The organism is Neoroseomonas soli (assembly GCF_018129065.1).
GTDB classification, from domain to species: domain Bacteria; phylum Pseudomonadota; class Alphaproteobacteria; order Acetobacterales; family Acetobacteraceae; genus Neoroseomonas; species Neoroseomonas soli.
Genome location: NZ_JAAEDM010000042.1, coordinates 1 through 40992, shown reverse-complemented (window position 1 = coordinate 40992; position 40992 = coordinate 1). Strand labels below are relative to the sequence as shown.

The following is a 40992-nucleotide window of genomic DNA, read 5'->3' as shown; positions in this document are numbered from 1 at the left end:
GGGTGCCGCCGGGCGTGGCGGTGCCGCTGCGGCGGGGGGCGGCGGCGCGGCCTCGGGAAGCCGGCCGACCACGGCGCCGGTGTCGACTTCTTCCCCTTCGGCGAATTCCACCAGCGGCGCACCGACCGCGATCCGCGTGCCGGCTTCCGCCAGCAGCCGCAGCACGCGGCCGGATCGTGGGGACGGGATTTCCACCACCGCCTTGTCCGTTTCCACCGAGACCAGCGGCTGTTCCGCCGCGACATGATCCCCGGCGGCGACGTGCCAGGCGACGATCTCGGCATCCTGGAGGCCCTCGCCGAGATCGGGGAGCGGAAAGATGGCGCCAGTCATGCGAAGGCCATGGCGTCGCGCACCGCCGCGGCGATGCGGGCTGCGCTGGGAATGTAGCGCTGTTCCAGCCGCAGCAGCGGCATCACCGTGTCCCAGCCGGTGACGCGGCGCACCGGGGCGCGCAGGGACATCAGGCCGCGTTCGGCGACGCGGGCGGCGACCTCGGCGCCGAAGCCGGCGGTCAGCGGCGCTTCCTGCACCACGACGAGACGGCCGGTGCGCGCGACGGAAGCAAGGATCGTCTCCTCGTCCAGAGGCTTCAGCGTGGCGAGGTCGATCACCTCGCAGGACACGTCTTCCTTCTCCAGCGCCTCGGCGGCGGCGAGCGCCTCCGGCACCATGCCGCCCCAGGCGACGAGGGTGGCGTCCGTGCCCTCCCGCAGCACGAAGGCGCGGTCGAGCGGCAGGGGCGGCGCGTCGTCCGGCACTTCCTCCCGCACCGCGCGATAGAGGCGCGTCGGTTCGAGGAACAGCACCGGGTCAGGGTCGCGGATCGCCGCCAGCAGCAGCCCGAAGGCGCGCGCGGGGGAGGACGCCACGACCACCCGCAGCCCAGGAATGTGTGCGAACATCGCCTCCGGGCTTTCCGAATGGTGTTCCGGCGCGCGCACCCCGCCGCCCGTCGGCGCGCGGATCACCAGCGGGCAGGTCAATCGCCCGCGCGTGCGGGTGCGCAGCCGCGCGGCGTGGTTCACCACCTGGTCGAGCGCGGCGTAGATGAAGCCGGTGAACTGGATCTCGGCGACGGGCCGAAAGCCCTGCGCGGCGAGCCCGACCGCCAGCCCGGCGATGCCGGCTTCCGCCAGTGGCGTGTCGATCACGCGCTGCGGGCCGAAGCGGCCGAGCAGCCCTTCCGTCGCGCGGAACACGCCGCCATCGGTGCCGACATCCTCCCCGACCACGAGCACGGCGGGATCCTCGGCCATGGCGCGCGCCATCGCCGCGTTGACGGCCTGGACGAGAGTCCGCTCCGTCATGGCTCATCCCCCGTCGCTTCCGCCTTCTGGCGCGCCAGCTCGGCGGGCAGCACGGCGAAGGTGTGGTCGAAGATCGAGGCCAGGTCCTGCGGCGGCGTGGCGAGGTAGTCGGCCTCGGCCTGGTCCACCTCGGCGCGGCACTGGGCGAGCAGCGCGTCCTCCTGCGCCTTGGTCCAGGCGCCGAGCGAGGTGAGGTAGGTGCGCAGCCGCGGGAGCGGTTCCTCGCGCCAGTGCGGGCTGACCTCGGCATCGTCGCGGTAGCGGCGGGCATCGTCGGCGGTGGTGTGGTCGCCGAGGCGATAGGTCACCGCCTCCACCACCGTCGCGCCGCCGCCGGAACGCGCGCGGGCCAATGCCTCCGCCACCGCGTCGCGCACCGCGATCACGTCGTTGCCGTCCACCTGCATGCCGGGAATGCCGGCGGCGATGGCCTTCTGCGCCAGGGTCTCCGCCGCCGTCTGCGCGCGCCGCGGAACGGAGATGGCCCATTGGTTGTTGTTCACCACGAAGACCACGGGAAGGGACCAGACGCCGGCGAAGACCAGCGCCTCCGCCACGTCGCCCTTGGAAGTCGCGCCGTCGCCGAAGGCGCAGACCACGGCCCGGTCCTCCCCGTGCAGCCGCATGGCGAGCGCCACGCCGGCCGCATGCGGCGCCTGGCTGCCGACCGGCACGTTGACGGGGAAGTCCTGCCGCGGACCGGCGAAGTTGCTGCCGCGCTCGTCGCCACCCCAGTAGAGCAGCAATTCCCGCATCGTCACGCCGCGCCAGAGCTGCGCGCCGTGCTCGCGGAAGGCGGGGACGAAGACATCATCCGGCCGCATCGCCGCGGCGAGACCCACGGCCACGGCCTCCTGCCCCAGGGAGGAGGCATAGGTGCCGAGCCGCCCCGTGCGCTGCAGCGCCACCGCCTTCTGGTCGAAGGCGCGGGTGCGGACCATGCCGCGGTAGAGCGCCACCAGTTCCGCCGGGTCCCGCGCGAAGGCGGGCAGGTCGCCGGCCGGCACGCCATCGGGGCCGAGGTGGCGCCGATGGCGGATCTCGAAGCGGGCGACGACCGTCTCCATCAGCGGCCTCCGTTCGGCGGGGCGTCAGTGCGAGAGCAGCACCGGCACCGTCATCTGCCCGAGCAGCGTGCGCGTCACGCCGCCGAGGATGAGCTCCCGCAGGCGCGAATGCCCGTAGGCGCCGACCACGAGCAGGTCCGATGACAGTTCCGCCGCGCGGTTCAGCAGGAGTTCGCCGGCCTCGATCTCGGGCGCGACGGTGTGCTCGACCTCCACCTTCAGCCCGTGCCGCGCCAGGTGCAGGGCGATGTCGGCGCCGGGCTCGTCGCCATGGCCGTCCAGGCCAAGGCGGGGGTTGACGGCGGTGACGACGACGCTCGAAGCGCCGGAGAGAAGTGGCAGCGCGTCGTTGACCGCGCGCGCTGCCTCGCGGCTGGCGTTCCAGCCGACGAGGACGCGCCGGCCGAGGGTCTCGAAGCGCCCGGCGTAGGGGACGACGAGGACGGGGCGGCCCGAACTGAACAGCGTCGCTTCGAGGATCGCCGTCGCCGAAGGCTGCCCGTCATCGGGGCTCGCCTGGCCGAGCACGGCGAGGTCGGCGTAGCGCGCATGCAGCGACACCAGTTCGGGGGCCGCGCCCTCGACGCAGCGCCATTCGCCGGAGAGGCCCTCCCGCCGCAGCGTCTCGCGGAAGAGGGGCTCGACGGTCGCGGCCTCGGCCAGGGAGTCGGCGCGCATGCGCTCGAGCAGGTCGGCGAGCACGGCGCCGCTGGCCGCATCGGCCGCCGTCACCACCGGCAGGTTGATGTCCACGACGAAAAGGCCCGTCAGATGGGCCTCGTGCCGCCGCGCGAGTTCGGCGGCGAGCCGCAGGCGGGCCTGCGCCTGCTGGCTCGCGTCGAGATGCACCAGGATGTCCTTGAGCGCCATGCTGTCCTCCTGCGGCGCGGCGAGGCCGCCGCGGCATGTCTTTCTGGAAGTCTAGGCCTCTTCGGACCCTTCGGCTTGAGCGTCATCAACTCTGCCCCACTCCGGCCCGGTGTGGGAGGGGCCCCGGTCACCATGCCCCATTCATTGCGGAAAGGCTGCCGCAGCGAGCGCCGCCACATGGTCGTGCCCCATGCGGGCGTAGGTCAGCGGATGCGCGCGGGCGGGATCCTGCTCGGCTTCCACCACGAGCCAGCCATCGTAGCCCGCGGCGGCAAGCGTGGCGAAGACGGGCGCGAAATCGACCCCGCCGTCGCCCGGCACGGTGAAGACGCCGTCGAGCACCGCCGCGAGGAAGGGCTGGTCCTGCCGCTTCGCCGCCGCCATGGCCGCGGGGCGCACATCCTTGCAATGCACATGGGCGATGCGCGCGGCGTGGCGACGCGCGGCCGCCAGCGGGTCCCCGCCGGCGAAGGTGAGATGGCCGGTGTCGAGCAGCAGCCCGACCTCCGGCCCGGTGCTCGCCATCAGCCGGTCGATCTCGGCCTCCGTCTCGATCACCGTGCCCATGTGGTGATGGTAGGCGAGGCGCAGGCCGCGCGCGGCGAGGCGGCGCCCCATCTCCGCCAGCCGCGGCGCGAGGAGGGTCCAGTCGGCGTCGCCCAGCACCGGGCGGCGGGAGAGCGGCGTCGCGCGCTCGCCATGCACCGCGCGGCTGACCTCGGCGAAGACGATGGCGGTGCACCCCATGGCGCGGAGCAGCGCGATGTGTGGTTCCGCCGCCGCCATCTCGGCCTCGACGTCGCGTTCGAGCAGGCGCGAGCCATGCCAGCCCGAGGCCAGCGCCAGCCCGTGCCGCGCCAGGACCGGCCGCAGGGTGGCGGCGTCGCGCGGGAACTTGTTGCCGAGTTCCACGCCCTCGAAGCCGGCGAGCCGCGCCTCGGCAAGACAGGTCTCGAGCGGCGTCTCCGCGCCGAGCTCGGGCATGTCGTCATTGGTCCAGGTCAGCGGATTGATGGCGAGGCGGACGGGCATCTCAGGCTCCGGGGCGCTGGCGGGCGCGCTGCGTCTCGTAGTCGGCGCGGGCGCGCTTCTGCGCGGCGTCGCGCGGCAGGGCAGTGACCGGCACGTCCCACCAGGCGCCTCCTTCCCGCGTCGCGGCGGCAGGATCGGTGGCGATGACGAGGACGGTCGTGCGCTTCGCGCGGAAGGCGCGAGGCAGGGCATCCTCCAGCGCGGCGATGCCGTCCAGGGCCAGCGCCGCGGCGCCGAGGCTCGCCGCATGGGCCGCGAAATCCACAGGCGGCGCGGCCTCGGGAAGCAGGTTGTTGAAGGGTGCGCCGCCGGTGCCGCGCTGCAGCCGGTCGATGCAGCCGAAGCCGCGGTTGTCGAGCACGACGATCGTCAGCCTGGTACGCATCGCCACCGAGGTCGCGATCTCGCTGTTCATCATCATGTAGGAGCCGTCGCCGACGAGCACGACGACCTCGCGGTCCGGCATCGCCAGCTTGGCGCCGAGACCGCCGGCGATCTCGTAGCCCATGCAGGAATAGCCGTATTCGAGGTGGTACGACGCACTGTCCGTCGCGCGCCACAGCTTGTGCAGTTCCCCCGGCAATCCGCCGGCGGCGCAGACCACGATGCCGTCCTTCGGCATGGCGCGGTTGACGGCACCGAGCACCTGCGCGTCGGTCGGCAGCGCGCCGGGCTTCGGCGCGGCGGTGACGCGCGCCACGGTGGCGTGCCAGCGGGCGGCGCCCTTCGCCGCCCGCGCCGACCAGGATGCCGGGGCGGACCAGCCCGCCAGGGCCGCATCCAGTGCTGCCAGCCCGCGCGCCGCGTCGGCCACCAGGGGCAGCGCGCCGTGCTTCGCAGCGTCGAAGGCGGCGGCGTTGAGCGCCACCAGCCGCGCCTGGGCGAACAGCGCGCGCGACCCCGTGGTGAAGTCCTGCAGCCGCGTGCCGATGGCGAGCACGAGATCGGCGCGCGCCGCGAGCGCATTGGCCGCCTCGGATCCCGTCACGCCGATGGCGCCCGCATTGCGCGGATGGTCCCAGGCCAGGCTTCCCTTACCGGCCTGGGTTTCCGCCACCGGCACGCCATGCGCCTCGGCGAAGCGGGCGAGCGCGTCCTCCGCGCCCGCGTACTTGACGCCGCCGCCGGCGACGATAAGCGGCCGCTTCGCGGCCCGCAGCGCGGCCGCGGCCTCCGCGAGGCCGCGCGCATCGGGCTCCGGCGCGCGCGGCCGATGGAGGCGGCGGCGGAAGAAGTCGTCCGGGTAGTCGCAGACCTCGGTCTGCACGTCCTGCGGGAAGGCGATCGTGGCCGGGCCGCACTCGGCCGGGTCGGTCAGCACGCGCAGGGCGGCGGGAAGGCTGGTCAGCACTTGCTCCGGCCGCGTGATGCGGTCGAAGAAGCGCGAGACCGGGCGGAAGCAGTCATTCGCGGAGATGGTCGGGTCGCCGAACTGCTCGATCTGCTGCAGCACCGGATCGGGGCGGCGGCTGGCGAATACGTCGCCGGGCAGGAACAGCACGGGCAGGCGGTTCACATGCGCGACCGCGGCGGCCGTCACCATGTTGGTCGCGCCCGGCCCGATGGAACTCGTGCAGGCCATCATCCTGCGCCGCGCATGGGTCTTGGCGAAGGCGACGGCGGCATGGGCCATGGCCTGTTCGTTGTGCGCGCGGAAGGTGGGCAGGCGCTTGCCAGCCGCGTGCAGCGCCGGACCCAGGCCCGCGACATTGCCATGCCCGAAGATCGCGAAGACCCCGCCGAAGAGCGGCACGCGCCTGCCGCCAATCTCGGTCTCCTGCGCTGCAAGGAAGCGGATCGTCGCCTCGGCCGCGGTCAGGCGGATGCCGGTCATGACGTTTCCCCCGCGTGTTGACGCCCGGGAAGTGTTACGGATGGAGGGCGGGGCGACAAGCGCGGCCCATCCGGGGAGAAGGATATGCTGGTCTTCGCGCAGTTCGGCGCCGGGCGCATCGGCGCCATCCACGCGGCGAACCTGGCCGCGAACTGGGGCGCGCGGCTCGCGCATGTGGTGGACGTCCACGAAGCGGCGGCCGCCTCCCTCGCCGCACGCCACGGCGCGCTCGCCTCCGACGCGCTGACCGCGTTGCGGGACCCGGCGGTGGGCGCGGTCATCATCGCATCCTCCACCGACACCCATGCGAACCTGGTGATCGCCGCGGCGAAGGCGGGCAAGGCGATCTTCTGCGAGAAGCCGATCGACCTCTCGCTGCCCCGCGTGGACCAGGCGCTGGCCGCAGTCCGCGCCGCCGGCGTGCCGATGCTGGTCGGCTTCAACCGGCGCTTCGACCCGTCCTTCGCGGAGTTGCACCGCCGCATCGGGGCCGGCGTGATCGGCGCCGTGGAGCAGGTCATAATCACCAGCCGCGATCCGGGCCTGCCGCCGCTGGACTACCTCACGGTGTCCGGGGGCCAGTTCCGCGACATGACGATCCACGACTTCGACATGGCGCGCTGGATGCTTGCCGCAGGCCACGAGGACGGGGAGCCGACGGAGGTCTTCGCCTGGGGCGCCGCGCTGGTGGACCCCGCGGTGGCGGAGGCAGGCGACATCGATTCCTGCATGGTGCTGCTGCGCACCGCCTCCGGCCGGATGGCGCACATCAACAATTCCCGGCGCGCCGCCTATGGATACGACCAGCGGGTGGAGGTGCATGGCAGCCTCGGCCGCCTGATCGCCGGCAACCGCACGCCGACGACGGTCGAACAGGCCGATGCCTGGGCCGTCGCCGCCGAGAAGCCGATGCATTTCTTCCTGGACCGCTACGCGGAGGCCTATCGCCTCGAACTCGCGGCCTTCATCGCGGCGGTGCGCGACGGCACGCCCATGCCGGTCGGCGCCGAGGACGGCCGCCAGGCCCTGGTGCTCGCCGAGGCGGCGCTGCGTTCACTCCGGGAGGGTCGCCCCGTGAAGGTCAGCGAGATCGCATGAGCGCCCTGCCCGCGGTGTCGCTGCAGGGCCGCGTGGTGCTCGTCACCGGCGGTACGCAGGGCATCGGGGAGGGCATTGCGCGCGCCGCGGCGGAAGCCGGCGCGGCCGGCATCTGCATCACCGGGCGCAATGCGGAGCGCGGGGCGAAGGTCGCGGCGAGCCTAGGTGCGAAGGCGCATTTCGTGGCGGCGGACCTGGCGGATGCGGCGGCGACGGCGCGCATCGTCGAACAGGCGGAAGCCGCCCTCGGCCCTGTGGACGCGCTGGTGAACGCCGCCGGCCTGACCGACCGCGGCGGCATCACCGACACGAGCGTCGAGCTCTGGGACCGGCTCTTCGCGGTGAACGCGCGCGCGCCCTTCATCCTGACCCAGGCCGTGGCGCGGCGGCTGAAGGCGCTCGGCCGGCCCGGCGCGATCGTCAACGTCATCACCATGTCGAGCCACGGCGGCCAGCCCTTCCTCACCGCCTATGCGGCATCCAAGGGCGCGCTGGCGACGCTGACGAAGAACACCGCGCATGCGCTGCGCGCCGACCGCATCCGGGTGAACGGCATCAATCTCGGCTGGGCGGACACGCCCGGCGAGCACGCGATCCAGGCGCGCGACGGCAACCCCCCCGACTGGCTCGCGCACGCCGCGCCGGCCCAGCCCTTCGGCCGGCTGATCGAGCCGCGCGACGTCGCCGGGCTCGCGATCTATCTGCTGTCGGATGCCGCGGCGATGATGACCGGCGCGCTGATCGACTTCGACCAGAACGTGATGGGAGCTTATGGATGAGTGACCTCGCCCGCCGCCGCGATGCGGCTGTCGCCATCGCCGTGGAGGCGGCGTCGCTTGCCGCGCGGCTGCGCGCCGAGGGCGGCGGCGTCGCCAGCCTCAAGGGCGCGCAGGACTTCGTCACGGAGGCCGATGGCGCCACCGAACGCTTCATCCGCGACCGCCTGGCGCGGGACTTCCCGGGCGAGGCGATCCTGGGCGAGGAGATGGGCGGCGCCGTCGACGGGGATGGCCCGCTCTGGGTGCTCGACCCGATCGACGGCACCTCCAACTTCGCGCGGGGCGGCGACCGCTGGTGCGTCTCGATCGGGCTGGTGATGGGCGGGCGCGCCGTGGCCGGCGCCATCGCCCGCCACGCCCCGGCCGAGGTCTTCGCCGCCGCCGAGGGCCACGGCGCGACGCTGAACGGCCGGCCGATCCGCGCGGCGCCTACGGCCGAGATCGGCCGCGCCATCATCGAGGCTGGCTGGTCGCTACGCCTGCCCATCGCGCGCTTCCACCGCATGGCGCAGGCCATCACCGCCACCGGGGCGGGGCTGCGCTGCGGCGGCTCCGGCGCGCTCGGCCTGGCGGAAGCGGCGGCGGGGCGGATCGACGGCTACCTGGAACTGCACATCAATGCCTGGGACGCGGCGGCGGCGATGGCGATCGCGCGCGAGGCCGGCGGCTGGACCAATGGCTTCGACAGCGGCGACTGGCTGGCGCAGGGCAACCCCGTCGGCGTCGGAGCGCCGGCGCTCGGGCCCGCGCTCGCGCTGCTGCTGGAGGCTTGAACGCGGCGCGCGGACGCGCGTAACTGGTCCGACATAATTGCGCCCGGGCACGAATCCGGGCCTGGAGGATCAGCGTCATGGCGTCACGTCGCCCCTTCGCGCTTGCCTTCCTTGCGGGCCTGCTCGGCGTGCTGCTGCCCGGCGGCGCGCGGGCGCAGGGCAGCCTGACGGTCTATTGCTCGGTGCAGGAGGAATGGTGCCGCCCGATGGTGGCGGGCTTCGAGCGCGCCACCGGCATCCGCGTGGCGATGACGCGCAAGTCCTCCGGCGAGACGCTGACGCAGGTCCGCGCCGAGGCATCCAACCCGCGCGGCGACGTCTGGTGGGGCGGAACGGGCGACCCCCACATGCAGGCCGGCCAGGAGAACCTGACCGAGGAATACCGGTCCCCCCGCCTCGCCGAGTTGCACCCTTGGGCGGTGCGCCAGGCGGAACAGGCGAATTTCCGCACCGTCGGCATCTATGCCGGCGCGCTCGGCTATTCCTACAACGCGACCGAGTTGAACCGTCGCCGCATTGCCGCGCCGCGCTGCTGGAGCGACCTGGCCAAGCCCGAGTTCCGCGGCGAGGTGCAGGTGGCGGACCCGAACACCTCCGGCACCGCCTACACCATGCTCGCGACGCTGGTGCAGTTGATGGGGGAGGAACCGGCCTTCACCTACCTGCGCGCGCTGCATCGCAACGTGAACCAGTACACGCGGTCCGGCGCGGCGCCCGCGCGCGCGGCGGCGACGGGCGAGACGCTGGTCGGCATCACCTTCCTGCATGACGCGGTGACGCAGAAGATCGCCGGCGCGCCGGTGGAGATCGTCGCCCCCTGCGAGGGCACGGGCTACGAGATCGGCTCCATGTCCATCATCCGCGGCGCGCGGAACATGGAGAATGCCCGCCGCTTCTACGACTGGGCGCTCAGCCCCGAGGCGCAGGCCATCGCGGCGCAGGCCAATTCCTTCCAGCTGCCGTCCAACCGCGCCTCGCCCATCCCGCCGCAGGCGCCCCGCTTCGAGGATGTACGCCTGATCGACTACGACTTCGCCCGCTGGGGCAGCGTGGCCGAACGCACCCGCCTGTTGCAGCGCTGGGAACGCGAGGTCCGCGCCGGCGCTCGCTGAGGCGCCGTGGGCGCGCTGACGCTCGGGCGGCTGGCGCTCCTCGCAGGGCTGGCCGGGGTGTTGCTGGCACCCTGGCACGGCATGGAGGATGCGGCCGCGCTCGCCGCCTGGCCACGGGCGGAAGCGGCACCGCTCGCCGCGCTGCTGGCCGATGGGGAACGCTGGTGGATGTGGCCCGCCGTGGGGCTGCTCGCGCTGGCCGCGCTGCCGCTGGTCAGAGGGCGGATGGCGGGCGGGCTGGTCGCCGCCTGCGGCGCGGCGATCCTCGCCATCGTCTTCCTGCAAGGCCAGGCGATCGGGCTGCGCGGCCTGGCCTGGCCGGCATTGGCGCCGCTGCTCGGCACGCCGGCGCCGCAGCCCGCGCTCGGCTGGGGCGGGGCACTGGTGCTGGCGGCGGCGGCTGGGCTGATTGCGTCAGGGCTGGCGCAGCGCGGGCGCTTCGGGGGGGACGCCTTCATCGCCTTCCTCGTGGTCGGCAGCGCGGGGCTGTTGCTGCTCTTTGTCTTCGTGCCGCTGCTGACCATCCTGTCCGCGGCGGCGATCGAGGACGGGCGCCTCGCCCCCGGCGCGCTGGCCGCGCGGCTGGCCGCACATGAGGCGTGGAGCCTCGCCTGCGTCACGACGCACCAGGGCTGCGGCGTGGTGTGGAACACGCTGCTGCTGGCCTGCCTGGCGGCGGCGGCCTCGACGCTGATCGGGCTGGCCTTCGCGCTGCTCTCGGCCCGCGGCGGCGTGCGCGCGCAGCCGGCCTTCCGCGCCATGACCATCCTGCCACTGATCACGCCGCCCTTCGTGGTCTCGCTGGCGCTGATCGTGCTGTTCGGCCGCACCGGGCTGGTGACCACGGCGATGTGGGACTGGTTCGGGATTCCGCGCAGCCGCTGGATCTACGGCCTGCCGGGCGTACTGCTGGCGCAGGTGCTGGCGCAGGCGCCCATCGCCTTCGTGCTGCTGGAAGGCGCGGTGCGCGCGATCGGACCGAGCCTCGAGGAAGCGGCAGCCACCATGGGCGCGCGGCACTTCGTGGTGTTCCGCACCGTGACCTGGCCGCTGCTGCGGCCGGCGCTCGCCGCCTGCCTGCTGCTCGGCTTCGTCGAGAGCCTGTCGGACTTCGGCAATCCGCTGGTGCTCGGCGGGGATTTCGACGTGCTCTCGACGCGCATCTTCTTCGCCATCGCCGGCGCGCGGCACGAGCCGGGGCGGGCGGCGGCGCTTGCGCTGCTGCTGCTGGCGCTGACCTTCGGCGCCTTCGCGCTGCAGGCGCTGTGGCTCGGGCGGCGGCGCTACACGACGGTCACGGGCAAGGGGGATTCCGGCGTGCCGGCGCCATTGCCGCGCGGACTCAGGATCAGCTGCGGTGCCGTCGCCTGGCCCTGGATGGGCTTCACCGCGACGGTCTATGGCATCATCCTGGTCGGCGGGTTCGTGCACGACATCGGCCGCGGTGACATGGCGTTCACCTGGCGCCACATCCTCACCGGCTTCGAGGTCGAATGGCGCGATGGCATCGCCTTCCGCGGCTCGGCCTGGGACAGCCTGTTCACCACCCTCGAGGTCGCGGCGATCTCCGCGCCGCTGACAGCGGGGCTCGGCATCCTGCTGGCCTGGCTGCTGGCGCGCCAGTCCTTCCCCGGGCGCGGGGCGCTGGAGTTCATGGCCATGCTCTCCTTCGCCATTCCCGGCACGGTGGTCGGCGTCTCCTACATCATGGCGTTCAACGAGCCGCCGGTGGAACTGACCGGCACGGCGCTGATCCTGGTGGTCTGCTTCGTCTTCCGGAACCTGCCGGTCGGCGTGCGTGGCGGCATCGCGGCGCTGGCGCAGATCGACAAGTCGCTCGACGAGGCTTCCGCCACCATGGGCGGCGGCGCGGTGCAGACGCTGCGGCGCGTGGTGCTGCCGCTGCTGCGGCCGGCGATCGTCGCGGCACTCGCCTTTTCCTTCGTGCACGCGATGACGGCGGTCTCGGCGGTGATCTTCCTCGTCTCGGCGCGGCACAACCTCGCCACCGTCTATATCGTCGGACGAGTGGAGGCGGGGGAGATGGCGCTCGCCATCGCCTATTGCACCGTGCTGATCCTGGTGATGCTCGCGGTGGTGCTCGGCATCGAGCGGATCGTCGGGCGGGCGCAACTCGGCCGGCGCCCGGCGCCGCTCAGGGCGGGGGCGTGACGCGCATGACCGATGCCGCGATCCGCTTCGAGCGCGTGACCAAGGCCTTCGGGGTCGTCCGCGCGGTGGACGACCTTACTTTCGACCTGCCGCGCGGCGCGCTGGTGACGCTGCTCGGACCCTCCGGCTGCGGCAAGACGACGACGCTGCGCCTGGTCGCGGGACTCGAACTGCCGACCGAAGGGCGCATCGAGATCGAGGGCGGCGACGTCACGCGCCTCGCCGCCGCCGAGCGGCGCATCGCCATGGTGTTCCAGTCCTACGCGCTGTTCCCGCACATGACGGTGCTGGAGAATGTTTCCTATGGCCTCGTCGTCGGCGGCGCGCGGCGCCAGTCGGCGGAGGGTGAGGCGCAGGCGATGCTCAAGACGCTGGGGCTTGAAGGCCTCGGCGCGCGCCTGCCGGCGGAACTGTCGGGCGGGCAGCAGCAGCGCGTGGCGGTGGCGCGCGCGCTCGTGCTGCGGCCCAAGGTGCTGCTGTTCGACGAGCCGTTGTCCAACCTCGACGCGCGACTGCGCCGCCGGGTGCGGGAGGACATCCGCGACCTGCAGAAGAGGCTCGGCCTCTCGGTCGTCTATGTGACGCACGACCAGCAGGAGGCGCTGGCCGTCTCCGACCTGCTGGTGGTGATGCGCGATGGCCGCATCGCCCAGAAGGGCACGCCGACGGAACTGTACGACGACCCGGCCGACGCCTTCGTCGCCGACTTCATGGGCGAGGCGAACGTGCTGGAGGGCGAGGTGCTGGCGTCGGACGGCGGCATGGGCCGCATCGCCGTCGGCGGTGCGGTGCTGGAAGCACCGATGCGCGCCCACCCTGCCGGCCGCGCGTCGCTCGCCGTGCGGCCGGAGGCGATCCGCCTGGTATCGGCGGAGCAAGGCGCCGGCCTGCCCGGCCGCGTGCAGCGCGCCGCCTTCCTCGGCCAGACGCGCGAATACGAGGTGGCGACCGAGGCCGGGATGCTCTTCGTCGTGACCCCCGCCGCCGCCCCGGCCTGGGAGGAAGGTGCTGAGGTTCTCTGCCGGATGGAGCGCGTGATCCCGCTGCGCACGTGAAGGAATGGGAAAGGCGGAACAGCGAAACTGCGGCGACCGCTGCAGGAGGCAGCCGCCGATGCCCCATCCCGCCGACCGTTCCTTTCGCAGCCTGGCCGGCGGCGTCGCGCCGCGGGTGAAGGTGGTGGACATCGGCGCCAATCCGATCGACGCCGACCCACCCTACGCCGCCATGCTGCGCGCCGGCGACGCCGAGGTGGTCGGCTTCGAGCCGAACCGGCAGGCGCTGGCGGAACTGGAGCGCCGCAAGGGCCCGCTCGAGCGCTACTTCCCCCACGCCGTGGGCGACGGCGCGCGCCACCGGCTGCACATCTGCCAGGCGCCGGGGATGACCTCGCTGCTCGAACCCGATCCTGCGGTGCTCGGCCTGTTCCACGGCTTCCCCGACTGGGGCCGGGTCCTGACGACCGAGGAGGTGGAGACCGTCCGCCTCGACGACGTGGCCGAGACGTCGGGTGCCGACCTGCTGAAGCTCGACATCCAGGGCGCCGAGCTGATGGTCCTGCGGCACGCCGAGGCGCGACTGCGCGACGCCGTGGTGATCCAGGCGGAGGTCGAGTTCCTGCCGCTCTACAAGGATCAGCCGCTGTTCAGCGAGATGGAGATGTTCCTGCGGGCGCGCGGCTTCGCCCTGCACCGCTTCTTCCCCGAGGTCAGCCGCGCGGTGCGGCCGATGATGGTGAACAACGATCCCTATGCCGGGCTCGGGCAGCTCGTCTGGGCGGATGCGGTGTTCATCCGAGACCTGACGCGGCTCGATGCGCTGTCCGACCGGCAGGTGCTGGCGATGGCGGCGATCCTGCACGATGCCTATGCCGCCTACGACATCGCCTTCCGCCTGGTGGCGGAACACGACCGCCGCATCGGCGCGGACCGGGCTGGCGCCTATCTCGCCGGCCTGCAGGCGCCGCTGCCGAGCGCGGCCTGATAACCCTTTCCGGAGAGACGCCATGGTCCTTCTCGCCGAGGCGCCCGCCGCGCTGCGCACCGTCCTGCATGTCGGCTGCGGCGCCGCCGATCCGGGCAAGCTGCCCTCCAACTTCTTCCCTGCGGGCGAATGGCGGGAGGTGCGGCTCGACATCGATCCTGCGGTGGCACCGGACATCGAGGCCTCCATCACCGACATGGCGGTGGTGGACAGCGCCTCCGTCGATGCGGTCTGGTCGGCACACAACCTCGAACACCTGTTCGCGCACGAGGTACCGATCGCGCTCGCCGAGTTCCGCCGCGTGCTGCGGCACGGTGGCTTCGCCCTGGTGACGGTGCCCGACTTGCAGCAGGTGGCGGAACTGGTGGCGCAGGATCGGCTGGCGGAAGCGGCCTATGTCTCGCCCGCCGGACCGATCGCGCCGTTGGACATGCTCTATGGCCACGGCGCGGCGATCGCCGGCGGCAACGTGTTCATGGCGCACCGCACGGGGTTCACGGCGCGGACGCTGGAGGCGGCGCTGGTCGCGGCGGGGTTCGGGCTTGTGCGGGTGGTGCGGGACCGGCACTTCGCGTTGTGGGCCACCGCTTACGTTACGGGTGTGTGAGGGGGCGTCGCCCCCTCACGCTCCCCCACCGAGGGCCGAAAGGCCCTCGGAACCCGGTTTCCAAAGGCCTTTCGGCCTTTGGCGGGAAGAGTTTGAGAGGGGCAGAGCCCCTCTCAAGGCGCCAGCCGGATCCGTTCGAATGCCGCTTCCATGCGCACCGCAAAACCGGCCGTATCGCCGATGCTGCGCGCCCAGGCACCGTCCGCCAGCGAGGCCCGTGCGCGCGCGTGGCGTGCCGGATCGGTGGCATGGGCCGCCGCGATCTCAATGTAGTCATCGAGCGTCGTGGCGATACCGTCGGGCAGCCCGACCGCCGTCAGCAGGCTGGCCGCCATGCGGGAGGCGAAGGCCCGCCCGGCAAGCGTCACGATCGGCAGCCCCTTGCGCAACGCGTCGGAGGCCACCGTGCCCGCATTGTAGGGGAATGTGTCCACGAACAGATCCGCCAGGCCCAGCCGCGCCAGGTAGCGCGACGGGTCGGAGCGCGTGGCGAAGACGATGCGTCCCGCCGCCACGCCCGCCGCTTCGGCCTGGGCACGGAGATTGGCGATGCCCGTCGCGTTGTCCTCGGTCAGCCAGAGCACGGCCTGAGGCGCGCGCCGCAGGATCGCCATCCAGGCGCCGAAGACCTCGGGCGTGATCTTATAGAAGTTGTTGAAGCAGCAGAGGACGAAGGCATCGGCCGGCAGGCCCTCCTCCGCGCGCGTGATGGCGGGCAGCGACGGCGCGCGGCTGTCATTCGCCTGATACAGCCCGCCGAGCGGCAGGGGCCGCGGCGCATAGTGTTCCGCCTGCCCGGGAGGGATCACGACCTCGTCGCAGATCAGCCAGTCCAGTTCCGGGATCGGCACCGGGCCGACATAGCCGAGATAGGTCGCCTGCACCGGCGCCGGCTTCCAGCGCAGCGCGCCGAGCCGCGCCCCGCGCGTCAGGCCGTTGAGGTCCACCAGGATGTCGATCTCGTCGGCGCGGATGCGGCGTGCGGCCTCCTCCTCCGAGAGGAGGCCGATCGGGACATGGTGGTCCAGCGCGGCGATGATGCGGCGGCGCAGGTCGCTGCCATCCTCCTCGGTCGAGCAATAACCGAAGACTTCGAAGCGGCCGCGATCGTGGCGTTCCAGCAGTTCCACGATCAGGAAGCCCATGGCGTGCCGGCAGAAGTCGGAGGAGAGGTAGCCGACGCGGATGCGGTCATGCGCATAGCCGCGCGCGGGTGCGAGGCGCTCCGGCGCCGGCGGTACCTTGCGGGCGATCCAGGCTTCCCCGATGCGCCGCTGCAACGCCGGATCATCGGTCAGCGCAAGGGCGCCGAGCGGGCCACCCTGCAGCGCCATCGCGTCTTCCGACAGGCCCGGAATGCCGTCGCCGCGCAATGGCCACATGCAGCCCTTCTGGCGCAGATGCGCCCAGTGCTGGATGACGTCCGGCTGCTGCGGGTCGATCAGCAGGCTGGCGCGCAATGTGCGTTCAGCCTCGGCATACTGCTTGCGGCTTTCCAGCAGCCTGCCGCGATGGTTGAGCAGCGGGATGCGCGCCTCGTCCGGCTGCAATGCGCCCTGCCATAGTGCGAGCGCATCCTCCGCCCGGCCCTCGGCCTCGAGCGCGAGGCCCAGGTTCACCGCCGCCTGATGCAGATCCGGCTTGAGCGCCAACGCCTGCCGATAGGCGACCATGGCCCCCTGCCGATCCCCCCCGGCGCCGAGCAGCACGCCGAGGTTGAACCACGCCGCGAAGCGCTGCGGCGACACCGGATTGCCGCCGAGCCAGGTGCGGTAGGCCGCGATCCCGTCCTCCGGCGCTGCGCCGTCCAGGCGCGCCATCAGGGCTTCCAGCGGCAAGCCGGCGAGCGTTCCCGGCGCGGCGGCGTCGAGCGGCGCCACGGCTCAGCCTTCCGCCGCCGGGTGAAAGCGCGCATCGGGCGGCAACGGCGCGAAGGCATGACGGCGCGCCATCGCGTCGCGCCAGCGATCCTCCTGACCCGGATCGAACGCGGCCTCGATCGCGTCGTGGTCCATGGCTGCGCCGAGTTCGAGATAGGTTTCGAGATTCGTCATGTCCGGCCGGGGCAGGCGGTTCGCGGCGAAGTCGTCCCACATGCCGCGGAACAGCGCCTCGAGGTCGCGCACCAGACGCGGCGTGTCGAAGAGCAGCGCCGTCCCGCGCCCGGCGACGAGCCTCTCGCGGAAGGGCGCCAGCGCCGCGCGGTCGCGGCCGAAGGCGATGGCGCGCGCGACATATTCCTCGACGCCCGAGCAGACGAATTCCGGCAGCCCTGCCGCATGCACCAGGCTCGCGCAGACGCGCGCGGCGAAACCGCGCCCGGGCACGGTCAGCACCGGCACGCCCATCCACAGCGCGTCGGAGGCCGTGGTGTGCGCCCCGTAGGGCAGCGTATCGAGGAACAGGTCCGCCAGCGCATAACGCGCCAGATGGTCGCGGTTGCCGGTGATCGGCGCGAAGACGATTCGTTCCGGCGCGACGCCGGCCGCGGCGGCGCGGGCGCGCAGGCGGGCCTCGACCTCCTCGCAGGATTTGAGCAGCCACAGCACGCTGCCGGGCACCTGGCGAAGGATCTCCATCCAGCGCGCGAAGACGAAGGGCGTGATCTTCTGCGTGCCGTTGAAGGAACAGAAGACCGCAGCGTCCTCGGGCAGGCCTTGTTCCGCGCGGGTCGGCGCGCGCTCCGCCCCCGTGGGTCGCTGCCGGTCATTGGGCTGGTAGCAGGCGAGGCGCACCACCTTCTCGGAACAGAAGCGCTCGCTGCCCGGCGGGACGATATGCGGGTCGCCGATGATGTAGTGGTGGTACGGGCTGCCCATGCTGCCCGGATAGCCGAGCCAGTTGACGATGATCGGCGCCGGCCGCCGCGCGAGCAGCCGCGTGCGGGCGCTGCGCGTGTGTCCGTTCACGTCCACCAGGATGTCGATGCCGTCGGCGAAGATCATCGCTTCCGCCGCCGCATCGTCGAGGTCGGTGATGACGCGCCAGTGCTCGACCGATTCCCGGATGCGGGCCTTGGTCGCGTCCTCCTGCGGCACGCCGCAATAATAGGCGAAGACCTCCAGCGCGCTGCGGTCGTGCAGGCCGAACATTTCCGCCATCAGGGACCCGATGGCATGTTCCCGGAGGTCGGAGGAGAGATAGCCGATCCGCAGCCGCCGCCCCCGCACCTCGGCGATGCGATGGGTGAAGTCCTCGGTGGTGCGGAAGCTCCCGGGCCAGCCATGGTCCTCGCGGCAATGCGCGTGGGCCACGGCGAGCTGCAGCATCGGGTCATCCGCATAGCAGGCCATGCTGAGCGGCGCGATGCGGCGCAGCAGCGCCGCGCGGTCGTGGCCCGCGAGTGGCATCAGCAGCGGCCACTGGCACTGGCGCTGGCGCAGGCTGATCCAGTGCTGAACCACGTCGCGCTGCCAGGGCGTGAGTTCCGCGACCAGGCGGAGCGTGTCCTCCGCCTCCGACAGGCGGCGCGCACCTTCCTGCACCTGCGCCATCTGCTTCAGCGCCGTGGCCTTGTAGGCGACCGTGTCGCCCGTCAGCGCGGCCAGGCTGGTGGAGACATGCGCCCAGTGGTTGTAGGCCTGCGCCGCCGCGCCCAGCCGTTCATAGGCGGCGCCGAGGTTGATGTAGGGCGGCAGGAAATCCGGCCGGCGCCGGATGGCGGCGGTGAAGGCCTCCACCGCGCCGTGCAGGTCGTTCAGCCCGGCCAGCAGCACGCCACGGTTGAAGTGCACGGCGTGCAGCAGCGGATCGTCCGGGTTCAGCGCGACCCAGTCGCGGTAGAGTTCCGCCGCCAGTGCCGCCTGGCCCGAGGCCGCGAGCGCCTGCGCGCCCCCGACCAGCTCGGCGATGCCCATTTTGTGCATGCCCGATGCTCCCGTCTGGTGGTCGCGGCCGCACCCGGCCGCGCCATGTCATGCGAACAGCGCGTTGGCCTGCGCCGTGGTCATCGCGCCGATCTGCGTCGTGGTGAAGCCGGCCACCTGCGCATTCGTCAGCGCAGCGATGTCGCTGGTCTCCAGCGCGCCGATCTGCGTCGTGGTGAAGGCGGCGATCTGCGTCGTGGTCAGCCCCGCCACCTGCGTCGTGGTCAGCGCCGCGATGCCCGTGGTGCTCAGTACGGCAACCTGCGTGCTGGTCAGCGCCCCCAGTTGCGCGGAGGAGAGGCCCACCTGCTGGGTCGTTGTCAGCGCGCCAATCGCCGTGGTGGTGAGCGCCGTGACCTGCGCGTTGGTCAGCGCTGCCATCTGCGTGGAGGTAAGCGCCCCCAGTTGCGTCGTGCTCAGCACTCCAAGGTCGGTGGTTTCCAGACCCTTGATCTGGCTGACGGTCAAGGCACCGATCTGGGTCGTGCTCAACACGCCCACCTGGGTGGTGGTCAGCGCCGCCACCTGCGCGGTGCTGAGTCCCCGGACCTGGGTGGTGCCCAGGGCCCCGACCTGCGTCGTGGTCAGCACGCCCACCTGGCTGGTGCTGAGACCGGCCATCTGGGTCGAGGTGAGGGCCGCAAGCTGCGTCGTCGTCAGCGCGCCGACCTGCGTCGTGGTCAGCGCCTGCACCTGGGAGGAAGCGAGCCCACCGATCTGCGCCGTCGTCAGCACCGCGAGGTCGGTGGTTTCCAGCGCGCGGACCTGCGAGGTGCCAAGTGCGGCGATCAGCGTACGGCTGAGCGCCCCGACCTGCGTCGTGGTCAGCGCCACAAGGTCGGTGGTTTCCATGCCGACGATCTGCTGGCTCGTCAGGGCAGCGATCTGTGTCGTGGTCAGCGCACCGACCTGGGTGGTGCTCAGCGACGCCACCTGGCTCGAGGCCAGCCCGCGCAGCTGCGTGGTGCCGAGACCCGCGACCTGGGTGGTGGTTAGCGCCCCCACCTGCGTCGTGCTGAGCGCCGTCACCTGGGAGGAGGCGAAGGCGCCGAGCTGCGTCGTGGTCAGCGCACCGACCTGGGTGGTGCTCAGCGCCCTCATCTGCGTGGTGTTCAGACCGCGGATCTGGGTGGCGGACAGTGTGGCGAGGTCGGTGGTCTCGAACGCCGCCAGTTGCGTCGTTGTCAGCGCACCGAGCTGGAGGGCGCTGAGACCGGCGACCTGGGTGGTGGTCAGCCCCGCGATGTCGGTGGTGTCCAGGGCGCGCACCTGCACCGTGGTCAGTGCGCCGAGCTGCGTGGCGGCCAGGGCCCCCATCTGCGTCGTGGACAGCGCCCCCACCTGGACCGTGGTCATGCCGCGGATCTGCGTCGTGGTCAGCGCCCCCAATTGGGCGGTGGTGACGGCGCCGATCTGGGTGGAGGTCAGGGAGGCGACCTGCGTCGCCGCCAGCCCCCGGATCTGCGTGGTGGTGAGCACCGCGATATCGGTGGTCTGGAACCCCTTCATCTGTATGCCGCTCAGCGCGGCGAGCTGCGTCGTGCTCAGCGCGCCGATCTGCGTTGTCGTCAGCGCGGCGATGTCGGAGGCTTCGAGCCCGGTGATCTGCGTCGCGGCCAGCGCGCCGACCTGCGTCGTGGTCAGCGCCGCGACCTGCGTCGTGGTCAGCGCCGCGACCTGGGACGAGACCAAGCCCCGTAGCGCGCTGGTGCCGATGGCGCCGAGCTGGGTGGTGGTCAGCGCCGCGACGTCGGTCGTCTCGAGGCCCGCGACCTGCGTGGCGCTCAGCGCGCCGACCTGGGTCGTGGTCAGCGCCCCGACCTGCGTGGTGGAGAGCGCGGCGACCTGGGTCGCGGCGAGACCACGCACCTGCGTGGTGTTCAGCGCCGCCAGATCAGTCGTCTCGAGCGCCGCCACCTGCGTCGTGGTCAGGGCCGCGAGCTGCGTCGGCTTCAGCCCACCGACCTGGGTCGTGGTCAGGGCTGCGATGTCGGTGGTGTCCAGCCCGCGGAGCTGGGCTGTCGTCATGGCCCCGATCTGCGTGGAGGTGAGCGCCGCGAGCTGCGTCGTGCTCAGCGCCGAAACCTGGGTCGAGCTGAGCCCCGCGACCTGCGTCGCGTTCAGCCCGCCGACCTGCGTCGTGGTCAGCGCGCCGATCTGCGTCGTGGTCAGCGAGGCGAGCTGCGACGCCGCGAGACCGCGCATCTGCGTCGTGGTCAGGACCGCGAGGTCCGTCGTCTCCAGCCCCAGCAACTGCGTCGTGCTCAGCGCCGCAAGCTGCGTGCTGGCAAGCGCGGCGACCTGCGTGGTGGAAAGCGCCGCGAGGTCGGTGGTCTGAAGCCCCGCGACCTGGCGGGTGAAGAGGCCGGCGATCTGGGTCGTGCTCAACGCCGCGACCTGGGTGGTGCTCAGCGCGCCGACCTGCGTGCTTGTCAGGCCGGTCAACTGCGTCGTGGTCAGGGTGGCGAGGTCGGTGGTCTCGATCGCGCCGATCTGGGTCGTGGTCAGGCCGGCAAGCTGGCTGGAGCGCAGCCCGGCGACCTGGGTGGTGGTCAGGGCGGCGATGTCGGTGGTGTCGAGCGCCCTCAACTGGGCCGTGGTCAGCCCTGCGACCTGGGTCGAGGTCAGCGCGCCGAGCTGCGTCGTGGTCAGCGCCGCCACCTGGGTCGTGGTCAGCCCGGCCACCTGGGTGGTGGTCAGCCCCGCGATCTGCGTCGTGGCCAGCGCGCCGAGCTGCGTCGTGGTCAGCGCCGCGACCTGGGACGAGGCGAGCCCGCGCATCTGCGTCGTGGTCAGCACCCCGATGTCGGTGCTCTCCAGCGCCCGCACCTGGGCCGTGCCGAGGGCGGCCATCTGGCTGCTGCCCAGCGCCACGATCTGGGTGGTGGACAGCGCCGCGACGTCGGTCGTCTCGAGGCCCGCGACCTGCGTGGCGCTCAGCGCGCCGACCTGGGTCGTGGTCAGCGCCCCGACCTGCGTGGTGGAGAGCGCGGCGACCTGGGTCGCGGCGAGACCACGCACCTGCGTGGTGTTCAGCGCCGCCAGATCAGTCGTCTCGAGCGCCGCCACCTGCGTCGTGGTCAGGGCCGCGAGTTGCGTCGGCTTCAGCCCGCCGACCTGGGTCGTGGTCAGGGCTGCGATGTCGGTGGTGTCCAGCCCGCGGAGCTGGACTGTCGTCATGGCGCCGATCTGCGTGGAGGTGAGCGCCGCGAGCTGCGTCGTGCTCAGCGCCGAAACCTGGGTCGAGCTGAGCCCCGCCACCTGCGTCGCATTCAGCCCGCCGACCTGCGTCGTCGTCAGCGCGCCGATCTGCGTCGTGGTCAGCGAGGCGAGCTGCGACGCCGCGAGACCGCGCATCTGCGTCGTGGTCAGGACCGCGAGGTCCGTCGTCTCCAGCCCCAGCAACTGCGTCGTGCTCAGCGCCGCAAGCTGCGTGCTGGCAAGCGCGGCGACCTGCGTGGTGGAAAGCGCCGCGAGGTCGGTGGTCTGAAGCCCCGCGACCTGGCGGGTGAAGAGGCCGGCGATCTGGGTCGTGCTCAACGCCGCGACCTGGGTGGTGCTCAGCGCGCCGACCTGCGTGCTTGTCAGGCCGGTCAACTGCGTCGTGGTCAGGGTGGCGAGGTCGGTGGTCTCGATCGCGCCGATCTGGGTCGTGGTCAGGCCGGCAAGCTGGCTGGAGCGCAGCCCGGCGACCTGGGTGGTGGTCAGGGAGGCGATGTCGGTGGTGTCGAGCGCCCTCAACTGGGCCGTGGTCAGCCCTGCGACCTGGGTCGAGGTCAGCGCGCCGAGCTGCGTCGTGGTTAGCGCCGCCACCTGGGTCGTGGTCAGCCCGGCCACCTGGGTGGTGGTCAGCCCCGCGATCTGCGTCGTGGCCAGCGCGCCGACCTGCGTCGTGGTCAGCGCCGCGACCTGGGACGAGGCGAGCCCGCGCATCTGCGTCGTGGTCAGCACCCCGATGTCGGTGCTCTCCAGCGCCCGCACCTGGGCCGTGCCGAGGGCGGCCATCTGGCTGCTGCCCAGCGCCACGATCTGGGTGGTGGACAGCGCCGCGACGTCGGTCGTCTCGAGGCCCGCGACCTGCGTGGCGCTCAGCGCGCCGATCTGGGTCGTGGTCAGCGCCCCGACCTGCGTGGTGGAGAGCGCGGCGACCTGGGTCGCGGCGAGGCCACGCACCTGCGTGGTGTTCAGCGCCGCCAGATCGGTCGTCTCGAGCGCCGCCACCTGCGTCGTGGTCAGGGCCGCGAGTTGCGTCGGCTTCAGCCCGCCGACCTGGGTCGTGGTCAGGGCCTGGATCTGTGTCGTCGCCATGCTGCGGATATCGGCAGTGGTCAGCCCCGCGATGGCCGTCGTCGTGAGGCCCTGGATCTGCGTCGTGGTCAGGGCAGAAATGACAGTCATCGCGGACTCCAGGCCGGGCCTTGTCCGTATCGGGCAAGGCGCCACCCGGAAGCCCGGATGGCAAGTGTGGACACACGGCTTCGACGTCCTGTCGGCACGGTGCCGTGACGGACCTTGGAGCCGTCCCACTTTCCCAACGGTAAACCCGCGACCAAGAATCGCGCGGGGTGTCGGCTCATTGCTCGCGGCGGCGATCGCTGTGTCGTGGTCGAAGGCCGCTGCCGCTCCACCGGCCCCACATGCGGATATGCCCGGCAATGTTGCCGGGGGCGGTCAGGGTTCGCGCAGGCTTTCCTGCACGCCCCGGATGAGCGGGTAGAGGAAGTAAGAGAGCAGGCTGCGGGAGCCGACCCGGATCTCCGCCGTCACGCTCATGCCCGCGATCGGGCGCGCGCCTTCTGGCAGGGCGTGCAGGCCCGGCCCGTCCAGCACCACCTGGGCACGATGCAGCGGGCCGCCGGCGGCCTGGCCCGGCTCGCCTTCCGCGCCCGGCCGTGCGGCCTGGGATTCCTGCGCCACCGCGCGCAGCCAGCCTGGAAGCGTGCCGTGACGCTGGAAGGGAAAGGCATCCACCTTCACCACCGCCGGATCGCCCGCGCGCACCTGACCGATATCGGCCGAGCGCAGCACCACCTCGGCGATCAGCGGCGCGCCGGCCGGCACCAGGCTGACCAGGGGCTCGGCCTCCCGCAGCACGGACCCGGCCGAGCGGCGCGCGACGTCCAGAACCGTGCCGTCCTCCGGCGCCGTCACCAGCGTGAGTTCGGCCAGCCGCGTCGCCTTGGCGAGGGATTCCTCGACCCGCGAGACTTCCCCGCGCACGCGTGCGACCTCCTCGATCACCTGGCGGCGCCAGTCGTCGAGGAAGCCCTGCCGTTCCGCGCGCTTCTGTTCCAGCGCGTGGCGCAGTTCCCGCAGGCGGCCACGGTCCTGGCCGCGCTGCTGTTCGGTCGCTATGCGCCGTGCGCGCGCTTCCAGCCAGTGCAGGCGGGATCCGATCTGGCCCTCCAGCAGGTGGGCGCGAAGCGCCTCCACATCGCGGGCGATGGCGATCTGTTCCTCTGTCGCGGCCTCGGCATCCTCCAGCGTGCGGATGGCGGCTTCCTGGGCGCGCATCTCCTCGTCCAGGGCACGCAGGCGCGCGGCGAGGAAGGCCTGGCGCTGGGCGTGCAGCACGGCCTGCAGCAGGGTGTCGCGGTCCTCTCCGGTCGGTGCCGGCTGACCGGCGAGTTCCGCCTCCAGCCGCATCAGCAGCGCCGCGAGCGCCTGCCGCTGCGCCGACAGCGCGGCCCGGTCGGCCTCGGCGAAGGACGGGTCGAGCACCGCCAGCACATCCCCGCGGCGCACGGCCTCGCCGGGGCGGACGCGGATCTCGCGGATCACCGCGCGCTCCATGGGTTGCAGCACGATGGGCGGCGCATCGGGCGCAAGCCGCCCGGCCCCCGTCACCACCACGTCCACCTGCGCGAAGGCGGCCATCGCGATCAGCGCGACGAAGAGCGCCGCCACCACCCAGTGCAGCCCGCGCAGGAAGGGCGGGGGCGGCTCGGCGATCAGCGCCTCCAGCGGGTCCTGGAAGGCCACCGCCTCCGGCGCCAGCCGCGCGGCCGGCGGGCGCCACCGGCGGCGCGCGAGGTTCCGGTGCCGGCTCATCGCAGGTGCCGGGTCTGCTGGTGCCACAGGTGCCGGTACACCTCGCAGCGGCCGAGCAGGGTCTCGTGCGGGGCGAAATCCACGGCCCGCCCCTGTTCCAGCACCAGGATCGCATCCGCCTTCGCGAGCGAGGACAGGCGGTGCGAGACGATGATCATGGTCCGACCCCGGGCGATCTCATTCAGGTTGGCCTGGATTATCGCCTCGCTGTCGGGGTCGAGCGCGCTGGTCGCCTCGTCCAGGATCAGCAGCGGCGGGCGGGTCAGCAGGGCGCGGGCGATGGCGATGCGCTGGCGCTGGCCGCCGGAGAAGTTGCTCGCCCCTTCCTCGACCATGGTGTCGTAGGCCATCGGCAGGCGCTCGATGAATTCCTGCGCGCCGGCAAGGCGGGCGGCTTCCAGCACCTCGGCGATCGACGCATCGGGCCGCGCCGCGGCGATATTGTCGCGCAGCGTGCCGCGAAACAGCAGGTTTTCCTGCAGCACCACGCCGACATGGCGGCGCAGATGCTCGAGGTCGATGGTGCGGATGTCGGCATCCCCGAAGCGGATCAGTCCCGATTGCGGCGCGTGGATGCCCTGGATCAGCCGCGTGACCGTGGTCTTGCCCGACCCCGACCGCCCGACCACTCCGATCACCTGGCCTTCCTCCGCGCTGAAGGAGACGCCGTCGAGCGCGGGCATCGCGGCGCCGGGGTAGCGGAAGGTCACGTCCTCGAAGCGCAGCGCGCCGGTCACCGGCGGGCGCGCAAGGCGCTGGCGCGCCGGCGCCTCGGCCCGCGCGTTCATCACCGTGCCGAGCATGCGGACCGACAGCGCCGCTTCCTGGTATTCGTTGATGAGCGTGACGATCTGCACTAGCGGCCCGGTGACACGGCCCGACAGCATGGTGAAGGCGACCAGCGCGCCGATGGTCAGGGACCCGTCGAAGACCAGCGTGGCGCCGATGCCGAGCACGGCGATCTGCATCAGCCGTTCCAGCACGGATGTCGCCACGCTGCCCACGGCCGAGATCCGGCCGACCTCGGCATGCGCCCGCACGGCGGTTGCCACCTGCCCGTCCCAGGCGCGGCGGCGCGCGGGCTCCAGCACCAGGGACTTCACCGCGCGCATGTTGTGCAGCGTCTCGACCAGATGCGCCTGGCGCGCGCCTTCCGCCGCATAGAGCACGTTCAACCGCCGCCGGAAGGCCGGCACCATGGCCCCGATCACCAGCGCGATCGCCGCCGAAAATCCGAGCACCACCAGCGTCAGCACGCCACTGTAGATGGCCAGCAATGCCAGCAGCACCGGCAGCAGCGCGGCATCGAGCAGCGTCTGGAACAGCCGCCCGGTCAGGAAGTGCCGCAGCTTCTCCGTCTGCTGCATGTGGCGGACCAGCACGCCGGCGGCATGGCTCTCGAAGAAGGAGAGCGGCAGGGACAGCAGATGCCCGAAGGTCCGCGCCCCCAACCTCGCATCCACCTTGTTCGACGCCAGCAGCATCAGCCGCTGCCGGGCATAGGAGAAGAAGCCGTCGAAGACCGCGAGCAGCACGAAGACCAGCACGACCACCGTCAGGGTCTGCCAGGCCTGGTGCGCCATCACCTTATCGATCAGCACCTGGAACAGCAGCGGTATGGTGAAGCCGATCAGGTTGGACAGCACCGCCGCCACCGCGACGCCGGCGAAGAAGCGGCGATGGCGGGCGATCTCGGGCAGGAACCAGGACAGGCCGAAGGGGCGGTCATCCCCGGCCGCCGGTGTCGCGCGCCGGCACAGCACCAGCGTGCCCGACCAGGCCGAAACGAAATCGGCCTGCTGTACAAGCTGCACGCCCGCCGCTTCCTGCGCCGGGTCCAGCACCGCGGCCATGGGCGCGCCATCCGGCCCGGGCACGACATGCACCAGGACCACCCAGGACCCGTCCCGCCGCACGGCCAGCGCGGGATAGGCGGTGCCGAGCTGCGCCGCCTTATCCCACCCGCAGCGGTTAAGCGCGCGCGCCTTCAGCCCCAGCCGCCGCATGGCGCCGAGCACGGCCGGCAGCATGTCCGGCCCCTGGGCGGGGGGCAGTTCCTCGGGCGCCATGTGCATCCCGTGGTGCATGGCGACGAGGAAGAGGCACCGCAGGGCTGTGAGTTCTGGCGCCAACATCCTGTCCGGCCCCGATCCAGGCCGGACATTAGCGAAGCACCCTTGCGAGGCGGTTAAGCCGGCGCGGCCCGGCCGAAGGTCACTCCGCCGTCCAGCCCCCGTCCACCACCACCGAGGACCCGGTCATCAGCGAAGCGGCGTCGGAACAGAGGAAGACGATCGCCCCCATCAGGTCCTCGACCTGTCCCAGCCGGCCGAGCTTGATCTTCTGCAGCACGCTCGCCTTGAAGGCTTCGTCCTCGAAGAAGGGCTTCGTCAGCGGCGTCTCGATGAAGGTGGGGCAGAGCGTGTTCACGCGGATGCCATGTGGCGCGAGGTCGATCGCCATGGCGCGCGCCATGCCTTCCATCGCCCATTTCGAGGCGCAGTAGACGCTGCGCCGCGCCCCGCCGACATGGCCCATCTGCGAGGAGACATGCACGATGGCGCCGGGAATGCCGGCCGCGATCATCCCGCGCGCCGCGGCCTGCGCGGCGAAGAAGGCGGCGCGGACGTTCAGCGCCATGATCGCGTCGTAATCCGCGACCGTCACATCCTGGAACGCCGCGGGCCGATTGGTGCCGGCATTGTTCACCAGCGCGTGGAACGGCCCGGCATCTCCGATGGCGCGCATCGCCGCATCGACGTCGTTCACATCCAGGGGCAGCGCGGAAGCCTTGCCGCCCTCCGTGCAGATGGCGGCGGCGGCCTGCTCGATCTCGCCTGCGCTGCGCGCGGCGAGCACCACCTCGGCACCGGCCTGCGCCAGTGCCGCCGCAGCGGCCAGCCCGATGCCGCGCCCCGCGCCGGTCACCAGCGCGCGGCGCCCGTCGAGCCGGAAGGATGGCGTGCGGGGCAGGTGCATGTGCGGGGGCGGCGGATTCACGCCTCCGGTGCTCGGCTCCGCCTCCGCCCTCCGGCGATCCGGCGCCATCACTCCGCCGCCTGTCCGTAGGGAACATTGCGCCCGCCATAGCGCCGCAGGCGGATATTCGCCTGCTCGGCATGGCCGACGAAGCCCTCCAGCATGCAGAGGCGCGAGCAATAGGCGCCGACCATGGCGCTCGCCTCGTCCGTCAGCACGCGCTGGTAGGTGACGGTCTTGAGGAACTTGCCTACCCACAGCCCGCCCGTGTAGCGCGCCGCACCCAGCGTCGGCAGCGTGTGGTTGGTGCCGATCACCTTGTCGCCATAGGAGACATTGGTGCGCGGCCCCAGGAACAGCGCCCCGTAGTTCGTCATGTTCTTCAGGAAGAAATCATCGTCCGAGGTCATCACCTGCACATGCTCGGAGGCGATGCGATCGGCCTCGCGCAGCATCTCGGCCTTGTCGTCGCAGACGATGACCTCGCCGTAGTCGGCCCAGGCCTTGCGCGCGATCTCGGCCGTCGGCAGCACGCCGAGCAGGCGCTCGATCTCGGCCATGGTGTCGCGCGCGAGCTTCTCGGAATCCGTCAGCAGGATGGCGGGGCTGGTCGGCCCGTGTTCCGCCTGGCCGAGCAGGTCGGTGGCGCAGATCTCGCCGTCCACCGTCTCGTCGGCGATGACGAGCGTCTCGGTCGGTCCGGCGAACAGGTCGATGCCGACGCGGCCGAACAATTGCCGCTTCGCTTCCGCGACGAAGGCATTGCCGGGGCCGACCAGCATGTCCACGGGCTTGATGCTCTCGGTGCCGAGCGCCATCGCGCCCACCGCCTGCACGCCGCCGAGGCAATGGATCTCATCCGCCCCCGCGAGATGCTGCGCGGCGACGATCGCCGGCGCCGGGCGTCCGTTGTAGGGCGGCGCGCAGGTGGCGATGCGCGGCACGCCCGCCACCTTCGCCGTCACCACCGACATATGCGCGGAAGCCAGCAGCGGATACTTGCCCCCCGGCACGTAGCAGCCGACGGAATTCACCGGGATGTTCTTGTGACCCAGGACAACGCCCGGCAGCGTCTCGACCTCGATGTCGCGCATCGATTCCCGCTGATGCTGCGCGAAGTTGCGCACCTGTTCCTGCGCGAAGCGGATGTCGTCCAGCGCGCGGGCGGGCAGTTCGGACAGGCAGGCGCGGATCTCAGCATCCGTCAGGCGGAAATCCTCGCGATCCCATTTGTCGAAGCGGCGGGACATCTCCCGCACCGCGGCATCGCCGCGTGCCGCGATGTCCTCGAGCAGCGTCTCGACCGTCGCGCGCACCTCGGCCTGCGCCGCCGCCTTGTCCGATGCGCCGATCGAGCGCTTCAGCCACCGTGCCATGACCGGTTTCCTCCGGGTGTATTGCCGGGCGCACTCTGCGGGCGCAGGCGCGGCCCCGGCAAGCCCGGCTACTTCGCGCCACCCCAGCGCATGATCGCAACGGGCACCAGCGCCGCCAGGCAGGTGATGACGACCAGCAGGAAGGTGTCGCGAAAGGCCAGCATGCTCGCCTGGGAGAAGATCATCTGCCCCAGGTAATCCTGCGCCATCGCCTGGCGCGTCACCTCGTCGATGCCGTTGCCGGCGAGCAGCCTTTCCACCTCGCGCAGCAATTCGCGCGTCGCCGCACCGCCTTCCTGCGTCGCCGTCAGCGCCTGCCCGTGGAACTGCGTTCGCCGTTCAAGGTGGATCGACAGCAGGTTCACCCCCATCGCGCCGCCGAACTGCCGCGCGAAGTTGATCGCGCCGGATCCCTGCCCGACCCATTTGGCCGGCAGGGCGCGCAGCCCGCCCGCGTTCATGCTCGGCATCGCCAGCCCGAAGCCGACGCGCCCTATCAGGATCCAGATGGCGAAGGTCCAGAAGGGCGTGTCGGTTCCCACGCCCGACATCAGCCACATCGACACGCCGAACAGCAGCAGCCCGGCCGTGATCGGCGCCGGCGGCGTGAACCTGTCCGCCAGCCGCCCGGCGATCGGGAAGACCACCACCATGGCGAGCCCCGCCGGCATCAGCAGCAGCCCCGCCCGCGTCGGCGAGAACCCCTGGATGGTCTGCACGAACAACGGGATCAGGTAGGTCGATCCGAACAGCCCCGCGCCATAGACCAGCCCCACGGCCGCCGAGCAGGCGAACCCCCGCACGGCAAAGAGCCGCGGGTTGAGCATCGGCGCATCGGTCCGCAGTTCCCACAGGACGAAGCCCACCCCCGCGACCGCCGCGAGACCGAGTTCCATCACCACGCGGTCTGACTCCCAGCCCTCCCGCTGGCCGCTCGCGAGCCCCGTCAGCAGCGCGAGCAGCGCCGTCACCAGCAGCGCGAAGCCCGGCCCGTCGAAGCGTCTTCGCACCCCGTCCCGCGCCGGCCCCGGCATGAAGACCAGCCCGAGCGCCAGGCCGAGCAGCGCGAAGGGCACCCCCATGAAGAACACCGCGCGCCAGCCGAAGCCGTCCACGATCACGCCGCCGAGCGTCGGCCCCAGCGCCGGCGCCAGCACCACGCCCACCGCGAAGAGCCCCATGGCCGACCCGCGCTTCTCCGCCGGAAACACCTGGAAGATGATCTGCATGCCGAGCGGCTGCACCATCCCCGCCGCCGCCCCCTGCAGCACACGGCCGGCGATCAGCACGCCCTCGTTCGGCGCCGAGCCGGAGATCACGGACCCCACCACGAACATCAGGATGGCCGCGGCATAGGTCAGCCGGCAGCCGAAAGTATCCACCAGCCAGCCGTTCAGCAGCATCGTCCCCGTCACCGCCGCGAGGAAGGCGGTGGAGATGAGTTGCGCATGGTCCTGCCCGATGCCGAAGGCGCCCATCACCTGCGGCAGCGCGACATTGACGATGGTGGCGGACAGGATGGTCGCGATGGTCCCGATCATCGCCGCCAGCGTCACCAGCCAGCGATAGGGCGCGCCCCAGCGTTCCGCGAGTTCCGCCAGCGTCGGCCCCGCCCAGCCGCCCGCGGGGCCGAGGGCTGCCTCACTCACGCGCCAGCGCCTCCACTTCCACCATCATCCCCGGCCGCAGCAGCCCGTCCGCCGTGCCGGCCGGCAGCGCGATGCGGACCGGCAGGCGCTGGGTGATCTTGGTGAAGTTGCCGGACGGGTTGGGGCTCGGCAGCAGGGCGAATTCGCTGGTGGCGGCAGCGCCCACGCGCTCCACCGATCCGTCGAAGCGCCGGCCGGGATAGGCATCGACGCGCAGCCGCACCGGGGTGCCGGGGCGGAAGTAGCGGATCTCGGTTTCCTTGACGTTGGCCTCGATGCGCACGCGCGCGGGGTCGTGCACCATCATCAGGCGCTGGCCCGGCGTCACGTATTCCCCGGCATCGACGAAGACGCGGTCCACCACGCCGTCGAAGGGCATCAGCAAGGTGCGGTCCCGGATGTCCAGCGCCACGCGGTCGCGCTGCGCGGCGAGCTCGCGCTGCACCGGCTCGATGGCGTCGAGTTGCCGGCGCAGCACCGTCAACTCCTCCCGCGCCGCGCCGGCATTGGCGAGCTGCGCTTCCACGTTGCGGATCTCCGCGGCGACGGCGAGCACGCGCTGCGTCGCGGTTTCCAGTTGCGCGCGCGTCTGCTCGTGGCGCTGCCGCGTGCCGCTGCCGGTGCCGAGCAACTGCACGGCGCGGGCGAATTCGCCCTCGGCGAAGATGCGCTCGGCCTCGGCGGCCGGGAGTTGCGCCCGGGCGGCTTCGAGCCGGGCGCGCTGGGCGTCCTCCTGGCTGCCGGTCTGGCGGTCCACCATGGACAGGCGCGCTTCCAGTTCCGCCCGCCGGGCAGAGAGGCCGGCGAGCCGCGCCTCGATCTCGCGCAGGGTCAGTTCGGCTTCCCGGCTGTCGATGCGCAGCAGCACCTGGCCCGCGCCCGGCGTGTCGCCGGCGATGACGTTCAGTTCGGTGATCCAGCCGGGCAGGCGGCTGGACAGCGTCACCATGTCGGCGGCGATGCGGGCGTCGTCCACGAAGACGGTGGTGAATTGCCGCCAGGCCCAGCCGGAGGCGGCGGCCAGCAGGCTCAGCCCGGCGGTGATCGCGGCGGCGATGCGCAGACGCCGGCGCGCCGCGGCCCGCCGCGGCGCGGTGGAGATCGTAGCCTGCGCGCCGCTACCCGGGCCGATGTCCATCGGCGGGGTCCTCCTCCATCCGCGCCAGCCCTTCCGCGACCCGGTGCAGCACGCCGAGGCAGAGGGCGAGTTCCTCCTCCGCGATGCCGGCGAGGATCTCGCCGCGCACCGCGGCGGCCTCGGCCTCGATGCGCCGGACCAGCGGGCGGGCGGCCTCGGTCAGGTGGATGGTCTTGGCGCGGCGGTCGCGCGGCGCGGCGCGGCGCTCGACGAAGCCCTGGGCTTCCAGCCAGTCGAGCGTGCGGACCAGGGTCGGCGCCTCGATCCGCAGCCGGGCGGCGAGGTCCTTCTGCGTGATGCCGTCCCCGCGGCGCGCAAGGGAAAGCAGGACCAGCCAGCGCGCCTCGGTCAGGCCGAAGGGGGCGATGCGCTGGTCCAGGCGGGCGCGCCAGCGGCGGGCGATCTGCGCGATCGCGACGCCAAGTTGCCAGCGCGTCTCGGCGAGGCTGCTGCCGTCAGGCATGACCTCACGCTAGGCCCAGAACGGTTAGGCTGCAAATCGATAGCCGCCCAACCACTCGGGCGGTCAGGTCTCCGCGCCGCCGTTCACCTGCAGCATCTGCCCGTTCACATAGGCCCCGCCGGGCGAGACGAGCATGCGGGCCACCGTCGCCACTTCCTCCGGCGTGCCCTGGCGGCCGACCGGCACGCGCTGGACGATGGCCTGGCGGTACTTCGCCGCCGCCGCGTCCGCATCTTCCTCGTCCGCGGCGATGGGGCCGGGGGAGATGGCGTTGACCGTGATGCCCTTGGGGCCGAATTCCTTGGCCAGCGCCTTGGTCAGCCCCCAGACGCCGTGCTTCGCCACGCTGACCGGCGCGCGGCCGGCATAGCCGTGGATGGCGTTCATGCCGGTGAAGTTGACGATGCGACCCCAGCCGCGCCCGACCATGCCCGGCAGGCACGCGCGCGCCAGCCAGACCGCGGCGTCGAGGTCCACCGACATGACCTGGCGCCATTCCTCCTCGGTCATCTCCAGGAACGGCTTGGCCGGGCGCAGCGCGGCGTTGTTCACCAGCACGTCCACGGCGCCGAAGCGGCCGATCGCCTCCTGCGCGATGCGCGCGCATTCCTCCGGCCGGCCGACATCCCCCATGGCGACCATGGCCTGCACGCCGAGGCCGCGCGCGGCTTCCGCCACCGCCTCCGCGGCGGCGCGGTCGGAGGATCCATTGACCACCACGTCGAAGCCGTCCTGCGCGAGGCCGAGCGCCACCGCGCGGCCGATGTTGCGCCCCGCGCCGGTCACCAGCGCCGTCCTGCCTTGCCTTGTCATGCGTTTCCCCTTTGCAATGTGGTCGATCCCTACCGCGCCCCCGCGCGGCTGGCGAGGCGCCGCCCCCTGGCCAAGCCGGGCGCTTCCCGCCTATCCATCGGCAATCCCAGACCTGCGAGACCGGCCCACGCCATGACCAATCCCGGCCCCGTCCATCTCCGCTGGCGCGCTTCCGGCGCCGCCCCCGAGACGGAGGAATTCCCCGACCTCGACGCCGCGCTCGACGCGGTGGAGGAGCGTTGGGAAACGCTGCGCCACCAGGCGCCGCAGATCCTCGACGCCCGCCGCATCCTGCTGATCACGACGGAGCAGTTGGAGGCGGCGATGGTCGAGGATGAGGACGAGGTCGAGGACTGACCTCCCGGCTCCGAAGTCCTTCGGATATCGTTCGCAGGCCACTGGCCCTTGTGTTCAGTGGCCTGCTTGTCCGCTCCGCTCGCCGGAATTCCAGCGAACGTCGCGGACAGGACACGAGAACCGCCTCGGCCCCGGCCTTCCGGCGCCTTTGCCCGGTCGGGCGGGTTTGCCCGACCGAGACCTGGCTCAGCCGCCGAACATCCGGGCGATCGCCGCCGGATCGATATCCTCGATCCGCGCCGGCTGCCATTTCGGCGCGCCGTCCTTGTCCACCAGCACCGAGCGCACGCCCTCGACGAAATCCGGGTGCTCGTTGACCACGATGCGGGTCAGGCCGAGTTCGATGGCGAGGCAGCCGGCGAGATCCTCCTTCGCCCCGCGCCGCAGCAGTTCCAGCGAGACGCAGAGCGACGTCGGCGACATCCGCCGCAGGGTCTTGGCCTGCGCGGCGGCCCATTCGGTGCCCTCGGCATCCAGCGCCGCCAGGATGTCCGCCACGCTGTCCTTGCCGAAGCAGCGGTCGATCGTCGCGCGGTGCGGGGCGAAGGATGCCTCGGGCGGGGTTTGCGCGAAGCGGGCGACGGCGTCGGCGCCCTCGCTCACCAGCGCGGCGCGCAGGGCGGGCAGGGATTCGCGCGGCACGAAATGCGTGGCGAGGCCGGCATGGACGGAATCCGCCCCCGTCAGCCGCGCCCCGGTCAGCGCCAGCCAGGTGCCGATCGCCCCCGGCAGCCGCGGCAGGACGTAGGAGGTGCCGACATCCGGGAACAGCGCGATGGCGGTTTCCGGCATGGCGACCAGCGCGTGCTCCGTCACCACCACCGGGCCGTTATGGACCGCGACGCCGATGCCGCCGCCCATGCAGACGCCGTCGATGAGGCTGACCCAAGGCTTGGGGAAGGCGGCGATGCCGGCGTTGACGACGTATTCCTCGGAGAAGAAGGCCTCGACCGTCGCGCGGTCCCCGGCGATCGAGGCCTCGCGCATGGCGCGCACGTCCCCGCCGGCGCAGAAGGCGCGGCCGCCGGCGCCTTCCAGCACCACCAGCTTCACCGAGGCGTCGTCCTTCCACTCGGTGATGGTGGCGTTGAAGGCGCGGATCATCGCCTGGTCCAGCGCGTTCAGCGCCTTGGGGCGGTTCATCAGCAGGGTGCCGGCGATGCCCTCGCGGCGGGCGATCAGGGTGGGTTCGGCGGTGTCGCTCATGTCCGGATGTTCCTTCCTCGTGCCGCCGCGTTACCGATGGAGGGGCGGCGCGACAAGCCGTTGACAAGAACGGTCCGGCGCCGGATGCAGCGCCATGGCCGACCCGCTGGTGCGTTTCGAGGGCGTGCGGAAGACCTACGGCGCGGGCGGGCCCGCCGCCGTGCAGTCGCTTGACCTCGACATCGCCAGGGGGGAGTTGCTGACGCTGCTCGGCCCCTCCGGCTCGGGCAAGACCACCACGCTGATGATGCTGGCCGGCTTCGAGATGCCGACCCAAGGGCGCATCCTGCTCGAAGGGCGGGACATCGCCCATACAGCGCCGCACAAGCGCGGCATCGGCGTGGTGTTCCAGTCCTATGCCCTGTTCCCGCACATGAGCGTGGCGGAGAACGTGGCCTTCCCCCTGTCCGTCCGCGGCATCCCCCGCGCCGAGCGGGAGGAGCGCGTGCGCAAGGCGCTCGCCATGGTGCGGCTGGAAGGCTTCGCGGACCGCCGGCCGCAGCAGCTCTCGGGCGGGCAGCAGCAGCGCGTCGCGCTGGCCCGCGCCATGGTCTTCGAACCCCCCATCGTGCTGCTCGACGAACCGCTCGGCGCCCTGGACAAGGCGCTGCGGGAGGAGATGCAGCTGGAGATCCGCCACCTGCACCAGCGCCTCGGCATCACGATGATGTACGTGACGCATGACCAGGCGGAGGCGCTGACCCTCTCCGACCGCATCGCCGTCTTCGAAGGCGGACGCATCCGGCAATGCGCCGATCCGCGCCGGCTCTACGACCGCCCGGCGGATGCCTTCGTCGCCGGCTTCGTGGGCGAGAACAACCTGCTCCCCGGGACCATCGAGGCGCGCGACAGCGAGGACTGCACCATCCGCCTCGCCTGCGGCCCGGTGGTGACGGCCCAGGCGGTGGATTGCGGCGCGCGCGGGGAATCCTGCCTGGTCGCGATCCGGCCGGAGCGCGTCGCGGTGTCGGGCGTGACGGCCTCCGACCTCGGGGAGGGCGCGCTGCCCGCGATCCTGCAGGAAGCGATCTTCCTCGGCGACCACGTCCGCCTGCGGCTGTCGGTCGGCGATGGCGGGGAAATCCTGGCGAAGCGTCCGGCCGGCGTGGGCACCTTGCCGGAACCCGGCGGCCCGGCGGCCATCGCCTGGCCCGGAGGCGCCGCCTTCGCCTTCCGCCCACCCCCGGCGCGGGTCTAGGGTTCCGCCCGCCAGAGAGGGAGAGTCCACGATGTTCCGACGCGATGTCCTGAAGGGTGCGGTGGCCGCCGCCGCAGCCCTTCCCGCTGCCGCGCAGGCCCAGGGCCGCGACCTGACCGTCGTTTCCTGGGGCGGCGCATACCAGGACGCGCAGCGGGAGGTCTTCTTCCGCCCCTTCCAGCAGCAGACCCGCTCCCGCCTGCTCGAGGAGACCTGGGACGGCGGCATCGGCGTCCTGCGCTCCCGCCTCGCCTCGGGCGCCAACACCTGGGACGTGGTGCAGGTCGAGAGCGAGGAACTCCTCATCGGCGCCGACGAGGGCCTGTTCGAGCCGATGGACTGGGCCGCGATCGGCGGGCGCGATGCCTACATCCCGCAGGCCTACAACGAGCACGGCGTCGGCGCGATCCTGTACTCGTTCGTCATCGCCTATGATCGCGCACGCATGGCGCAGGGGCCGGCGAACTGGACGGAATTCTTCGACACCGCCCGCTTCCCCGGCAAGCGCGGGCTGCGCAAGGGGCCGAAGACCACGCTCGAGATCGCGCTGATGGCCGACGGCGTGGCGCCGGACCAGGTCTATGCGGTGCTCGGCACCGCGGCGGGCGTGGACCGCGCCTTCCGAAGGCTCGAAACCGTCAAGGGCGACCTCGCCTGGTGGGAGCGCGGCGCCCAGCCACCGCAATGGCTGGCCGCCGGCGAGGTCGCCCTGACCAACGCCTACAACGGCCGCATCTCGGCGGCGAATGCGACGGACGGGCGCAACTTCGCGATCGTCTGGGCGAACAACCTCTACACCCTGGATTCCTGGGTGATCATGAAGGGCAGCCCGAACAAGGCCCGCGCGCTCGAATTCCTGAAATTCGCCGGCCAGCCCGAGATCCAGGCCGGGCTGCCGCCGCGCATTCCCTACGGCGTCACCGCGAAGGGCGCGAACGACCGGCTGCCGGCGGAACTGCTGCCGAACCTGCCGACCGCGCCACAGAACCTGGCGAACGCGCTGCAGATCAGCGACCGCTTCTGGCTGGACAACCTCGACCGGCTGACCCAGCGGTTCAATACCTGGGTGTCGCGATGACCTTGAAGGGCTGGAGGCGCGCTGCCCCTCCAGGCCACCCCGCCAAAGGCCGAAAGGCCTTTGGGAACCATTACCTTGAGTCGCGGGTTCCAAAGGCCTTTCGGCCTTTGGCGGGGAGAGGTCCGGAGAGGGGCGGCGCCCCTCTCCGCCCCGCCTGCCCATGAGGCGACGCGCCGGCGCAGCACTGCTCATCGCCCCGCTGCTCCTGTTCCTGCTGCTCACCTTCGTCGCGCCGATCGGCGCCTTCCTCTGGCGTGCCGCCTCGGACCACGAGGTCGGCCCGGTGCTGCCGCGCACGGTGGCGGCGCTCGCGACCTGGGACGGCACCACCGTGCCGGGCGAGGACACCTTCGCCGCCCTCGTCGCCGACCTGCGCGAGGCCCGCGCGAGGGACCGCGAGACCGGCGCGGGCCTCATTCCCCGCGCGGCCGCGCGCCTCAATTCCGACCGGCCCGGCTTCCGCGGCCTGCTGCCGGCCACCGCCCGCCGCGCCGAGGCACCCTTCGAGGGCAGCGCGCGCGACGCGCTGCTCGCCATCAGCGAGGAATGGAGTCAGGTCGAGACCTGGGGCGCCATCCGCCGTGCCGGTGGCCCGCTTTCCTCCTTCCACCTGCTGACGGCGCTGGACCTGCGGCAGGATGCAGCCGGGGGCATCAGCGCCGCGCCGCCGGACGAGGCCGTCTTCCGCGCCGTGCTGCTGCGCAGCCTGTGGATCTCGCTGCTGGTCACGGCTGTCTGCCTGGCCCTGGGCTGGCCGCTCGCCTGGCTGATCGCGACAGCCGGGGGGCGGGCCTCGACGCTGCTGCTCGGGGCGGTGATGCTGCCGTTCTGGATCTCGCTGGTGGTGCGCACCGCGGCCTGGATGGTGCTGCTGCAGCGGGAGGGCGTGGTGAACGCCGCGCTGAAGGGCGCCGGGCTGATCGAGACGCCGCTGCCGCTGATGTTGAACCGCTTCGCCGTGGTGCTGGCGATGGTCCACATCCTGCTGCCCTTCATGGTGCTGCCGCTGGTCGCGACCTTCCGGGCGCTCGATCCGCGGCTGCCGCGGGCGGCGGCCTCGCTGGGCGCGGCGCCGTGGCGGGCCTTCCTGCGGGTGACGCTGCCGCTCTGCCTGCCGGGGGTCGGGGCGGGGTGCCTGCTGGTCTTCATCCAGGCGCTGGGCTTCTACGTGACGCCGGCGCTGCTGGGTGGGCCGAACGACCAGATGCTGGCCTGGTTCGTGGGCTTCTACGCGACGCGGTCGGTGAACTGGGGGCTGGCGGCGGCGCTTTCGCTGGTGCTGCTGGTCGCGGTGGGGCTCTGCGTCGCGGTCTATGGCAGGCTGGCCGGGTTCCGCCGGCCGGGGGCGGCGTGATGGGGCGCGCGATCCTCTGGGCCGCCGGCGTGCTGGTGGCGATCTTCCTGCTGGCGCCGATCGTGGCGATCGTGCCGCTGTCCTTCTCGGCCGGGTCGTTCCTGTTCTACCCGCTGCCGGGGCTGTCGCTGCGCTGGTACCAGGACTTCTTCTCCTCCGACTTCTGGCTGCCGGCCTTGTGGAACTCGCTCGGCATCGGGGCGGCGGCGGCGGTGGTGGCGACGGCGCTGGGCACCCCGGCCGCCTTCGGGCTCTGGCGGGCGGGCGGTGCGCTGCGCTCCGTGGCCATGGGCATCGTGCTGGCGCCGATGGTGGTGCCGGTCATCGTGGTGGCGGTCGCGCTGCTGCTGGCCTTCGGGCCGATCGGGCTGGTGGCGACGCATGCGGGGCTGGTGATCGCGCATGCCGCGCTCGGCGCGCCTTTCGTGGTGGTGACGGTGCTCGCCTCGCTCGAGGGTTTCGACCCGGTGCAGCTGCGTGCCGCGGCCGCCTGCGGGGCAGGGCCATTGCGCGCCTTCTTCCGGGTCTGCCTGCCGCAGATCGCGCCGGGCGTGGCGGCCGGGGCGGTCTTCGCCTTCGCGACCTCGCTCGACGAGGTGGTGGTGGCGCTGTTCATCTCGGGTCCCGCACAGCGGACCCTGCCGCGGCAGATGTTCTCCGGCCTCAACGACCAGATCAGCCTGACCACGGCGGCGGCGGCGGGGATGCTGGTGGCCTTCTCCGTGCTGCTGCTGCTCGCCGTCACCTGGCTGCAGGCGCGCGGCCGGCGCCGCGCCGGCGGCTGACCGCGCCGGGGGCTGGCGCCGTCCTGTAACGCGCCTTGCGAAGCGGCCCCCCCATCCCGACAATGGGGATATGGCTGCCCCACTTGCCCTGACCGACGCCGCAGACCCCTCCTTCGCGGAGCTGCTCGCCCTTCGTCCCCATCTCTCCCTCCATGCCATGGACGGCCTGGTGATGGAGGAGGTGCCCCTCGCCCGCATCGCGAGAGAGGTCGGCACCCCCGCCTGGGTCTATTCCGCCGGTGCGCTGCGCCGCCGCGCCCGCGCGCTGAAATCCGCGCTGTCCGCCGCCGGCCTGAACGCCACCGTCCACTTCGCCATGAAGTGCAACGACAACCTCTCGGTGCTGAAGGTGCTGGCGGCCGAGGGCCTCGGCGCCGACGTGGTCAGCGAGGGCGAGCTGCGCATCGCCCGCGCCGCCGGCATCCCGGGCTCGGGCATCGTCTTCTCCGGCGTCGGCAAGACGGCCGACGAGATCCGCCACGCCCTCGCCGAGGACATCTTCCAGATCAACGCCGAGAGCGCGGAGGAGATCGCGATGATCTCCGCCATCGCCTCGGCCATGGGCCGCACCGCGCGCGTCTCGCTCCGCGTGAACCCGGACGTGGACGCCAAGACCCACGCCAAGATCACCACGGGCAGGAGCGAGAACAAGTTCGGCGTCGCCTTCGAGGACGCGCCGGCAATCTACGCCCGCATGGCCTCGCTTCCCGGCATCGCGCCGATGGGCATCGCGACGCATATCGGCAGCCAGATCACCGCCGGCATGGCGGCCTACCGCGCCGCCTATGCGCGACTGGCGGAGATGGTGAAGGCGCTGCGCGCCCAGGGCCTGCCGGTGGAACGCGTCGATTGCGGCGGCGGCCTCGGCATCCCCTACCGCGACGAACCCGCCCCGACGCCGGAGGCGCTGGCCGGCGCGATCAAGGCGACGCTGGGCGATCTCGGCCTGCCGGTGATGCTGGAGCCGGGCCGCTGGATCGCCGGGCCGGCGGGCGTGCTGCTCGCCTCCGTCGTGCTGCAGAAGCAGGGGGCGGCGCATCGCTTCGTGGTGGTGGACGCGGCGATGAACGACCTGGTGCGCCCGGCGATGTACGAGGCCTGGCACGGCATCGTCCCGCTCTCCTCCGCCCGCGCCACCGCGCCGCTCTCGCCGGCCGAGGTGGTCGGCCCGGTCTGCGAGACCGGCGACACCTTCGCCCGCGGCCGCCTGCTCCCGGACCTCGCGCCCGGCGATGCGGTCGCCTTCCTCGATGCCGGCGCCTATGGCGCGGTGATGTCCTCCACCTACAACGCCCGGCCGCTGGCGGCCGAGGTGCTGGTGGACGGCACCCGCTACGCCGTGGTGCGTGAACGCCAGACCTACGACGAACTGCTCCATGGGCAGCGCCTGCCGGAGTGGCTGGCGACATGAGCGGGCGCGGGTCCGATGACCGAAGGGCGCAGGTGCCGCAGGCACCGTGCACCGCAGGTCTGAATCGGACCCGCCGCGCAACGGGCTCCGATGACCGAAGGGCGCAGGTGCCGCAGGCACCGTGCACCGCAGGTCTGAATCGGACCCGCCGCGCCGGAGGCGCGACATGACGCCGCCGAACCGGCTTGCGACCCGCCTCGCGCGGCGCACCCGGCTCGCGCGCCTCGCCCTTTGGTGGGAAGCGGCCTGGCCGGCGCTCTGGCCGCCGCTCGGCGTCATCGGGCTGTTCGTCGTCGCCGCGCTCTCCGGCCTGCCGCTGCTGCTGCCGCCCTGGCTGCACCTGGCATTGCTGGCCGGCTTCGCGGCCGCTCTCGCCCGGACGGGCCAGCGCGCCCTGCGCCACCTGCACCTGCCCGCCCTGCCCGCCGCCGAGCGCCGGTTGGAGCGTGACTCCGGCCTCCCGCACCGACCCATCGCCACGCTCGGCGACCGCCCCACCGGCAACGACCCCGTGGCGCTGGCGCTGTGGCAGGCGCATCGCCGCCGGGCCGAGGAGCGCCTTTCCGCCCTGCGCGTCGCCCCGCCGCGACCCGGCCTCGCCGCGCGCGACCCACGGGCGCTGCGCGGCGGA

Annotated in this window: 33 protein-coding genes; 15 read left to right on the top strand and 18 right to left on the bottom strand. The window is 72.2% G+C overall.

Annotation, left to right across the window (positions count from 1 at the left end; all coding sequences use genetic code 11):
- From GXW76_RS15180 to iolD, 6 genes are all read right to left on the bottom strand, one after another.
- On the bottom strand, nt 1-333 hold a 333-nt coding region (locus GXW76_RS15180), incomplete at its 3' end, for a biotin/lipoyl-containing protein (protein ID WP_338150969.1).
- Nucleotides 330-1310, bottom strand: coding sequence for an alpha-ketoacid dehydrogenase subunit beta (locus tag GXW76_RS15175; protein WP_211862929.1), 981 nt, complete (start codon nt 1308-1310; stop codon nt 330-332). The genes GXW76_RS15180 and GXW76_RS15175, both read right to left, overlap by 4 nt.
- Entirely contained in the window at nt 1307-2377 is a 1071-nt protein-coding gene (gene pdhA, locus GXW76_RS15170) for a pyruvate dehydrogenase (acetyl-transferring) E1 component subunit alpha (protein WP_211862928.1), read from the bottom strand. Before pdhA ends, GXW76_RS15175 begins: the two co-directional genes overlap by 4 nt.
- A gap of 24 nt (nt 2378-2401) precedes the next feature.
- Nucleotides 2402-3247 carry a universal stress protein gene (locus tag GXW76_RS15165; protein WP_211862927.1) on the bottom strand — a complete coding sequence of 282 codons (846 nt, stop codon included), beginning with the start codon at nt 3245-3247 and terminating at the stop codon, nt 2402-2404.
- Nucleotides 3248-3388: 141 nt separating this feature from the next.
- Nucleotides 3389-4279 carry a myo-inosose-2 dehydratase gene (gene iolE / locus GXW76_RS15160; protein ID WP_211862926.1) on the bottom strand — a complete coding sequence of 297 codons (891 nt, stop codon included), beginning with the start codon at nt 4277-4279 and terminating at the stop codon, nt 3389-3391.
- 1 nt (nt 4280) lies between these two features.
- On the bottom strand, nt 4281-6113 hold the full coding sequence (gene iolD, locus GXW76_RS15155; RefSeq protein WP_211862925.1) for a 3D-(3,5/4)-trihydroxycyclohexane-1,2-dione acylhydrolase (decyclizing): 1833 nt from the start codon (nt 6111-6113) through the stop codon (nt 4281-4283).
- A gap of 84 nt (nt 6114-6197) precedes the next feature.
- Between iolD and iolG the strand changes: the two genes are divergently transcribed.
- The 8 genes from iolG to GXW76_RS15115 all read left to right on the top strand — a co-directional run bounded on the left by iolG (nt 6198) and on the right by GXW76_RS15115 (nt 14637).
- The gene (iolG, locus tag GXW76_RS15150) at nt 6198-7211 is read left to right on the top strand and encodes an inositol 2-dehydrogenase (protein ID WP_211862924.1); all 1014 of its coding nucleotides are present in this window, start codon (nt 6198-6200) and stop codon (nt 7209-7211) included.
- Complete coding sequence (locus tag GXW76_RS15145; RefSeq protein WP_211862923.1) at nt 7208-7990, top strand: SDR family oxidoreductase; 783 nt, start codon at nt 7208-7210, stop codon at nt 7988-7990. Before iolG ends, GXW76_RS15145 begins: the two co-directional genes overlap by 4 nt.
- Nucleotides 7987-8763: an inositol monophosphatase family protein gene (locus tag GXW76_RS15140; protein WP_211862922.1), complete on the top strand. Its 777-nt coding sequence runs from the start codon at nt 7987-7989 to the stop codon at nt 8761-8763. The genes GXW76_RS15145 and GXW76_RS15140 overlap by 4 nt, the downstream gene beginning before the upstream one ends.
- Before the next feature lie 77 nt (nt 8764-8840).
- Entirely contained in the window at nt 8841-9875 is a 1035-nt protein-coding gene (locus GXW76_RS15135) for an ABC transporter substrate-binding protein (RefSeq protein WP_211862921.1), read from the top strand.
- A gap of 6 nt (nt 9876-9881) precedes the next feature.
- Nucleotides 9882-12047 carry an ABC transporter permease gene (locus tag GXW76_RS15130; protein ID WP_211862920.1) on the top strand — a complete coding sequence of 722 codons (2166 nt, stop codon included), beginning with the start codon at nt 9882-9884 and terminating at the stop codon, nt 12045-12047.
- 5 nt (nt 12048-12052) lie between these two features.
- Nucleotides 12053-13102 carry an ABC transporter ATP-binding protein gene (locus GXW76_RS15125; protein WP_211862919.1) on the top strand — a complete coding sequence of 350 codons (1050 nt, stop codon included), beginning with the start codon at nt 12053-12055 and terminating at the stop codon, nt 13100-13102.
- 58 nt (nt 13103-13160) lie between these two features.
- Complete coding sequence (locus tag GXW76_RS15120; protein WP_211862918.1) at nt 13161-14030, top strand: FkbM family methyltransferase; 870 nt, start codon at nt 13161-13163, stop codon at nt 14028-14030.
- A gap of 22 nt (nt 14031-14052) precedes the next feature.
- Nucleotides 14053-14637, top strand: a complete 585-nt coding sequence (locus tag GXW76_RS15115) for a class I SAM-dependent methyltransferase (RefSeq protein ID WP_211862917.1) — start codon at nt 14053-14055, stop codon at nt 14635-14637.
- A 113-nt stretch (nt 14638-14750) separates the two neighbouring features.
- On the opposite strand, the gene GXW76_RS15110 is transcribed toward GXW76_RS15115, so the two are convergent.
- The 11 genes from GXW76_RS15110 to GXW76_RS15060 all read right to left on the bottom strand — a co-directional run bounded on the left by GXW76_RS15110 (nt 14751) and on the right by GXW76_RS15060 (nt 32972).
- A complete protein-coding gene (locus GXW76_RS15110; protein ID WP_211862916.1) occupies nt 14751-16517 on the bottom strand; it encodes an O-linked N-acetylglucosamine transferase, SPINDLY family protein in 1767 nt (588 codons plus the stop codon).
- A gap of 3 nt (nt 16518-16520) precedes the next feature.
- On the bottom strand, nt 16521-18503 hold the full coding sequence (locus tag GXW76_RS15105; RefSeq protein WP_246514370.1) for an O-linked N-acetylglucosamine transferase, SPINDLY family protein: 1983 nt from the start codon (nt 18501-18503) through the stop codon (nt 16521-16523).
- Between the two features lie 48 nt (nt 18504-18551).
- Nucleotides 18552-22901: a beta strand repeat-containing protein gene (locus GXW76_RS15100; RefSeq protein WP_211862915.1), complete on the bottom strand. Its 4350-nt coding sequence runs from the start codon at nt 22899-22901 to the stop codon at nt 18552-18554.
- Between the two features lie 273 nt (nt 22902-23174).
- A complete protein-coding gene (locus GXW76_RS15095; RefSeq protein ID WP_211862914.1) occupies nt 23175-24554 on the bottom strand; it encodes an HlyD family type I secretion periplasmic adaptor subunit in 1380 nt (459 codons plus the stop codon).
- Nucleotides 24551-26689 (bottom strand): peptidase domain-containing ABC transporter, encoded by a 2139-nt coding sequence (locus GXW76_RS15090; protein WP_211862913.1) that lies wholly within the window; start codon nt 26687-26689, stop codon nt 24551-24553. The genes GXW76_RS15095 and GXW76_RS15090 overlap by 4 nt, the downstream gene beginning before the upstream one ends.
- A gap of 79 nt (nt 26690-26768) precedes the next feature.
- Entirely contained in the window at nt 26769-27554 is a 786-nt protein-coding gene (locus GXW76_RS15085) for an SDR family NAD(P)-dependent oxidoreductase (protein WP_338150968.1), read from the bottom strand.
- Nucleotides 27555-27601: 47 nt separating this feature from the next.
- Nucleotides 27602-28909, bottom strand: a complete 1308-nt coding sequence (hisD, locus tag GXW76_RS15080; RefSeq protein WP_211862912.1) for a histidinol dehydrogenase — start codon at nt 28907-28909, stop codon at nt 27602-27604.
- 68 nt (nt 28910-28977) lie between these two features.
- Nucleotides 28978-30558 (bottom strand): DHA2 family efflux MFS transporter permease subunit, encoded by a 1581-nt coding sequence (locus GXW76_RS15075; protein ID WP_338150967.1) that lies wholly within the window; start codon nt 30556-30558, stop codon nt 28978-28980.
- Entirely contained in the window at nt 30551-31696 is a 1146-nt protein-coding gene (locus tag GXW76_RS15070; protein ID WP_211862911.1) for an HlyD family secretion protein, read from the bottom strand. The genes GXW76_RS15075 and GXW76_RS15070 overlap by 8 nt, the downstream gene beginning before the upstream one ends.
- Nucleotides 31677-32159, bottom strand: a complete 483-nt coding sequence (locus tag GXW76_RS15065) for a MarR family transcriptional regulator (RefSeq protein WP_211862910.1) — start codon at nt 32157-32159, stop codon at nt 31677-31679. Before GXW76_RS15065 ends, GXW76_RS15070 begins: the two co-directional genes overlap by 20 nt.
- 63 nt (nt 32160-32222) lie before the next feature.
- The gene (locus GXW76_RS15060) at nt 32223-32972 is read right to left on the bottom strand and encodes an SDR family NAD(P)-dependent oxidoreductase (protein WP_211862909.1); all 750 of its coding nucleotides are present in this window, start codon (nt 32970-32972) and stop codon (nt 32223-32225) included.
- 132 nt (nt 32973-33104) lie between these two features.
- Between GXW76_RS15060 and GXW76_RS15055 the strand changes: the two genes are divergently transcribed.
- Nucleotides 33105-33329 carry a hypothetical protein gene (locus GXW76_RS15055; RefSeq protein ID WP_211862908.1) on the top strand — a complete coding sequence of 75 codons (225 nt, stop codon included), beginning with the start codon at nt 33105-33107 and terminating at the stop codon, nt 33327-33329.
- A gap of 186 nt (nt 33330-33515) precedes the next feature.
- Here the strand turns inward: GXW76_RS15055 and GXW76_RS15050 are convergent, their stop codons facing one another.
- Complete coding sequence (locus GXW76_RS15050) at nt 33516-34535, bottom strand: enoyl-CoA hydratase/isomerase family protein (RefSeq protein ID WP_211862907.1); 1020 nt, start codon at nt 34533-34535, stop codon at nt 33516-33518.
- A gap of 94 nt (nt 34536-34629) precedes the next feature.
- Here GXW76_RS15050 and GXW76_RS15045 point away from each other — a divergent pair, with 94 nt between their 5' ends.
- The 6 genes from GXW76_RS15045 to GXW76_RS15020 all read left to right on the top strand — a co-directional run.
- The gene (locus GXW76_RS15045; RefSeq protein ID WP_211862906.1) at nt 34630-35733 is read left to right on the top strand and encodes an ABC transporter ATP-binding protein; all 1104 of its coding nucleotides are present in this window, start codon (nt 34630-34632) and stop codon (nt 35731-35733) included.
- 31 nt (nt 35734-35764) lie between these two features.
- Nucleotides 35765-36811, top strand: a complete 1047-nt coding sequence (locus tag GXW76_RS15040; RefSeq protein ID WP_211862905.1) for an ABC transporter substrate-binding protein — start codon at nt 35765-35767, stop codon at nt 36809-36811.
- 160 nt (nt 36812-36971) lie between these two features.
- The gene (locus tag GXW76_RS15035; protein ID WP_211862904.1) at nt 36972-38165 is read left to right on the top strand and encodes an ABC transporter permease; all 1194 of its coding nucleotides are present in this window, start codon (nt 36972-36974) and stop codon (nt 38163-38165) included.
- On the top strand, nt 38165-38950 hold the full coding sequence (locus GXW76_RS15030) for an ABC transporter permease (protein WP_211862903.1): 786 nt from the start codon (nt 38165-38167) through the stop codon (nt 38948-38950). Before GXW76_RS15035 ends, GXW76_RS15030 begins: the two co-directional genes overlap by 1 nt.
- A 70-nt stretch (nt 38951-39020) precedes the next feature.
- Nucleotides 39021-40361, top strand: a complete 1341-nt coding sequence (gene lysA / locus GXW76_RS15025; RefSeq protein ID WP_211862902.1) for a diaminopimelate decarboxylase — start codon at nt 39021-39023, stop codon at nt 40359-40361.
- A gap of 166 nt (nt 40362-40527) precedes the next feature.
- A partial coding sequence (locus GXW76_RS15020; protein WP_211862901.1) for a DUF4175 family protein occupies nt 40528-40992 on the top strand: 465 nt, incomplete at its 3' end.

Coding starts and splice junctions, on each gene's coding strand:
- GXW76_RS15070 (WP_211862911.1), bottom strand. CDS start 31,696: ATGGACATCGGCCCGGGTAGCGGCGCGCAGGCTACGATCTCCACCGCG.
- GXW76_RS15165 (WP_211862927.1), bottom strand. CDS start 3,247: ATGGCGCTCAAGGACATCCTGGTGCATCTCGACGCGAGCCAGCAGGCG.
- GXW76_RS15125 (WP_211862919.1), top strand. CDS start 12,053: ATGACCGATGCCGCGATCCGCTTCGAGCGCGTGACCAAGGCCTTCGGG.
- GXW76_RS15050 (WP_211862907.1), bottom strand. CDS start 34,535: ATGAGCGACACCGCCGAACCCACCCTGATCGCCCGCCGCGAGGGCATC.
- GXW76_RS15115 (WP_211862917.1), top strand. CDS start 14,053: ATGGTCCTTCTCGCCGAGGCGCCCGCCGCGCTGCGCACCGTCCTGCAT.
- GXW76_RS15060 (WP_211862909.1), bottom strand. CDS start 32,972: ATGACAAGGCAAGGCAGGACGGCGCTGGTGACCGGCGCGGGGCGCAAC.
- iolE (WP_211862926.1), bottom strand. CDS start 4,279: ATGCCCGTCCGCCTCGCCATCAATCCGCTGACCTGGACCAATGACGAC.
- GXW76_RS15175 (WP_211862929.1), bottom strand. CDS start 1,310: ATGACGGAGCGGACTCTCGTCCAGGCCGTCAACGCGGCGATGGCGCGC.
- GXW76_RS15140 (WP_211862922.1), top strand. CDS start 7,987: ATGAGTGACCTCGCCCGCCGCCGCGATGCGGCTGTCGCCATCGCCGTG.
- GXW76_RS15135 (WP_211862921.1), top strand. CDS start 8,841: ATGGCGTCACGTCGCCCCTTCGCGCTTGCCTTCCTTGCGGGCCTGCTC.
- lysA (WP_211862902.1), top strand. CDS start 39,021: ATGGCTGCCCCACTTGCCCTGACCGACGCCGCAGACCCCTCCTTCGCG.
- GXW76_RS15045 (WP_211862906.1), top strand. CDS start 34,630: ATGGCCGACCCGCTGGTGCGTTTCGAGGGCGTGCGGAAGACCTACGGC.
- GXW76_RS15095 (WP_211862914.1), bottom strand. CDS start 24,554: ATGAGCCGGCACCGGAACCTCGCGCGCCGCCGGTGGCGCCCGCCGGCC.
- GXW76_RS15090 (WP_211862913.1), bottom strand. CDS start 26,689: ATGTTGGCGCCAGAACTCACAGCCCTGCGGTGCCTCTTCCTCGTCGCC.
- iolG (WP_211862924.1), top strand. CDS start 6,198: ATGCTGGTCTTCGCGCAGTTCGGCGCCGGGCGCATCGGCGCCATCCAC.
- iolD (WP_211862925.1), bottom strand. CDS start 6,113: ATGACCGGCATCCGCCTGACCGCGGCCGAGGCGACGATCCGCTTCCTT.
- GXW76_RS15065 (WP_211862910.1), bottom strand. CDS start 32,159: ATGCCTGACGGCAGCAGCCTCGCCGAGACGCGCTGGCAACTTGGCGTC.
- GXW76_RS15040 (WP_211862905.1), top strand. CDS start 35,765: ATGTTCCGACGCGATGTCCTGAAGGGTGCGGTGGCCGCCGCCGCAGCC.
- GXW76_RS15120 (WP_211862918.1), top strand. CDS start 13,161: ATGCCCCATCCCGCCGACCGTTCCTTTCGCAGCCTGGCCGGCGGCGTC.
- GXW76_RS15105 (WP_246514370.1), bottom strand. CDS start 18,503: ATGCACAAAATGGGCATCGCCGAGCTGGTCGGGGGCGCGCAGGCGCTC.
- hisD (WP_211862912.1), bottom strand. CDS start 28,909: ATGGCACGGTGGCTGAAGCGCTCGATCGGCGCATCGGACAAGGCGGCG.
- GXW76_RS15055 (WP_211862908.1), top strand. CDS start 33,105: ATGACCAATCCCGGCCCCGTCCATCTCCGCTGGCGCGCTTCCGGCGCC.
- pdhA (WP_211862928.1), bottom strand. CDS start 2,377: ATGGAGACGGTCGTCGCCCGCTTCGAGATCCGCCATCGGCGCCACCTC.
- GXW76_RS15100 (WP_211862915.1), bottom strand. CDS start 22,901: ATGACTGTCATTTCTGCCCTGACCACGACGCAGATCCAGGGCCTCACG.
- GXW76_RS15145 (WP_211862923.1), top strand. CDS start 7,208: ATGAGCGCCCTGCCCGCGGTGTCGCTGCAGGGCCGCGTGGTGCTCGTC.
- GXW76_RS15030 (WP_211862903.1), top strand. CDS start 38,165: ATGGGGCGCGCGATCCTCTGGGCCGCCGGCGTGCTGGTGGCGATCTTC.
- GXW76_RS15035 (WP_211862904.1), top strand. CDS start 36,972: ATGAGGCGACGCGCCGGCGCAGCACTGCTCATCGCCCCGCTGCTCCTG.